Consider the following 40,545-nt stretch of genomic DNA (forward strand, 5'->3'; position numbering starts at 1 on the left):
CGGCATGCAATAGATGTTGCGCGCGAAGGGTCGCAGCCAGACCCCGCTTTCCGAAGCCCGCCGATGGGCGATGCGCGGATCGACCGTGTGCTCCATCTCGATCACGCCGATGGCGCCCAGCACCCGAACATCGGTGACGCCGCGCAGGCCGCGCGCCGGCTCCAGTTCGGCCTTCATCTGCGTCTCAATGGCCCGCACACGGGACTGCCAGCCGTTGTCTTCAAGCAGCCCCAGGCTGGCGATGCCGGCGGCGCAGGCCAGCGGATTGGCCATGTAGGTTGGGCCGTGCATGAACACGCCGGCCTCGCTGTTGCCGATGCCATAAGCCACCTGTTCGGTGGTCACCGTTGCGGCGAACGAGATATGCCCCCCCGTCAGCGCCTTGCCCAGGCAGATGATGTCCGGCGTCACCCCCGCATAGGTGGTGGCAAAGAGCTCTCCGGTCCGGCCGAACCCCGTGGCGATTTCATCGAAGATAACCAGAACGTCATGGGCCTGACACAATGCCTTGGCCCGGCGCAGCCACTTGGGGTGATAGAAATACATGCCGCCCGCGCCCTGCACGACCGGTTCAAGCACCAGCGCAGCCAGCCGGTGCGCCTTGTCCCGCAGCAACTGTTCCAAGGCGTCGAGCCCGTTCTGCGCGGAGTCCTCTGGCCAGTCATCGCCCAGACGGACGGACGGGCGCGGCAGAAAGTGCTGGATCGACAGCGCGCCGCGGAACAGCCCGTGCATGCCGTTGACCGGGTCGCAGACGCTCATCGCCTTCCAGGTGTCGCCGTGATAGCCGCCACGGATCGTGGCGAACTCGACCTTGTCGGTGCGGCCATGAGCCATCTGGAACTGCACCGCCATCTTCATCGCCACCTCGATCGAGACCGAGCCGCTGTCGCAATAGAAGATCCGGTCCAGCCCCTCGGGCAGCAGGGCCACCATCTTGCGGCCCAGATCAATGGCGGGCCGATGGGTCAGGCCTCCGAACATGACATGGGGCATCCGGTCCAGCTGCTGCTGCATGGCGGCTGTGATCGCCGGGTGACGGTGCCCATGGATGGCGCACCACCACGAGGACATGGCGTCGATCATCTTCACCCCATCCTCGCGGTACAGATACACGCCCTCGGCCCGGTCGATCAGATGCATCGGGCCCGGGTCGGCCACGTTCGTATAGGGGTGCCATAAGTGGCGGGCGTCAAACTCGAGCGGGGTCACAGGGCACCTCGGATCGTGTCCATGTCGATCGCCTCGAACGCGCGGCGCAGGGTGGCGGGTGTCAGATTCTCGATCCGGCCGAGGCGTCCAACGTGGGGCACCTGCGACATCTGGGCGATGGTCTGTTCGACCTCGGGTTCGGGGTCTCCGATGAAGGCCACACCGACCACCGGGCAACCGGCGCCGCGCAGCGCCATCAGCGACAGGGTCGTGTGGTTGATCGTGCCCAAGGCCGTTCGGGCCACCAGAATCACGGGTGCTTGCCAGCGGGCGAACAGGTCAAGGTAATAGGCCTGCCGGGTCAGCGGCACCATGACACCCCCAGCCCCTTCGACCACCAGCGGGCCATTGGTCTGCGGCAGGGTCAGTCGGTTCAGGTCGATCTCGACCCCCTCGGCCTCGGCCGACAGGTGCGGCGAGGCGGGCAGGTTCAGCAGATACGCCTCGGGCAAGACCGGTTGGCCGGACAGGCGCGCCACGATCTGGCTGTCGGTCTCTTCCTCAAGCCCCGATTGCACGGGCTTCCAGTACTGCGCGCCAAGGGCCGCAGTCAGCCCGGCGGAAAACACGGTCTTGCCGACACCGGTGTCGGTTCCGGTCACGATCACTGTGGTCATGCGGTTCCTGCCTGTTCTTCGGCGATGGCCTCAAACACCGCCGTGATGTCCTGCGCGCCGACGTTGCCGGTGATCGAGACCCGCAGTCGCGAGCTGCCTCGTGGTACGGTGGGCGGGCGGATGCCGCGCACGTCAAACCCCATCTGCTGGAGTTCCGCCGCGCGATCCATCGTGGCCGCGTCCTCGCCCACGATGACGGGCATGATCTGGCTGTGAAATCCGGTCAGACCGCACAGGCGTGCGGCTTCGGCATGGGCATGGGCCATCCGGTCGCGCGCGGCCAATGTCAGGCCCGGGTCCTGTCCGACGGCCCGCAACGCGCCCCGCACGATGGCGGCGTCCAATGGCGACGGGGCTGTCGCAAAGATGAACGGCCGTGCCCGGTTGATCAGGGTGTCGATCATTTCACGCGGCCCGCAGATCAACCCGCCGCTGGCGCCCAGCCCCTTGCCGCAGGTGTGCAGTGTCAGCATCTCGGCGTTCAACCCATGGGCCAGTCCCTGCCCGTTCGGGCCGAAGACGCCCGTGGCGTGGGCCTCGTCCACCACCAGCACTGCCTTCTCGGCTCGGGCCAGTTCGGCCAGGGCGTTCAACGGGGCCAGATCGCCCTCCATCGAATAGACGCTTTCGACCGCTATCCAGACCTGGCCCGTGCCGCCTTGCGCACGCCAATCGGCCAGCACCGCGCGGGCCGCCGAAATGTCGTTATGCGCAAAGCCACGGATCTCGGCCCGACCCAAGCGCATCCCTTCATGCGCGCTGGCATGGACCAACTCGTCATGCAGGATCAGATCCCCGGCCGCCGGCAGGGTCGAGAAAATGGCTTGATTGGCCTGAAACCCGCCGCCCATGTACAGCGCCGCCTCGGCGCCGAAAAAGGCGGCGGCCTCGGCTTCCAGCGCCTCATGCTCGGGGTGGTTGCCGCGCAACAGGCGCGATCCGCCGGAACCCAGCGGAACGCCCCGGTCCAGCGCGTTCTGCGCCGCACGTTTCAGAACATCGGACCCGGCCAGGCCCAGATAGTCGTTGGATGCGAAATCCAGCCCAGTGCGGGGCGCAAGCCTGCGCAGCCGATGGCGCGTTTCCAGCACCTTCAGCGCATTGCCCAGCCTTGCGATCGCTGTCATTCGGCCGCGTCCACGCGGGCCTCGGACTCCGCCTCCATCGGCTGGATGCCCAGCTTGGCGAACAGGATCGCGTCCTTGCTTTCCTCGGGGTTCTCGGCGGTCAACAGCGTGTCGCCGGCAAAGATCGAGTTGGCACCGGCAAAAAAGCACATTGCCTGCATCTCGTCGCTCATGTCGCTGCGGCCAGCGGACAGGCGGACATGGGATTTCGGCATCATGATCCGCGCCAGCGCGATGATGCGCACGAAATCGATCGGATCGACCGGCTTGGCGTCGGCCAGCGGGGTATCGGGTTGCGGCATCAGCATGTTGATCGGCACCGAATCCGGCGGCTCGGGCAGGTTGGCCAGCGTGACCAGCATGTCGATCCGGTCCTCGCCGTTTTCGCCCATGCCCAGAATGCCGCCCGAGCAGACCTTCATCCCCGCCTCGCGCACGCGGTTCAGCGTGTCGATCCGGTCGGCAAAGGTGCGAGTGGTGATGACCTCGGGGTAGTAACGCTCGGACGTGTCGATGTTGTGGTTGTAATAATCCAGCCCGGCATCGCGCAGCTGCACCACCTGAGTGTCGTCCAGCATACCCAGGGTCATGCAGGTTTCCATGCCCATCGCCTTGACACCCTGAATCATCGCCACCAGCGCATCCATGTCGCGCGCCTTGGGCTCACGCCAGGCGGCGCCCATGCAGAACCGGGTCGAGCCGGACTCGCGGGCCTTGCGGGCCTCGGCCAGAACGCGTTCGACCTCGATCAGTTTCGAGGCGCTCAGCTTGGAGCCGTTGCGCGCGGATTGCGAGCAATAGGCGCAATCCTCGGCGCAGCCGCCGGTCTTGATCGACAGAAGCCGCGACATCTGCACCTTGTTGGGGTCAAAATTCTCGCGATGTACGGTCTGCGCCCGATACAGAAGATCCATCAGCGGCAGGTCATAGATGGCCTGAGCGGTTTCGCGGGTCCAGGTGTTCGATGTAGCCGACATTTTATAGATAATTTTTCCCGATGATTCAGATCTACTCGGGTTTATCAATAAAGCCGGAAAACGCAACATCCGCGATGTCACAGGGGGTGGAACTGGCGTGGGTCAGGAATAGCGCCGCACCGATCTCGGACCATCCGGCGTGATTGAATGCAACGAGAGTGTATGGTCCATGTTGCGCATCCGGTGGCGCAGCATCTGGCGCGTCAACCGCGCAAGGTCCGACGCGAATTCGGGCTTGTGCGCGACATTCTCGGCCTCGCCCTTGCCATTGTGATCGAACAGCAGGGGCGGCAGGTCAGCGGCGAATTCCACCAGTGAAAACCGCGCATCCCGCAGGATGCTCAGGCACGAGTCGCTGTGCCCGGTCCCCAGACGCCTCTGCCAGACGGTCGGGTGTTCGGGGTCGGAAAAATCCAGCTCACTGAAAGAATGGCTGCGCCAGTCCGCCGGTGTCTGGCCGCGCAGAAGCGGCAGCAGGGAACGCCCGTCCATCGAATTCGGGATGGCCTGCCCCACCCAATCCAGAATGGTAGGCGCGATGTCGATGGATTCGGTCGGAACGTCGACACGCAGCCCCGCATTCCTCGCGTTGCCCGGCGCGCGGATCACCAACGGCGTGTGATAGGCCGCGTCATAGACCGACATCTTGCCCCAGGCATGGTGGTCGCCCAGCATCTCGCCATGATCGGCGGTGATGACGATCAACGTGTCATCATATTGGCCGTTATCTTTCAAAAACCGCAGCACCCGACCGATGTGATAGTCGACCTCACTCGCCAGCCCCAGATAGACGGCGCGCAGTGTCTGGGTGTTCGGATCGGTCGGTGACACCTCGGCAAAGCCATGTACGCAGTCACCCGGCCCGCAGCTTTCCAGTGCCGGGCCAAAGAACGGATGAACGGCGGCTTCGGCATCGGGCGATTCAAGACGCGTCGGCAGGGGCAGCGACGCCGGATCATACATGCGGTTGTACGGCGCCGGCGCAACCAGCGGCGGGTGCGGGCGGATATAGGTCAAGTGCGCGAACCAGCCGGGCTTTCGATACGACGCGATCTCGTTCAAAAACGAGTCGGTCAGGAATGCCGTGTCACTGTCTTCGGCGCTGTAAGGGGCCGGATCATTCAACCGAGGCACGGACCCGTCCTGTGAAACCGGCTTGTAGAGGTCCCAATAGTTGTCGAACTCATATCCCTTGCGCAGCAGGTGCGATTGCCAGGGAAAAGATTCCTCGAGCCGCATTTCGACGACCTCGTGAAAGCCGTTCATCGGGTTTTCGTAGGTCTTTACCGCCGGGTCGTTCGGGTGATGCACCCTCGGGTCGGCCGAGGTGTCGGTATAGCCGAACAGCTGCGGCAGGTATCCGGCCTTGCGCATTTCGGTGGCGATGTTTGGCGTATCATGCCGCAGCGGCGTGCCGTTGCGCACCGATCGGTGGTTCATGGCATATTGTCCGGTCAGCAGCGACGCCCGCGACGGCCCGCACGGGTTGGTGACCGAGAAATGGCGGGTGAACGTGACGCCCTCGGCCATGAAGCCGCGCAGGTTTGGCAGATCGACGTGGTCGGCCAGCGCCCCGGTCAGGCAGTCGGCACGCAACTGATCGATGATGATGAACAGGACATTTCCCCTTCGCCGCATTCCGAACCACCCTGTCTGGATCCCGTGTTCCGTCCGAAGGCGACTGTGTCTGCGATCCTTGGTCCGGGCAACCGATTCCGTCGGTCAGGCGAGATTTTCCGACGGCGCGGCAGCCCCTGAAGGACACGCCCCACGCCCAGTTTCACCTCATGTGCAAGAAAGCCGTTGCAGCAGGGGGCCGTTTCCCATCTGATACCCACATGACACAGCCCTCGATTGCATTGGAGCAGGTCAACGACGACCTGCGGATCGCCGTTTCGGGTGAGATGGTGACCCAATCGCTGGAGTCGGTGGAAAAGGGATTTCGGTCTCTTCCCCCCGACGCGAGAAGCATTGTTTTCGATCTTTCCGGGCTCAAGGCGCTGGACACCGGAGGCGCCTGGCTGATCTGCGATCTGGCGCGGCGAGCCTCGGCGGCGGGCGCAACCGTGACTTATGAAAACGTCTCGGCCACGCAATCGGCGCTGCTTGAGACCGTCGCGCAGAACATCGCAACCGAGATACCGGCAGAGGCCCCGCCGCGCGGCTTCGTGCCCTGGCTGGAGTCTCTGGGCCGGAGGACGGTCGGGGCCGGGCGCGACACGGCGTCGATGCTGGGCTTTCTGGGCCTGACGCTGCATCGGCTGGCGCGCACGTTGGTCATGCCGTGGCGTCTGCGCCGGGCCGCGCTGGTGTCGCAGATGGAGGAAACCGGGCTCAAGGCGCTGCCCATCGTGGCGCTGATGGGGTTTCTGATCGGCGTGGTTCTTGCCTTTCAGGGGGCAACCCAGTTGAAACAGTTCGGCGCCGAGATCTTCGTGGTCGAGCTGATCTCGATCTCGGTTCTGCGCGAATTGGGCGTCCTGCTGACCGCGATCATCGTGGCGGGCCGGTCGGGCTCGGCCTTCACCGCCTCGATCGGCTCGATGAAGGTGCAGGAGGAGATCGACGCCATGCAGACGCTGGGCCTGGACCCGATCGAGGTTCTGGTTGTCCCGCGGGTGCTGGCGTTGCTGATCATGCTGCCGATCCTAGGCTTCGTCGCCGACATTGCCGGCCTGTTCGGCGGCGCCTTGATGAGCTGGATCGATCTGGGCGTCAGCCCCGGCATGTTCGTCACGCGCCTGAAGGAAAACACCGATGTCTGGCACCTGGCAGTCGGCCTGATCAAGGCTCCGTTCTTTGCCGTGGTCATCGCGGTGATCGCCTGTTGGCAGGCGATGCAGGTCAAGGGCTCTTCCCAGAGCGTGGGGCAGCGGACGACATCATCGGTGGTACAGGCGATCTTCATGGTGATCGCCATCGATGCGCTGTTTTCCATCTTCTTCTCTGAGGTGGGCGTCTGACATGGATGGCGCAATCCAGCAGCAGGACACCAAGGCAGAGGCACAGCGCGAGGCGGTGATCCGGGTGCGTCACCTGCGCAACCAGTTCGGCCCGCAGGTGGTGCATGATGACCTGAACCTGGATGTCTGGCGCGGCGAGGTTCTGGGCATCGTCGGCGGGTCGGGCACCGGCAAATCGGTCCTGTTGCGCACCATCGTCGGGCTGAACAAGCCCGCCGCCGGCAGCATCGAGGTGCTGGGCGTCGACGTGCTGAACGGCCCCGAGGCGGACCGTCGCCGGATCGAGAAACGCTGGGGCGTGGCCTTTCAGGACGGCGCGCTGTTTTCATCGCTGACCGTGTTGCAGAACGTGATGGCGCCGCTGCGCGAACATACGGGCCTGAGCGAAAGCCTGATGCGCGCGCTCGGCAGCCTCAAGATCAGCCTTGTGGGCCTGCCACAGCTGAGTTGCGGCAAGTTTCCGTCCGAGCTGTCGGGCGGGATGCGCAAACGGGCGGCACTGGCGCGCGCGCTGGCGCTGGACCCCGAGATCGTGTTTCTGGACGAACCCACCGCCGGGTTGGACCCGATCGGGGCGGCGGCCTATGACGAACTGATCGGCGAATTGCAACAGGCCTTGGGGCTGACCGTTTTCATGGTCACCCATGACCTCGACAGTCTTTACGCCATCTGCGACCGCGTCGCGGTGCTTGCGGAAAAACGCGTTCTGGTCGAAGGTCCGATAGACGAGATGACCAAGGTCGATCATCCTTGGGTGCAGGAATACTTCACCGGCCCCCGGGCCCGCGCGGCGCAGCAGAAGGGGCACGACAGGTAGAGGCGATGGAAACCCGGGCGAACTACATCCTGATCGGCACTTTCACGCTTGTGGGTATCCTCAGCGCGTTCGGCTTTTTCCTGTGGCTGGCCAAGTTCGAGGTGACCCGGCAATACGCCTACTACGACGTGTTGTTCGACAATGTTTCGGGCCTGTCGGCGGCCGGGGGCGTCAACTACAACGGTCTGCCCGTGGGCCAGGTGATCTCGCTGGATCTGGACGATGACGACCCCTCGAAGGTGCGTGTGCGCCTTGAAATCGACGCCGACATTCCCGTCACCACGGATACCATCGCGCAATTGCAGTCGTTGGGGGTGACGGGCGTTAGCTATGTCGAACTGTCGGGGGGGTCGCCCGATGCAGAGCGCCTGCCGCAGTTCAGCGTCATCAAAAGCAAACGCAGCGCGATCCAGTCGCTGTTCGAAGGCGCGCCAAAGGTGCTGGACGAGGCGGTGACCCTGCTGGAAAACCTCAACGCCGTTGTCGATGACGACAACCGCAAGGCGGTGGCCGACATTCTGGACAACCTCGCCTCGGCCTCGGGGCGGCTGGACAAGACGCTGACCGATTTCGAAACCCTCTCGGGCGATCTGGGCGGAGCGGCAAAGGAGATTGGTGCCTTCACCCAGCGGCTGGACCAGCTGGCGGATACGGCCGAAACCACGCTGACCACCGGGACTGACACGCTCAACAGTGTCAAGACCGCCGCGGAATCCGCAAAAACCGCACTGGATGGTGTCAACAAGACGCTGGCCACGGCCGATCAGGTGCTGGAACAGGATATCCGGCCCTTCATCGCGCAGGGGTCTGAATTGGCGGACCGGCTGATCGGGCTGTCGGATGAGGCAGGGGTGACCATGACAACCGTCAACAACACCTTCGCGAATGCCAACCAAACGCTCGACTCCGTCACCTCGGCGATGGAAACGGCCAAGGGCACGCTGACCTCGGCCGAACGCGCCTTCGACTCGGCCAATCGTGTCATGGACGAAGACGTGGCCGCCGTGGCCGCCGATATCCGCACCGCAGCCAACCAGGTGGCCGAGACCGTGTCGAACGTCACCGAGCGGATCGACGCGATTTCCGCCGATATCCTCAGCGCCTCGCAATCGGCGTCGGACCTGCTGGGCACGATCGACGGCATTGTGCAGCAGAACCGTCGCCAGGTGTCGGACTTTCTGCGGGTGGGCCTGCCCCAGTTCGTGCGCTTCGTCGAAGAATCCCAGCGCCTTGTCGTTGGCCTTGATCGGCTAGTGGACAAGCTGGAACGCGACCCGGCCCGGTTCCTGCTGGGCACACAGGCATCGGAGTTTCGCCAATGATCAGAGCAGCAATCGTCGCGTTGGGCCTGGCAGGGTTGACCGGCTGCACCGGGTTGGGAACGCTGAAGCAGGCCTCGAAACCCAACGATCTGTACTTGCTGACGCCCAAAAGCACGTTCTCCAGTTCGCTGCCACGTGTGGGTAAGCAGATCGTCGTGCAGGAGCCGACGGCCACAGCCGCGGTCAACACCGACCAGATCGCGGTGCAGCCGACGCGCCTGCAGGTGCAATACCTGCCGCGCGCGCGCTGGGTCGACAGGGCACCGCTGATCGTGCAGGCCCTGATGGTCGAGAGCTTTGAAAACAGCAACCGTGTTGCGGCCGTGGGCCGCTCGACCGTCGGTCTGCGGGCGGACTATGTGATCGTTCCAGACCTGCGCGAATTCCAAGGAATCGTCGTCGGAGACACCGAAGATTCCACCTCGGTCAAAATCGAAGTTCGCCTCAACATCAAGATCATCGACGAGTTCGAAGACAAAATCATCGCCTCGAACTCGTTCCAGCGCGACGTGATTGCTGCCAGCGACCAGACACCCGACCTGGTCGCTGCCTTCGATCAGGCCCTCGGCAGCACGATGCGGAACGCTGTTGAATGGAGCATCCGCAAGATCCACGCCCATGCCGCCAGCAACCCGCGACCGTCGCTGAACTAGGCCCGGGTGTCAGAACTGCGCGGGTGAGGCACGGGCCCAATCATCGGCGAATTCGGCAGGAATGTCGGCACCCAACAAGGCGCCGTCCTCGAGAAAGGTATAAAGCTGGGCATAGGACCACTCGCGTTCGTCCGCCGTCCGGCGAAAGATGTCGGACGGGCGCAGATCCGACACCCGTTCCTTGCCCATGGCGCCCAGGATTTCGCGGAAGCTTTCCAGCGTCGCATCGTGGAACCGGTGCACGCGCTTGCGCTTTTGCGGGACATTGACCGCGCGGCCGCGCACCGGGTCCTGTGTGGCCACCCCCGAGGGGCAGCGGTTGGTGTTGCAATGCAGCGCCTGGATGCAGCCCACCGCGAACATCATCGCCCGCGCCGCGTTGCACATGTCGGCCCCCAGGGCGCATTTCTCGATCATGTTATACCCGGTGGCCACCTTGCCCGAGGCGATCACCCGGATCTTGTCACGCAGCCCCACGCCACGCAGGCTGTTGTCGACGAAGATCAACGCCTCGTTCAGTGGGGTTCCCAGGCGATTTGTAAATTCCACTGGGGCAGCGCCGGTGCCGCCTTCGGCTCCGTCCACGGTGATAAAATCGGGCAGGATGCCGGTTTCCAGCATGGCCTTGCAGATCGAAAGGAATTCGGATTGCGCCCCGATGCACAGCTTGAAGCCGACGGGCTTGCCGCCGGACAGGTCGCGGAGCTGTTGGACGAAATTCAGCAACCCGGTCGGGCCGTCGAAGGCCGAATGAACCGGCGGCGAGATCACGTCCTGGTGCACCGGCACGCCGCGGGTCACGGCGATTTCGGCATCCACCTTGGCCGCAGGCAGCACGCCGCCATGCGAGGGCTTGGCCCCTTGCGACAGCTTGATCTCGATCGCCTTGACGACCTCCATCCGCGCCCGTTCGGCGAACTTGTCCTTGTCGAACCCGCCCTCAGGGGTGCGGCAGCCGAAATAGCCGGTGCCGATCTGCCAGATGATGTCACCGCCCTCGGCCAGGTGATGGGGCGACAGGCCGCCCTCGCCCGTGTTGTGGGCAAAACCGCCGTCGCGCGCGCCGCCGTTCAGCGCCCGGATCGCATTGGCGCTGAGCGCACCGAAGCTCATGGCCGAGACGTTCAGACGCGACGCCAGATAGGGTTTTCACATTGAGGCCCGCCAAGCAGGATGCGTTCCTCGCTTTCCGGCACCTCCTTGGGGGCCAGCGAATGGTTGGCGCGGTGGTACCCGACCTTGAGGATGTCGTACTGCGTGCCGAAGGCCTGCGTATCGACCTGCCCCTTGGCCCGGGAATAGACCAGAGACCGCACGATGCGGTTGAACGGGCGGCCGCTTTCGTTGGTTTCCACGAAATATTGCCGGATCTCGGGGCTGACGAATTCCAGCATGTAGCGGAAGTGCCCCAGAACCGGATAGTTGTTCAGCACGTTGTGCCGCGTGGTCAGCAGGTCATAGAGACCAACCAGCGCATAAGGCACCAACAGGACCAGCAGCCAGAAAGCAGGCGGCCAGAACAGCCCCAGAATGACCGTCAGCGGCAACGCGACAAAGGTCACGGCAAAGTAGATCCTGCGTACGATCATCCTGCTCTCCCTCATGATCTTCGGCCGATCGTGGAAAGCTTGTCACGCGATTGCAAGCCTTTGTGCGGATCGCGCGGCCTGTCTTGCGCCATCGTGATCGCCCTTGAGCCTGATGGGCACGCCCTTTATCCATGCGCAGACACGCAGGAACAGGGACAGACGTCTTGGCCAGAGCGCAGGCTGCCATAGCGGGACGACCGCTGATGTATGCCGCCGTATTCATCGGCGGCGCGGCGGGGTCGATCCTGCGCGAACTGTTTGCGCTGGAGATCCCCGGTGCGCCACTGCTGACGGCCACGTTCGGCATCAACGTGGCGGCCTGTTTCGTGCTGGGCTGGCTGTATGCGATCCGCACCCGTGTGCATGCCCATGTGCTGCATCTGGGCGCTGTGGGTTTCTGCGGCGGGCTGTCGACCTTTTCCTCGTTCGTCGCCGAGCTGGAGCGCTTCGCCGAAACCTCGGGCTGGGTGGTGCTGATACCGCTGGCGGCCGAGATCTCCGCCGGACTGGGCGCGGCGATTCTGGGCGAGGCCATCGGCCGTCGCAGGTCGGCCCGAGGGTTCGGCGGATGACCGATCTGCACTTGCACTTGATGTTCGGGCTGGGCGGCGGGCTGGGCGCCGTGCTGCGCCATTGGGTTACACGCGCGGTCACCCATGACCTGCCGGTGGCAACTCTGATAGTGAACGTGGGCGGCAGCCTGCTGTTGGGGCTTTGGATCGGGTATCTGGGCGGCACCGTCGATCTGGCCGAAGATCAAAGGCGCCTTGTCTTCGGCTTCTGCGGCGGTTTCACGACCTTTTCCAGCTTTGCCTGGCAGTCGCTGGAACTGCGGCGCGAGCGCACCATCGCGACCGCAGCCGCAAACATCCTGCTGAGCGTCGGCCTGTGCTGGCTGGCCCTGTGGCTGGGCCTGTGGGCAACGCGCTGAGCGCGCTCACATGACGGGCATATGCATCCGCATCGCCAGATTGCCCAGAATCCAGACCGTTCCCCCGATTATGATCAGAAGAACCAGCGTCGAGAACAACACCAGATCGAGATCCTCGCGGCTGCTGCGGCGACGGTCGATATGCAGGAAATAGATCAGCTGCACGATCAGCTGCGCCAGCCCGAGCAGGCCGATCGTCAGATAGACGCCAGGGGTTTTGATGCCGAACCAATGCGCCGTGCCAAACATGCCCAGCGTCAACAAAAGCGAGCCACCATACCCGATCGCATAGCGCCGCCGCTCGCGCCGGTGCAGTTCGGAATGTCTATCCATAAGTCAGCCCTCCGAAATAGACGATAGTGATGATGCCGATCCAGATCAGGTCGAGAAAATGCCAAAACAGCGCCAGCCGGACCATGCGCGAGATCACCAGGTCGGTCATCCCCATGACCCGCAGTTGAATGCCCAGCACCACCAACCACACGCAGCCTGCGGCCACATGCAGACCGTGCAGAGGCACCAGCCCGTAGTAGGCGGACAGGAAACCGCTGCGCTGTGGGATGCCGCCCTTTTCCACCATCGACATGAAATCGCGGATCTCGAGAACCAGAAAACTCAGCCCCAGCAGTAGTGTGACCCCGAACCACAAAACGATCCGGCCGCGCGGCAGGTTGTATTTCAGCGCCAGCATGGCCAGTCCAACGGTCAGGCTGCTGGTCAGCAGGATCAGCGTCTGGGCAAAGATGCTGTACAGATCAAACAGCGCGTGCGGGCCCGGACCACCGGCCTGTGCGTCTATCATGGTGATGTAGACGCCGAACATCAGCCCGAAATAGACCAGATCGCTCATCAGAAAGACCCAGAAACCGAAGGTCACCACCTCGGTCGCCTTGTGGGCCCCGGGCCTGCCTCGGCCCAGGTTCAGGCCCGGATAGCTGTGGGTTGGTGCAGGCCTCATGTCGTCGCCTCCAGATCCGGTCGGGCAAGCCCGGTGTTTTCTGGCGCGCCTTCATGATCCCTGTTTACAGGGGTCGCGTTGCGGACCAAGTCCAGCCAGGCCTCGTGCTGCCTGCGCACGTCTTCGGCCGCAACAACCTCCTCGGTATCGGTCTGAAAGGTCCAAAGGATGAACGACAGGATCATCATCACGCTCATCAGCGCCGCCAGCCACCAGATCCACCAAACCAGCGCAAACATCCACACACCGCTAAGCACGCAGAGTACGAAACCGATGCTGGTGTTGCGCGGCATGGTGATGTCCTCGTATCGGTCGGGGTGCGGGTAGGCCTCGCCGCGTTCTTTCGCGGCGGCGAAATCGTCACGGTCCGTGACAAGCGGGATGATCGCGAAATTGTAACGCGGCGGCGGGGCCGCGATCGACCATTCCAGCGTGCGGGCGTCCCAGGGGTCGCCAACCGGAACGCGGCTCTGTTCGCGGTTGCGGATGCTGACCCACAGTTGCACGACGATCGACAACAGCGCGGCCAGAATAACCAGCGCTCCGATGACGGCCGCGATCATGTAGGGATGAAAGTTCGGGTCCTCCCAGCTGTAGGACCTGCGCGGCATACCCATCAGACCCACCACATACAGCGGCAGGAAGGTCAGCATAAAGCCCACCGTCCACAGGACGACTGAAATCCGCCCCCAGGCTTCATCCAGGCGAAAGCCGAAGGCTTTGGGGAACCAATAGTTGTAGCCCGCCAGCAAGCCGAACAGGACACCCGGCAGCAGCACGTTGTGAAAATGCGCGACCAGGAACAGCGTATTGTGCACCTGATAGTCGACGGTCGGATTGGCCAGGATCACCCCGCTGAGCCCCCCGATCACGAACAGCATCAGAAAGGCCAGCCCGTACAGCATCGGCACCGAGAACCGGATGCAACCACGATAAAGTGTGGCCATCCAGTCATAGACCTTAACGCCGGTGGGAATTGCGATCAGCATCGTGGCAATGCCGAAGACCGCGTTGATCAGGGCGTTTTGGCCCATGGTGAAGAAATGGTGCAGCCAGACGGTGAACGACAGCACCGCGATCGACATGGTCGCGATCACCAGCGAAGTGTAGCCATAGAGCCGCTTGGCCGAGAAGGTCGCGAAGACTTCGGAAAAGATGCCATAGGCCGGCAGAACCAGCAGATAGACCTCGGGGTGGCCGAACAGCCAGAACAGGTTGGCATAGTTCATCATGTTGCCGCCCAGGTCATTGGTGAAGAAATGGAAATTAAGATACCGGTCAGCGGCCAGCAGCAGCGCCGCTACCCCCAAAGGCGGCATTGCGAACACGATCAGGATCGAGCTGCAGATGATCGTCCAACAATACATGGGCAGCCGCATGAAAATCATCCCGGGCGCGCGCAGCTTGTAGATCGTGACGGCAAAGTTGATCCCCGTCAGCGTGGTGCCGATACCCGACACCACGATCGCCCAGATCCAGTAATCCGGCCCCACACCCGGATTGAAGGCCGCGCCGGTATAGGGCGGATAGGCCGTCCAGCCGCCGGTGGAAAACTCGCCCACCACCAAGCTGACCATCAGCATCATCCCCGCCGAAACCGTCAGGCCGAGGCTGATCTGGTTCATCACCGGAAAGGCCACGTCGCGCGCGCCGATCATCAGCGGGACAAGGAAATTCGCCAGTCCGAACACGAAGGGCACCGCCACGAAGAAGATCATGATCGTGCCGTGGGTGCTGAACAGCTCGGCAAAGTGTTCGGCCTCGAGGAATCCCTCGCCCGGCCCGGCCGCCTGTTGGGCACGCATCACGACGCCTTCCAGAACGCCGCGCGCCAGCATGACGATGGCAAAGACGATATACATGATGCCGATTTTCTTGTGATCCGCGCTGGTCAGCCAGTCGCGCCACAGCGGCCCCCACAGGCGAAACCACGTGAGCAGCCCCAGAACCAAGACCACACCGACGATCACCACGCCCGCCGCCGCGTTGGCGACGATCTCGTTCGTGTTGGGATCTTGAATCAGCCCGGTGATGGGGAATGCTTCCCAGATCAGACGACCGAAGAAACCGGACTCGGCAGCTGTCATGGCTTGCCCTCCTGCCCGTACTGGGCGGTTCCCGGTTGCTGATCCTCAGGCAATGGTTGCCCGTTGTGATACCGGTCCAAAACGCTGTGGAACAGATCGCCATCATCCAGACGAAAGTACAGCGCATTGTCCGGCATCTGCGCGGTGCCGAGCGCGGCCTGAACTTCGTCCCGGTCGGTCCGCATGGCCAACGTCCGATAGGTTGCCGGGTCCAGAACGATTCCGTTCTGCCCAACCCGGTCAACCCATGCGTCGAAGTCCGGGGGCGACATCGCGACCGTCTGGAACTTCTGCTTGGTAAATCCGCGCCCGTTGTACTGGGTGTTTTCGCCCTGCATCCGGCCCGGGACATCAGCCACAAGATGCAATTGGGTCATCATGCCGGGCATGGCATAGATCTGCCCCGCCAGGGCAGGAACCATGAAGGATTGCATCACTGTGTCCGTCGTCAGCGTCAAGGCGACCTGACGCTGCGTGGGAATCCCGAATTCACCCACCGTCGCGATGCCCAGATCGGGGTAGATGAACAGCCATTTCCAATCCAGCCCCACCACCTGAACGCGCAGAGCCGGTTCATCGCCGAACGCGGCCGCGTAGGGGTCCAGCTGGTGGGTCGCCTTCCACAGATAGAAGGACAGCAGCGCCACGATTACCACTGGCACGCCCCACATCGCGGTTTCGAGCAGGGGCGAAAACTCCCATTTGGGCCGATAGGTAGCCGGGCTTTGCGCGCGACGGCGATAGCGCAGAGCGATCAGGGGAACCAGAACCAGAACCGGAATGACCGCAACCAGGATCAGCGCGGTGGCGCGCAACAAATGAACCCTCTGGGCCTGGGCTATCGGGCCTTGCGGGTCCAGAAAGCTATTACTGGCCAACCCAGGATGGGCGGCGACCGCCCAGACCGTGATCGCGATCAGCGTCGCTCGTACTGCCGGGGTCGTCGGTTCTCTGGCCACGTCAGATTGCCTTTTGTTCCCGCTGGTTTCGGCAACTATCGGCAGAGTTGACCGACTTCACAAGAAATTTCAGGCAAACTATCGGTATGAGTTGACTTGGGTCGCGGGGTGGAGACACTCGGAACCTGCCATGCGTGTGCTGTTCGTCATCCTCGGCCTGATCTGGGCCACCGCCGTTCCGGCGCTGGACAGGGCCGCCGTGGAACAACAATTCCAGGCCTGGCTGAGCACCGAACTCTGGCCCTTGGCCCGGGGCGAGGGCGTGTCGCGCCGCACGTTCCAAAACAGTCTGAACGGCGTCAGGATCAACTGGGATCTGCCGGATCTGGTGCCGCCCGGAACCACACCAAAGACGCCCAAGACGCAGCGCCAGGCCGAATTCGGCGCACCGGCGCGTTATTTCAACGCCAACACGGTGCAAGGCACCGCCGCGGCCGGGCGCAGGATGGCCAAACGCCATGCAGCGACCCTGCGTCGGGTCGAGGCGGACACAGGCGTGCCCGCACGCATCATCCTTGCGATCTGGGGCCGCGAAAGCGGGTTCGGGCAGGTGCCCATCCGGCATGATGCCTTTCAGGTGCTGGCCACCAAGGCGTTCATGAGCACGCGCGCGGCGTATTTCACCGACGAGCTGATCGCCGCCCTGCAGATCGTCGAGGCCGGCCACGTAAGCGGCCGGGCGATGAAAAGCAGTTGGGCCGGCGCTCTGGGCCAGCCGCAATTCATGCCCAGCAGTTTTCTGACCTATGCCACCGACGGCAATGGCGATGGGCGCGCCGATATCTGGAGGTCGGCCGAAGACACGATCGCCTCAATCGCTGCCTACCTTGAACGACATGGCTGGGTGCCCGGCCGCGACTGGGGGTTCGAGGTGACGGTGGATGCGTCAGTGTCCTGTGCGCTGGAGGGCCCCGATCAGGGTCGCCCGATCCGCGACTGGGCCGCGATGGGCATCACCCGCGTCTCGGGCCGACCCTTTCCCCCGCACGAGCTGCTCGGCGAAGGATACCTGATGATGCCAGCGGGCCGCCACGGGCCGGCCTTCATCGTGACACCCAATTTCTACGTTCTGAAGGACTACAACACCAGCGACCTCTATGCCCTGTTTGTGGGCCATGTAGGCGACCGCATCCAGTATGGCGTGGGCGATTTCAAGGGGCGCTGGGGCAAGATTGACGGCCTGTACCGGTCGGACATCGCAGCCATGCAGAAAGCCCTGATCGCCATGGGGCATGACGTGGGCGGTGCCGATGGCCTGCCGGGATACAAGACGCGCCGGTCGATCGGCCGCTGGCAAGAGGCGACAGGCCAGCGCCCCACATGCTTTCCCGACGCGCGGATGAAATCGCGGTTGCGCCCCTGACCGCGGGCGATTCGCCGAATTCGGCGAAAACGGGTCGCGATACTCTGCCGAAACAGGCCGCTTCACAGGCGGAATTCCGAGCAGCCTGGGCACGAAAATATCCCAGCGACAAACGCCATCGTTACAAAATTTCGGCGACCTCGCGTCACGAAGTTTCTTTCTACCTTTAGGCGATCCGGGTTCATGGGAAGGCTTTAACCCTGCCCAAAATAGTGGCACGGTCTTGCACAGCGAGAGGAAGCTCTTGCATCCACTTCACCGACTGCAATCCACAAAGCTGCGACGCAGTGTTCCTTGCGAATTGGCACAATCCAAAATCGAAAAGAACCGGGTCCCAGCGGATGTCGGGCAACCAGGGCCGCCGGACGCCATCCCACGGGGATGCGCAGACCGCCGCCACAATAAATGGGAGAAGATCATGAACACCATCCTTCGAAACTCGGTGGCGGGCCTGCTGTGCTCGACCTTCATCACCGGTGCCGCGCTGGCCGCAGGCACCCATCCGGTCACCGGCGAGCCGCTGGCCGACGACCAGACCTTTGTCTACCGCGTGCTGGACGAGCACAGCTCGGTCGACCCGCAGGTGGTCGAGGACGTGTCGGGCGCCGAGATTGTCCGCGACCTGTTCGAAGGTCTGATGAACCAGGACGAGAACGGCAACCTAGTTCCGGGCGTGGCGACCGGCTATACCACCAACGAAACCAAGGACGTGTACACCTTCACCCTGCGCGACAACGCCAAGTGGTCGAATGGTGACCCGGTCACCGCGCATGATTTCGTATACGCTTGGAAGCGCGCCGTCGATCCGGCGCTGTCCTCGCCCTATGCGTGGTTCATGGAACTGATGTCGATCGAGAACGCCGCCGAAATCATCGCGGGCGAAAAGCCGGTCGACGATCTGGGCGTCAAGGCGATCGACGACCACACGCTGGAAGTGAAGCTGAGCGCGCCGCTGCCCTATTTCCCGCAGATGACCACGCATTCGACCACCTTCCCAGCCCCGCGGAAGGTTATCGAGCAGTTCGGCGATGAATGGACCAAGCCCGGCAACATCGTGTCGAACGGCGCCTATGTCCTGACCGAGCACCTGCCCAACGAACGCTCGGTGCGCGAGCGCAACCCGATGTACTGGGACAACGACAACACCATCATCGACAAGGTCGTGGCGCTGGTCATCAACGATGAAAACGTGGCCCTGACCCGTTATCTGGCCGGCGAGCTGGACCGTACCGAGGTGCCCGCAGGCCAGTTCCCGCGCCTGAAGAAGGAATACCCGAACGAGGCGATCAGCTTCCCGCGCCTGTGCAACTACTACTACACGTTCAACCTGTCCGACGGCGGCCCCGAGGCCTTCAAGGACCCGAACGTGCGTCAGGCTCTGTCGCTGGCGGTTGACCGCAAGATCATCACCGAGAACATCCTGGCCGGAGGTCAGCCCGAAGCCTACACCTTCGTGCCCGAAGCCACCGCAGGGTTCACCCCGCCGGTCGTCGAAATGGCGACGATGACGCAAGCCGAGCGCGACGAGCTGGCCAAGGAACTGCTGGCCGAGGCCGGGTACGGCCCCGACAACCCGCTGACCTTCTCGATGGTCTACAACACCTCCGAGGCGCACAAGAAGGTCGCCGTGGCCCTCAGCCAGATGTGGAAGCAGAAGCTGGGCGCGCAGGTCGAGCTGGCCAACATGGAATGGAAGATCTTCCTGGAAGAGCGCGGCAACCAGAACTTCGAGCTGGCCCGCGGCGCATGGTGCGGCGACTACAACGAAGCCTCGACCTTCCTGGACCTGCTGCAGTCTGATTCCGGCTATAACGACGGCAAGTACAGCAACCCGAAGGTGGACGAGCTGCTGGCCCAGGCCAAGACCTCGGATGATCCGGCCCCGCTGTACACCGAGGTCGAGCGGATCATAGCACAGGAAACCCCTGTGATCCCGATCTACCACTATGCCGGCGTCTACATGATGGACAGCGACGTGGGGAACTGGCCGGTGAATAACGTCGAGCAGAACTGGTACTCGAAAAACCTCTACAAGATCGCCGAGTAATCATCATCCTTTGATCGCGCCCTGCCCCGGACATGCTCTGGGGCAGGGCCAATAATTGGGGGCATGAAATGCTTGCCTATGTCATCCGGCGACTGCTGATCGCCGTTCCGACGATCCTGTTGCTGATCGTCGCCAGTTTCTTTCTGATGCACTTCGCGCCCGGCGGGCCCTTCACCTCTGAGCGGCCGTTGCCGCCGCAGGTTCTGGCCAATATCGAGGCGCGCTACGGGCTGGACCAGCCGCTGTGGAAACAGCTTTGGGACTATCTGTACAACATCGTGGTGCATTTCGATTTCGGCCCGTCCTTCAAGTTCAAGGACCGCGACGTGAACGACATCATCGCGCAGGGCTTTCCGATTTCGCTGACCTACGGGATGCTGTCCTTCATCGTGGCTACGCTGGTGGGCGTCGGGCTGGGCATCGCCGCCGCGATCCGCCACAACAGCTGGATCGACTATTTCGCCGTGGGTCTGGGCATCGCCGCCCAGGCGCTGCCGAACTTCATCATGGGCCCGATCCTGATCCTGACTTTCACCCTGTGGCTGGGCTGGCTGCCGGGCGGCGGCTGGAACGGGGGTCAGTGGCAATACCTGATCATGCCCGTGATCGCGCTTGCGACCTCGTACATGGGCTCGATCGCGCGGATCACCCGGTCGTCTATGCTCGAGGTTCTGAATTCGAACTTCATCCGCACCGCTCGGGCCAAGGGCCTACCGACCCGCACTGTGATCTGGCGCCACGCGCTGAAACCCACGCTGCTGCCGGTGGTGTCCTATCTGGGCCCGGTCTTCGTTTATGTACTGACCGGATCGGTGTTTGTGGACATCTACTTCTCGACCGGCGGGCTGGGGCAGGCCTATGTGGGTTCGGCCCTGTCACGCGACTATGCGGTGCTGCTGGGGGTCACGATACTTTATGGCGTGCTGACCGTTCTGGTGAACCTGCTGACTGACCTGGCCTATGCCTGGTTCGATCCGAAAATCCGGTACTGAGGGGCAATCCATGCTTGGAAAATCACAAAAAGCCGCTCGGCTGGCCGAGACCATCACCGATCACACCGCCATCCAGGGCCGGTCGCTGTGGCAGGACGCGCGGATGCGTTTTGTCCGCAACAAGGCCGCCATGGCCAGCGTGTTCATCTTGGGCTTGATCGTTCTGTTCACGATCATCGGGCCTTACTTCGCCGTCTGGAACAACGAGGAAATCGACTGGGCCGTCATGGGCGACGTGGCCGGCATGGGGATGCCGTCCATCGAAACCGGCCACTATTTCGGCGTCGACGATCTGGGGCGCGACCTGTACAGCCGGGTCATCCAGGCCACCACCACCTCGTTGCTGGTGGGCCTGGTCGGGGCGGCCACCGCGCTGATCGTCGGCACCTGCTACGGCATCGCCGCCGGTTACATCGGCGGGCGCGTCGACAGCGTGATGATGCGCTTTGTCGACATCCTGCTGGCCATTCCGGCCACGCTGGTCATCATCCTGCTGCTGGTTGTGGCGGGGCGGTCTTTCTTCATGCTGTTCATCGCGCTGGGTGCGGTGGGCTGGCTGACCATGGCGCGGATCGTGCGCGGCCAGACCCTGACCCTAAAGAACCGCGAGTTCATCGAAGCCGCCCGCGCCGCCGGTGTCAGCGAGTTCACCATCATGTACCGCCACATCCTGCCCAACCTGCTGGGCGTGGTGATCGTCTATGCCTCGCTGCTGGTGCCCGAGATGATCCTGACGGAAAGCTTCATCTCGTTCCTGGGGCTGGGGATTTCCGAGCCCTATACCTCGTTGGGTCGTCTGATCGCCGAGGGCGCCGGAACCATGGGTTACGGCACGTTGTGGCAACTGATGTACCCCCTGGCATTTTACGTCACCATCATCATCACGATGTTCTTCATCGGCGATGGCCTGCGTGACGCACTGGATCCGAAGGACCGCTGACATGAGCCTGCTTTCCGTAAAGAACCTGAGCGTTCAGTTCGACACGCCCGATGGGGTGGTCGAGGCCGTCAAGAACATCAGCTTTGACATCGCCCCGGGCGAATGCCTGGGCATCGTCGGCGAAAGCGGGTCGGGCAAAAGCCAGACCTTCATGGCCGCGATGGGCCTGCTGCCGCCGGCGGGCCGGGCCACCGGGTCGGTGCTGCTGAACGGGCAGGAAATTCTGAACCTGCCCGTGAGCAAGCTGAACCAGATCCGCGGTGCCGATGTGGGCATGATATTTCAGGACCCGCTGACCGCGCTGACCCCGCATCTGCGGATCGGCCAGCAGATGCGCGAAGTGCTGAGCGTACACGAAGGCCTGCAGGGTTCGGCCGCGCGGCAACGGTGCCTGGAATGGCTGGACCGCGTCCGCATCCCCGAGGCCGCGCGCCGTCTGGACCAGTTCCCGCACGAGCTTTCAGGCGGGATGCGCCAGCGGGTGATGATCGCCATGTCGATGCTGTGCAATCCCAAACTGCTGATCGCAGACGAACCGACCACCGCGCTGGACGTGACCGTTCAGGCCGACATCCTGGATCTGATGGTGCGTCTGCAAAAGGACGAAGGCACGGCCATCGCCCTGATCACCCATGACATGGGCGTCGTGGCCCGCATGTGCGACCGGGTGCAGGTCATGCGCCTGGGTGAGTTCGTCGAGGCCGGTGACACGCGCGAGATCTTTCACGCGCCCAAGCACGACTATACTCGCACCCTGATCGAGGCCATGCCCCGCATCGACGCGGGCGATGCGCCCAAGGCGGTGGAGACCGACGAGGCCCCGCTGCTGAGGGTCGATGACGTCAAGGTGCATTTCCCGATCCACGTTCCGGGCGGCATTTTTGGCCACAAGGTGCCGTTGAAGGCGGTGAATGGGGTCAGCTTTGACATCCGCAAGGGTGAAACCCTGGGCGTGGTCGGTGAATCGGGCTGCGGCAAGTCTACCCTCGCCCGTGCCGTGCTGCAGCTTATCGAGCCGAGCGCCGGCAATGTCAGCTGGCTGGGCCATCCGATCGTCGGGCTGAAACGGGCCGAGCTGAACAAGTACCGCAAGGACCTGCAGATCGTGTTCCAGGACCCGCTGGCCAGCCTGGACCCGCGGATGACGATTTCTGCCTCGATCGCGGAACCGCTGAAAACCTATCGCCCCGACCTGACCGAGCGCGAGCGCAAGCAGATGGTCGCCGAGATGATGGAACGGGTCGGCCTGAACGCCAACATGATCAACCGCTACCCGCACGAGTTGTCGGGCGGGCAGAACCAACGCGTGGGCATCGCCCGGGCGATGATCAACAAACCCAAGCTGATCATCTGCGACGAGGCGGTCTCGGCGCTGGACGTGTCGATCCAGGCGCAAATCGTGCAGCTGCTGAAGGAACTGCAGAAGGAGTTCGGGCTGTCGATGATCTTCATCAGCCACGACCTGTCGGTGGTGCGCGCGGTGTCGAACCGGATCATGGTTCTGTATCTCGGCCGCATCGTCGAACTGGGCGATGGCGAGGTGATCTGCTCGAACCCGGTTCATCCCTATACGCAATCGCTGATCTCGGCGGTTCCGATCCCGGACCCGGATGTCGAGCGCAGCCGCCAGCGGTTGAAACTGCCGGGCGAGTTGCCCTCGCCGATGGATCCCAAGGCGGCGCTGCGGTTCCTGCCCAGCCGTCTGGCGGCGGGTCAGACCGACTATGTTCCCAAGCTGACCGAGGTTGCCCCGGGGCATCTGGTGGCCGAGCACGACCCGCTGGATGCCATTCTGGGCCAGACCTGATCGCCGCCCCCCAAAGCCGGAACTTCGGCTTAGGGGGTTCGTCCGCTTGCCTTGTTACCGGGCCCATAGCGTTTCACGGGTCGATCACACCTCTAAGGATGCTTTTGACACCGTTCATTTCAGATGGCACGGTTCGGAAAGTTTCCGCCGGGTCGCCCAAGTGTCATTGAATGCGCTGGCCTCCCGGCCTAAGAGGGAACCCCGGCGGCAGTTTGTTCGCCCGCAGCATATTTGATTTGTGAGGTATCATGTCACGAAAGGTCACCAAGGCGATTTTTCCGGTCGCGGGATTGGGGACCCGGTTTCTTCCCGCCACGAAATCGGTTCCGAAAGAAATCATGACGCTGGTTGACCGGCCATTAATACAATACGCCATCGACGAAGCCCGCGCGGCCGGGATCACGGAATTCATCTTCGTGACATCGCGCGGCAAGTCGGCGCTGGAAGACTATTTCGACCACAACCCCATTCTCGAGGAAGAGTTGCGGGCCAAGGGCAAAGACAAGCTGCTGAAAACGCTGGATGCGACCAACATGGAAAGCGGTGCGATCGCCTATATCCGCCAATACAAGGCCCTGGGCCTGGGCCACGCGGTCTGGTGCGCACGACGTTTGATCGGCGACGAACCTTTTGCCGTGATGCTGCCCGACGACGTCATCGCCGCCGAAAAGCCCTGTCTGCAACAAATGGTCGAAGCCTATGAAGAAACCGGCGGCAACATGGTCGCCACGATGGAGGTGGCGCCAGAGCGCACCAGCGCCTACGGCATTCTGGACGTGGCCGAAAACGCCGGCACGGTGGTCCGCGTGCGCGGAATGGTCGAGAAGCCCAAACCCGAAGAGGCGCCCTCGAACCTGGCGGTGATCGGACGCTACATCATGGGTCCTTCGGTGCTGTACAACCTCAACCACATGAAGAAAGGCAGCGGCGGTGAGATCCAGCTGACCGATGCCATCGCCGAGGACATTGGCAACGGCGTGCCGGTCTTCGGCTATCGGTTCAAGGGCCAGCGGTTCGATTGCGGCTCGAAGGCGGGGTTTCTGCAGGCGACGGTGTCCTTCGCGCTGGCCCGCGACGACCTGCGCGACGACTTGGCCCGATACCTGAACGATATCGTCGCCACAGGCAAAGCCGCGCAGTGATGCACCGCGCCATACCTAGCCGTCAAACGGTGTAACCACCCAAATCACATCAAAAAAAGAGTGTTTTTAAACATGAGCAACGTCCATCCCGTCATCTTGTGTGGAGGCTCCGGAACCCGGCTGTGGCCGTTGTCCCGCAAGAGCTATCCCAAGCAATTCGTGCCGCTGCTCGGTGAAACCAGCCTGTTGCAGGATTGCGCTGATCGGATGCGGGGTCCGGCCGAGGCACCTTTTTCCAAACCCCTGATTCTGACCAATGAGGCCTTCCGTTTTGTCGTCACCGAGCAGTTGGCCGCTGTCGGAATCGACCCCGGCCCAGTGCTGATCGAGCCCGAAGGACGCAACACGGCACCGGCTATTATGGCGGCGGCCCTGTACCTGCAACAGCAGGACCCGGACGCGCTGATGCTGGTGGCTCCGTCGGATCATGTCGTCCCGGACAAGGCCGCCTTCTACGCCGCCGTCGCAAAGGGCGTGCAAGCTGTCGCGCAAGACCGGCATCTGGTTACGTTCGGCATCACGCCGGACCGGCCCGAGACCGGCTATGGCTATCTGAAGCTCGCCACGACGCCGGACGCTTCGGGCAATGCCGTCCCGCTGGACCATTTCGTTGAAAAACCCGATCTCGAACGCGCCCGTCAGATGGTCGCCGACGGGAATTATCTGTGGAATTCCGGGATCTTCCTGTTCGCCGTCCGCGACATCATTTCCGCCTTCGAAGACCACGCGCCCGATCTGATCGACCCGGTTCGAGTCGCCGTTGAAAAGGCCAAGGCCGATCTGGGTTTCCTTCGGTTGGACCGCGACGCATGGGAGCCGATCGAAGACATCTCGATCGACTATGCCGTTATGGAACGGGCCGACAACCTGAGCGTTGTGCCCTTCGCAGGCGGCTGGTCGGATGTGGGCAGCTGGTCTGCCGTGCAGGAACTGAGCAACCCGTCCGAGGATGGCGTGGCAACCGCAGGCGAGGTGACGGCGATCGACTGTCGCAACGTTCTGATCCGGTCGGAATCGCCGGCCCAGGAAGTCGTGGCGATGGGACTTGAGAATATGATCGCCGTAGCCATGCCCGATGCTGTGCTGGTAGCCAGCATGGACAAGGCGCAGGACGTCAAGACAGCGGTCGCGGCCCTCAAGGCAAAGGGCTCCAAACAGGCTGAACAGCTGCCGGTGGACCATCGCCCGTGGGGCTGGTTCGAAAGCCTGGTCGTGGGCGACCGGTTCCAGGTCAAGCGGATCCATGTGCACCCCGGCGCCGCGCTGAGCCTGCAGTCGCACCACCATCGGGCCGAACATTGGATCGTCGTCGAAGGCACCGCAAAGGTTACGATCGACGACAAGGTGCAGTTGGTCAGCGAAAACGAGTCGGTCTATATCCCGCTGGGCGCCGTGCACCGGATGGAAAACCCCGGCAAGGTGCCGATGGTTCTGATCGAAGTTCAGACCGGAAGCTATCTGGGCGAGGATGACATCATCCGGTACGAGGATGTCTATGCCCGCAGCTGAGCATCCCGGCGGATGACCCCAGGGGCGGCCCCATGGCGGCCCCTTTTTTTGTGCGGCCAACAGAATCACCTTGATGCGTCGCCGCCCTTAGATGGCAACAAACCACACCATCGCCCCGATTTGTTTCGCCATTGGAAATCACCACTTTCGAATTCGTTTCCGTACCGTTCGCACGGGAAAGCGCGCCTTGACCACAGGCAGGGCAGAGTGACGCGCAAAGCACTCACTGACCCGACAGCCCAAGGAGGATGCCCGCCGTGTCACAAACCACTCCCCGCCTGAACCTGCCCTTTCTGCAACCGTCTCAGGCGCAAAAACATGTCACCCACAACGAGGCCCTGCGTGAGCTGGATCTGGTCGTGCAGCTCAGCGCGATTGCGCTGAACGAAAACACCCCGCCTGCGGTACCCACGCAGGGGGCGGTCTATGGATTGGGATCCGCGCCCACCGGCGCCTGGGCCGGGCACGCGGGCAAGCTGGCGGCCTGGCTGGACAATGGCTGGTATTTCGTGACCCCCAGAACCGGTTGGCGGATCTGGGATGAAACCGCCGGGCGGTTGAAGTCGTGGGACGGGAACGGCTGGATCGATCCGCCGGTCGAAACGTCCAACCTTGCGGGCATCGGTATCGCAACCGGCTATGACGGCACGAACCGTCTGTCGGTCCGCAGCCCGGCCACGCTGCTGACCCATGACGGGGCCGGGCATCAACTGAAGATCAACAAGGCCGCTGCATCCGACACTGCATCCCTGCTGTTTCAGTCCAACTGGACCGGCCACGCCGAGATGGGTCTGGCGGGAAACACCGACTTCTCGATCAAGGTGTCGCCGGATGGCGGCAGCTGGACCGAGGCACTTCGTTTGGACGCGGCCACGGGCACTGCGGCCGGGGCCGCAGTTCAGGCCAGCGCGACTGACGTAACCCCCGGCCGACTGATGCGGGCGGATTTTGGCTATGGGCCGGGCAACCTGCTGGGCGCAGTCAGCCAGTCCGGCGGCACACCGACCGGAGCGGTGATCGAACGCGGCGCCTCGGCTGACGGCGAATATGTCCGCTTTGCCGACGGCACCCAGATCTGCACAACAAGCCCTGCTGGGGTCGGCTGTATCGCCAATGCCGGCGCCCTATTTGCAAGCGCCACCCAAACCTGGACCTACCCGGTGCCCTTTGTCAGCGGCAGCACGCCTGCCGTCTCGGGCAGTGGCGGGGCCACGGGCCGGTTCCTCAGCCTTGGAGCCGCAACCGACAGTCAGGCCGACTGGCAGGTCTTGTCGACAATCTCGGACACAACGGCAATCGCGCCTGCACTGGTCGCAATCGGTCGGTGGATCTGACCTGCTCAGCCACCCGGCCTTCGGGCCGGGCCGCTACTTGGCGCGTAGGCCGTGCTCGGGCTGCTCAAGGAACCAGGCATAGGTCTGGCGAATGCCGTCCTCGAGCCCGATGCGCGCCGTCCAGCCCATCCTCGCCAGCCGCGAAACATCCATCAGCTTGCGCATCGTGCCGTCGGGTTTGCTGGGGTCCTGGGTGATCCTGCCCTGGAACCCCGTGACCTTGGCCACCAGCGCAGCCAGTTCCGCGATCGAGACGTCCTGCCCGCACCCGACATTGATGTGGCTCAGCATCGGCTGGGTGTTGGCCTCGTAGTCGGCTCGCGGCAAGTCCAGCACGAACAGCGACGCCTCGGCCATGTCATCGACATGCAGGAATTCGCGCCTGGGTTTGCCGGTGCCCCAGATCACCACCTCGTCCAGCCCGTCGCGCGCGGCTTCGTGAAACCGGCGGATCAGGGCGGGCAGAACGTGGCTGTTTTCAGGGTGAAAGTTGTCGCCCGGTCCGTACAGGTTCGTCGGCATGACCGATCGGTAGTCGACCCCGTGCTGGCGATTGTAGCTTTCGCACAGCTTGATCCCGGCGATCTTGGCAACGGCATAGGGCTCGTTCGTGGGTTCCAGCACACCGGTCAACAGCGCATCTTCGCGCATGGGCTGGGCGGCCTCGCGCGGGTAGATGCAAGAACTGCCCAATTGCAGCAGGCGCCGCACACCGGCGGCAAAGGCCTGATGGATCACGTTGCACTCGATCATCAGGTTGTCATAGATGAAATCCGCCGGATAGGAGTTGTTGGCGTGGATGCCGCCCACTTTGGCCGCGGCAAGGATCACCACATCGGGGCGTTCGGCCTGCATGAAGTCGCGCACCGCCGCCTGATCGGTCAGGTCCAGTTCTGCGTGGGTGCGCGTGATCAGCTGCAGGTCCTCGCCCTGGGCCTGACGCGCCTGAAGACGGCGCAGAATCGCGCCTCCGACCATGCCGCGATGTCCGGCGATATAGACCTTTTGCATTTTCGCCCCCTCAGCCGTTTTCAAGGCTGACCGGCAGTTCATAGCCATGCTCTTTCAACAGGGCGTGGCGTTTGGCCGTTCTCAGATCTTCCCGGACCATTTCGGCGCACATTTCCCGCGCCGTCAGTTCCGGCTCCCAGCCCAGTTTTTCCTTTGCCTTGGTCGGGTCGCCCAGCAGGGTGTCCACCTCGGCCGGGCGGAAATATTGCGGGTCGATGCGCATAATCACATCGCCCGGTTTCACAGCCGGAGCATCCTCGCCTTCGATCGCCGTCACCGTTGCAACCTCGCCGACGCCACTGCCGGAGAACTCGACCGAGATCCCTAGTTCGGCCGCCGACCATGCGATGAACTCGCGCACCGAATACTGCTTGCCGGTGGCGATCACGAAATCCTCGGGCTGATCCTGCTGCAGCATCATCCACTGCATGCGCACGTAGTCCTTGGCATGGCCCCAGTCGCGCAGACTGTCGATATTGCCCATGTACAAGCACTGTTCGAGCCCCTGGGCGATGTTGGCCAGACCGCGGGTGATCTTGCGGGTCACGAAGGTTTCGCCCCGGCGGGGGCTTTCGTGATTGAACAGGATCCCGTTGCAGGCATACATCCCATAGGCCTCGCGGTAGTTCACCGTGATCCAGTAGGAATACAGCTTGGCGACGGCATAAGGCGAACGGGGGTGAAACGGCGTGGTCTCGCGCTGCGGGATTTCCTGGACCAGCCCGTACAGCTCGGAGGTCGAAGCCTGATAGAAGCGCGTCTTTTTCTCGAGCCCCAGAAAGCGGATCGCCTCGAGCAGCCGCAGGGTACCGATTGCATCGACATCGGCGGTATATTCCGGCGCCTCGAAACTGACCGCCACATGCGATTGCGCACCTAGGTTGTAGACTTCGTCGGGTTGAACCTCTTGGATGATCCGGGTCAGGTTCGACGTGTCGCTGAGGTCACCATAGTGCAGGCGCAGTTTGGGGTTGGGCTCGTGCGGGTCTTGATAGATATGGTCGATCCGCTGCGTGTTGAACGAAGAGGCCCGCCGCTTGATTCCGTGAACTTCATACCCCTTGGCCAAAAGAAACTCTGCCAGGTAAGAACCGTCCTGTCCGGTGATCCCGGTAATCAGCGCCGTTTTCGTCATCGAATGCCTCAAAAATCCTAGGGGTATTTGGGTTTCGCTCCTAAAACAGCAAGACGAACCAGATTGCAAGCCGGTCCGGCAGACAGCCATTGAAACCGGCGGAAGATTCTCAGAATGTGTGCCCGCCCGCCACGGTGGGTACCAGAAAGGGATAGTGGACAATGCGTATTGCGATGATCGGCACCGGTTACGTAGGGCTGGTGTCGGGGGTGTGTTTCTCGGATTTCGGCCATGACGTGATCTGCGTGGACAAGGCCGAAGACAAGATTCGGATGCTACAGGCGGGTCAGGTTCCGATCTATGAGCCGGGGCTGGACATGCTAATGGCCAAGAACGTGGCCGCCGGACGGCTCAGCTTCACCTCCGATCTGGCCCGCGCGGTCGATGGGGCCGATGCGGTGTTCATCGCAGTTGGCACGCCGACCCGCCGCGGAGACGGGCATGCCGACCTGACCTATGTGATGGCCGCTGCCGACGAGATCGCCCGCGCCCTGACCGGCTATACCGTGGTCGTCACCAAATCGACCGTGCCCGTGGGCACCAACCGCAAGGTTCACGAGACCATTTCTGCCGCCAACCCCGAGGCCGATTTCGACGTCGCCTCGAACCCCGAATTTCTGCGCGAAGGCGCGGCCATCGACGATTTCATGCGTCCCGACCGGGTCGTGGTGGGCGTCGAGAGCGACCGCGCCGCTCAGGTGATGGCCGACATCTATCGCCCCCTGTACCTGCGGGACTTTCCGATCCTGACCACCGATCTGGAAAGCGCCGAGATGATCAAATACGCGGCCAATGCCTTTCTGGCGACCAAGATCACCTTCATCAACGAAATCGCCGGCCTGTGCGAGCGGGTCGGCGCCGACGTCAAGGAGGTGTCGCGGGGCATCGGTCTGGACGGGCGCATAGGCAACAAGTTCCTGCATGCCGGTCCCGGATATGGCGGGTCGTGCTTTCCCAAGGACACTGCCGCCCTGGCGCGGATCGGCCAGGATCACGCCTTTCCCATGCAGATCACCGAGACGGTCATGCGGGTGAATGACGAGGTCAAGAAGCGCATGATCGAAAAGATCCGCGACGCCTGCGGAGACAGCTTCAACGGCAAGACCATCGCGGTGCTGGGCGTGACCTTCAAGCCCAACACGGATGACATGCGCGATGCACCCTCGCTGACCATCGTACCGGCGCTGATCGGCGGCGGCGCTCAGGTGCGCGTGGTCGATCCGCAGGGCCGCGCCGAGGGCGAGGCCCTGCTGCCAGGCGTAGTATGGGAGGACGACCCCTATGCCGCCGTGCGCGATGCCGATGCAGTCGTGCTGCTGACCGAATGGAACGAGTTCCGCGCTCTGAACCTGTCCCAGATGGCCCGGGCGATGAAATCCCCGCGGATGGTCGATCTGCGCAACATCTACGCCCGCGAAATGGCGCTGAAATCGGGTTTCGACACCTATGTTGGCGTAGGCCGCTAGGCCCGCCGCATCACAGCGCCGCCGCCCAGACGCGGTACCGCCCCTGCCCAGTCACCTCGCGGATCAGCCCGCGGCTGGTGAACTTGTCGAGATTGCGCTGCACCGCCGCGCGCGAGGCCTGCGTCAGTTGCTCGGCCAGCGGCGCCGAAACCATGGGCCAGGCGGCCAGAACGTCGATCAGAACCGGCGGTGTCCGGCCGCTCAGATCATCGGTCGCGGCGCGAGCGCGCGACTCCCAGGCGCTGACGCGATCCAGGTGCAGCAGGGCGGCCAGCGCCGCCTGCCCCGCGCCGCGCACCCACGCGCCCAGCTTGTCTTCGGGCGCTCCTGCGCTGCGCAACGCCCCCGGCCCCGACAGCGCCAGCGGCATGAACAGCGCCCCGCCCCGCCCCATCGTGGCCGCGTGGCGAGCGGCGATGACAGCGGCCTCGGTGTCCTGACCCATCCCTTGCGACAGCGCGCGCCAAGCGTGAAAGGCGATGGCCGACTGGGTCACCGGGTGCAGATCGACGGCAGTGTCCATCACCTCGGCCAGATCGGCCACGGCCTCGGGCACCTCGTCGATGCCCTGCGCCATCCGGTCCAGAAACGCAGCCAGCCCGTGCTGCCAGCCCCCGTCGGACGGACCGGCCCCTGAGGTCAGCCGCCGCACCGCCCAGCCCGCCCGAAACAGGGCCTGTACGTCGTCGCCGGTGGCTCCGATGCGCAGCCCGGTCCACAGTGCCAGCCGGTCGACGCTGATCCGATCGCCGGTCCACCAACCCAGATCGGACACGTCCATCAGCGCCAGCCGATGCGTCCAGCCCGCCGGACCCGCCCGCAACCGTTCGTCCAACGCGCCGAAGGTCAGGGTCAACTCGGCCAGGTCCTGCGCCACGGCGTCCTGCGCCGCGCGCCACTCGCGCGGATCGAACAGCAGGCGCCGGTCCGCCCGGGGACCGGGCGGCAAAAGATCCTCGACGGCCGGGTCGCTGTCGGGGGGCAGAAACCACAGGTCCTCGTCTTCCGGGGGATCGACATCATAGATGCTGCGCGGGCTGGCAAAGGGCTCGTCCTCGTCGGGGTCGGGGGAATGCGGTCCTGACATCATGACCTGCATTCTTCGGCGATTTTCAACGCTTCACAAGAGGGCCGGCGGCATTTCCGCCCAGCGGTGCCGGTGCTGGCGGTTATCGGGTTGAACAGGTCCGAGCTTCCCCGTTACCCCTTGGGCGACCAAAATCAGCCCAAGGGGACAGAACATGAGCGAAACGGTAAGGCTGACGCCCGAGGAAATGACCGATCTGAGCCTGAAGGTCCTGACCCATGTGGGCTATGGTCCCGATCACGCGCAGGCGATTGCGCGGATGCTGACCACCTGCCAGATGGATGATTGCCAGTCGCACGGGTTGTTTCGCCTGTTCATGTGCGCCCAGACCATGCAGGCCGGCAAGATCGACGGCCATGCACAGCCCGAGGTCACCTCCTCGGACAATGCCATCGTGCGCGTCGACGCGCGGGGCGGCATGTCGTTGCTGGCATTCCAGACCGGCATGCCGCATCTGGTGGACAAGACTCGCACCCACGGGATCGCGGCCATGGCGATCAACCGCTGTTTTCATTTCTCGGCCCTGTGGCCCGAGGTCGAGGCCCTGTCGGCCGAGGGGCTTGCGGCCATGGCGATGGTGCCCAGCCATTCCTGGGTGGCCCCGGCCGGGGGCACGCGCGGCAGCCTGGGCACCAACCCGCTGGCCTTCAGCTGGCCCCGCAGGGGCAAGGACCCGTTCACCTTCGACTTCGCCACCAGCGCCTTCGCCCGCGGCGAGATCGAGCTGTACAAGCGCGCGGGCAAACCCCTGCCCGAAGGCGTGGCGATCGACAAGGACGGCAACCCCACGACCGACCCGCAAGCGGCGCTGGACGGCGCGATGCTGACCTTCGGCGGCTACAAGGGCTCGGCCCTGTCAATCATGATCGAGCTTCTGGCCGGCCCTCTCATCGACGACCTGACCAGCCTGGAGAGCATGGAATTCGCCCAAGGAACAGGCGGCGCGCCATACCACGGCGACATCATCATCGCCTTCGACCCCGACCAGTTCAGCGGCGGGCGGCGACAGGCCAACGACGCGCGGGCCGAGCGCCTGTTTGCCGATATCCTCGATCAGGGCGCGCGCCTGCCGTCGCAGCGCCGCTTTGCCGCCCGGGCGCGTAACACCGCCCGGGGATATGCCGAGATTCCGACGCAACTTTACCGCGACCTGCTGGCCCTTCTGGACTAGGCGCCCCAGGTGTCGCGCAGGCGGTAACCTTGCGGCCAGGGATCGTCCGGGTCCAGCATGTGCTGGTGGATGCCGGTGATCCATCCGCGACCCGAGATCTCGGGCAGGATGGCGGCGCGGTCGCCAACATGGGTTGTGCCCAGTATACGGCCGGTAAACCGCGAACCGATGATCGAGACGGCCTCGAAGCTCTGGCCCGGCCGCATCTGCCCCCGCGCGGCCATCAGCGCCATGCGGGCCGAAACGGCGGTGCCGGTGGGTGAGCGGTCGACCTTGCCGGGCTGGATTGCCACCGCGGATCGGCCGGTCAGGCCGGTTTCGGTTTCGGCCAACGGTCCGCAGAAGGCGCAGAACGAAATGTGGTCCCAATCCGGGATCTCGGGATGCGCAAAGCCCAGCTGCGCATTGGCGGCATAGGTAATCGCCACCCCCAAGCGGGCGATGTCGGCGGCCTCGTCCTCGGTTATGCGCAGCCCCAACGCTGCGGCGTCGACCACGACGAAACTGTCCCCGCCATAGGCGGTGTCCACCGTCAGGGTCCCCAGCCCTTCGACTTCGAGCGGCGCGGCGAGGCGGTCGGCAAAGCTGGGCAGGTTTTGCACGAAGATCCGTTCGGCCTTGCCGTTGCGGCATTCGGCCCGCACCCGCACCAGCCCGCCCGGCGCCTCGAGCGTCAGGTGGGTCTCCGGCTCGGTCATCGGCAGGATGCCCCCGTCCAGCAGCACTGTCGCCACGCAGATCGCGTTCGAGCCGGACATGGGCGGCGTGTCCTCGGGTTCCATGATGATGAAGGCGGCGTCGGCCTCGGGGTGTTTGGGCGGCACCAGCATGTTGACATGGCGGAACACTCCGCCGCGCGGCTCGTTCAGCACGAAGTTGCGCAGGGTCTGGTCGCGGGCGATGAAGCTGCGTTGCTCCCAGATCGTGTCGCCGGGCGGCGGGGCGACGCCGCCGACGATCACATCCCCCACCTCGCCCTCGGCATGGGCCGAGATCACGTGGATGGTCTTGCTGCTGCGCATCACCCGCTCAGAACCGGGTGGCGGCGAAGGGATCGACCGGGATGGCCGGGTCGGTGCCGTCGACCAGCGCGCCCACCAGTTCGGCGGTGCCGGCCGACTGGGTCAGGCCCAGATGGCCGTGCCCGAAGGCATAGACCAGGTGCCGCGATTTCGGAGACCGCCCGATCACCGGAATGCTGTCTGGCAGCGAGGGGCGGAATCCCATCCATTGCGTCCCGCCTTCGGTCTTCAACCCCGGCAGGAACTGGCGCGCCTTGTTCAACAGGGTATCGGCGCGTTTGAAATTGGGCGGCAGGTCAAGCCCGCCCAGTTCGACCGCACCACCGATGCGAACACCGCCGTTGATCTTGGTGGCCACGAAAGCATCCCGCGAGAACGCCAGGTGCAGCCGCAGGTCGAACGCGCCCGGCGGCAGGGTCGTGTTGTAGCCGCGCTCGGTCTCCAGCGGAATCCGGTCGCCCACCGTACGGGTCAGGTGGTGCGACCATGCGCCCGCGGCCACCACGACCTTGCTGGCATCCGCCGCCCCCTGATCGAAGCGCACCCAGACGCCCGTGTCCGACAGCTCCAGCGCGCGCACGGGGCGCGTCTCGATCACCCCGCCACGGTCGCGGAACACCTGCGCCAGATGCTCGACCCAGCGTTTGGGATCGACGGTATTCCACCAGTGCGGCGTGAACCCGGCATGGGTAAAACGCGGGCTGAGCCCGGGCTGGATCTCAGCGATCGCTTCGGGGCTTTCCAGCAAGTCGAAGGCGATGCCATGCTGGCGACGCAACTCCCACGTGGGCAAAGCGGCACGGAACTCGGCCGCGCTTTCGTACAACTGCAACTGCCCGTCACGCTGCATCATCGCCTCGCCACCCGTATCGGCGATCTGCCGTTCGGTCGCGGCCTGGCACAGGCGCATCAGGCTGGCCTGCGCGGCGACCAGCGCTTGATACCGGCTGGGGCGACTGGCCCGCCAGAACCGCCACATCCACGGCGCGATCTGCAGGGCATAAGCGGGCGGGATCGACAGCGGCCCCAACGGATCGAGCAGCCATTTTGGGGCCTTCTTCATGATCCCGGGGGTGGCCAACGGTTCGACTTCGGGGAAGGCGAACGCTCCGGCGTTACCCGCGGAACTGCCCGCGGCCACGCCTTCGCGGTCCAACACCTGCACGGCGTAACCCCGACGCTGCAGCTCAAGTGCCGCGCTGATGCCGACCACGCCGGCACCTATAACGATGACGTCTGTCTTCATGTGATCTCTATTTTTTCATGTGATCGCTATACCCGAACGGAATGCATCGGCGGGATCAAAAATCAAGCGGCTTTCGGCCATCACGAAAGCCTGACCGGTGATCGAGGGGATCACCCCGCCGTTCGGACCAGGCTGATAGGACAGCCGATAGGGGCTGCCGATGACGCTGGCCTGCACGATTTCTTCACCGGGCGCCAAGCGCCCGTCGGCCGACAGACACGCCAACCGCGCCGAACTGCCCGTGCCGCAGGGCGAGCGGTCATAGGCGTCATCGGGGCACAGAACGAAGTTTCGGCTGTGGACGTCGGGGGCCGGCGCGGCCTCCTGAAAAATCACATGGTCGATCGGCTCTCCGGCTTCGCCGCCGATACCCGCGGCATTGGCCGCACGGCGGATGGCGACGCCCAGGTCGGTCAGGGCTCGGATATTCGCGGGCTCGACCGGCACCGGGCTGGGATCGACGATGAAGAACCAGTTGCCGCCATAGGCGACGTCACCGGTCACCGTGCCGTGGCCCGGCACCTCGATCTCGACCGCGCGGGCCACGCGGCGGCTTTCGACATTCGTCACCGTCACCGTGTGCGCGTCGTGCAGCCGGACCGAGACCACCCCGGCCGGTGTCTCGATCCGATGCGTGCCAACCCCGATCCGGCCCAGATGCGCAAGCGTCACGGTCAGCCCGATCGTGCCGTGCCCGCACATGCCAAGCACCGCATCCGCGTCGAAATAGATCACCCCGGTCACGCAGTCCGGGTCGACCGGCGGCACCAGCAGCGCCCCCACCATCGCCGGCTGGCCGCGCGGCTCGCGCAGGACCGCGTGGTAGAAATCGGCGTGGTCGCGGGCCAGCCTCCCGGCCCGGTCGGCCAGCGGGCCGCTGCCCAGATCCGGCCCGCCCTCCAGGATCACCCGCGTGGGTTCGCCGCCGGTATGGCTGTCGATCACATGCATTCGGCGATCACCCCGCCCTGCCGCGACCAGTCCGCGAACCAGTTGCGGAACAGCGCATATTGTTGCTCGCAATAGCGGCGCTGCGCGTCGCTCAGCTCGTCGGTCTCGTTGAAATGCAGGCGGTATTCCTCTTCGCCGTTCAGCACCAGCAGGTATTTGTAGTACAGCACTAGGTCGGTGCCTTCGTCGAAACTGGACAGCACGCCAAGCGCCTCGTCCAGTTCGCGGGCGCGCAGGCGGGCCTCGGTATGGCCCTCGGCCGCCTTTTTCGACAGCGCCGCCAGCAACAGCGCCTCTTTCGGCAGCGCGGTGCCAATGCCGGTGATCGACCCGGTGGCCCCGCAGTTGACGAAGCCGTTGTAGACCTCGGTATCGACGCCGACCATCAGCGTCACCTCATCGTCGCGGCTGGTGATGTGCTCGGCCGCATAGCGCAGGTCGGCGCTGCCGCCGAATTCCTTGAAGCCCACCAGGTTGGGGTGTTCGGCCCGCAGCGCAAAGAACAGATCGGCGCGGGTGGCAAAGCCGTAGACCGGGCTGTTGTAGATAATCGCAGGCACGTCGGGCGCCGCCGACAGGATGGCCTTGAAATGGTTGCGCTGCGCCGCCAGCGAGCTGCCGCGCGACAGCACCCGCGGAATCACCATCAGCCCCACCGCACCGACTTTCTGCGCATGCGCCGCATGCGCCACCGCCGAGCGCGTGTTGATCGCCCCCGTGCCCACCACGACCGGAAGGCCCGCCTGCACCAGACGCTCGACACCTTCCATACGCTGGTCATCGGTCAGCAGCGGCCAGTCGCCCATCGACCCACAATAGACAACCGCGGACATCCCCGCCTCGATCATCTGCTGCCCTTTGCGAACCAGAGCGTCATAGTCAGGGGTTCGGTCGGCCTTGCACGGCGTCATCAAGGCCGGCATCGTGCCCGAGAAAACATTTGGTCGCATCGGCAGTCCTTTTCTTGCAGATCCTGCCTCTGCGTTAGCGGTTTTCGGGTTCGGAATCCACGGGAATCACAGCGCGCCCAGCCCCCGGCCCGGCGCGTGTGGACGTGGTTGTCGAGGACCGTTCAGCGCAGCCGCTGGCCGGTTTCGGAATCGAACAGCATTGCGCGTTCGGGCCGGACCGAAATCCCGATCCGCTCGCCCGTCTTGCTGCGCTGGTCGTCGCGCTCTTCGACGATCAACTTGTCACCATTTGGCGTCAGAAGATAGCTGTAGGACACGCCGCCTAGCGCCTCGGTCAGATCGACGGTGCAGCTGTCACCGGACCGATCGACGCCGATATGTTCCGGGCGGATCCCCAAGGTCACCTTCCTGGCATCAGCCGGCACCCCTTTTGTCACGGGAATCGTGTCCGTCAGGGCGGGATGGCGCACCGTTCCATCGACGACATCGCATTCCAGAAAGTTCATTGCGGGCGAGCCGATGAACCCCGCCACGAACCGGTTGTCGGGGTCGCGATACAGATCCATCGGAGCGCCGACCTGCTCGATCCGGCCATCGCGCAGCACGACGATCTTGTCGGCCATCGTCATCGCTTCGACCTGGTCGTGGGTGACGTAGATCATCGTCGCGCCGATCTCTTGGTGCAATCGAGCGATTTCGACCCGCATTTCTACGCGCAACTCGGCATCGAGGTTCGACAGCGGCTCGTCAAACAGGAAAACCTCGGGGCCGCGCACGATGGCCCGGCCGATGGCGACCCGCTGACGCTGCCCACCCGACAGGGCCTTGGGCTTGCGCTTGAGATACGGGTCCAGTTTGAGGATTTCTGACGCTTCGGCCACCTTCCGGTCGATCTCGGCCTTGGGCACGCCGTTCATGCGCAGGCCAAAGCCCATGTTCTCGGCCACGGTCATGTGCGGATACAAGGCATAGGTCTGGAACACCATCGCGACACCGCGCTTGGCCGGGTCCATGTGGGTCACGTCACGCTGACCGATGCGGATTTCGCCCTCGGTGGTTTCCTCCAGCCCGGCGATCATCCGCAACAGGGTGGATTTGCCACAGCCCGACGGCCCGACGAAAACGCAGAACTCTCCGTCCTCGATTTCCAGATCAATGCCGTGAATGACCTGGGTCTGGCCATACCGCTTGATTGCGCCCTTCAGGGTAACGCCTGTCATGATGCTTGCATCCTGTCCTTGCGGCCCTCGGGGAACCGCCATGCTTCGGCTTCGGCCCCGATCTGGTCGGCGGCACACCGCACCCGAGGGACCCATTTCTTCAACTGATCGAAATCCATGCGCTGGGTCGACCCGGTGATCGAGATCGCCCCCAGCATCCGTCCGCCCGATGTCAGAATCGGACAGGCCACGCAGATGATGCCGGGCTCGTGCTCTTCATCATCCATGGCAAAGCCCCGTTGGCGGATCCGGGCCAGATCGGCCCTCAATTCGGCCTCGGAGGTCAGCGTCCTGTCGGTGAAGCGGTGAAAGCTTTGCTGCGAAATCGCCTTGTCCAGCAGGTCGGCATCCAGATAGGCAAGCATCGCCTTGCCCACGCCGGTGCAATAGGCCGGGCCGACCTTTCCGGCTTCGGAATACATCTCGACCGGGTTCCTGGCGTTGCGCTTGTCCACGTAAAGAACCTGGCTGGAATCGAGCTGCGCCAAATGCACCGTTTCGCCAGTTTCCAGGCTCAGCGCATCCAGGATCGGCCGCGCGATCGGCGCGAGCGAGCTTTGCGTCCAGGCCGAATGCGCCAGCCGCACCAGCCGCAGCCCCGGTGAATAGGTCTGCCGGTCTGGGTCGTAAGACAACATGCCCTGATTGGTCAGCGACTGCAGAAACCGGTACAGCGACGCCTTGGGAAAGCTGCTGCTTTCCAGCAATTCGGCAAACCGCACAGGCCGGCCGAACGCCGCGACCTGCTCCAGCACGTCACATGCCTTGCCGATGGTTCCGTCACCTGCCACGGGTCTGATTTCTCCTCCACTTCCCCTAGCGGACGGGCCGCGAGGGTATTGACAAGCCTAGCCGATTCGATGTGTAGTTTTCAATATATAAAACTTGGTTTCACTATTTGGAACCGCAAAATGGAAGCTAAGGGAGGAAACCATGCATTCCATGTTCAAGCGCACTGCGGCGGCTCTGGCGGCCAGTGTGGCACTTGCAGCGCCCGTTTCGGCAGAACTGACCGGCGAGCTGCGAATCTTCCTCGACACATCGAATCCGGCGCCGCGTGCGACGATGGAAGCGATGATCGAGCGGTTCGCAGCACAGCACCCGGGTCTGGAGATCGAGACCACGGTCATCGACCGCGAGGCGTACAAGACCCAGATCCGCAACTTCCTGACGGCGGACACTCCCGACGTCGCGACCTGGTACGCGGCCAACCGCATGAAGCCTTATGTCGAGGCCGGACTGTTCGAAGATGTATCGGACCTGTGGGCCGAGCCGGAAATCGCCGAAAACTTGGCCTCGACCAAGGGCGCGATGACCATCGACGGCAAGCAGTGGGGCGTGCCCTACACCTACTATCAGTGGGGCGTCTACTACCGCAAAGACATCTTTGACGAGCTGGGCCTGTCCGAGCCGACCACTTGGGAAGAAGAACTGGCCAACTGCCAGAAGATCGTCGACTCGGGTCGCGCCTGCTATACCATCGGCACCAAGTTCCTGTGGACGGCTGGCGGCTGGTTCGACTACCTGAACATGCGCACCAACGGCTTCGACTTCCACCAGCAACTGGCCAATGGCGAAGTCAGCTGGGAAGACGACAGGGTCAAGCAGACCTTCGCCAACTGGAAGCAGCTGATCGACATGGGTGCGTTCATCGACAACCACCAGACCTACAGCTGGCAAGAGGCCCTGCCCTTCATGGTTCAGGGTGATGCAGCGGCCTATCTGATGGGCAACTTCGCGGTGGCTCCGCTGCGCGAGGCCGGTCTGACCGACGACCAGTTGGACTTCTACCAGTTCGTCGCGATCAACCCCGATGTCGAGCTGGCCGAAGATGCGCCGACCGACACGTTCCACATCCCGGCGAACGCGTCGAACAAGGAAGCGGCCCGCGAATTCCTGCGCTTCGTCGTCTCGGCCGAAGAGCAGACCATCATCAACAATGGCCAGAACCTGGGCCAGCTGCCGATCAACGCCAAATC

The 40,545-nt window shown here is 63.7% G+C and carries 37 protein-coding genes; 17 read left to right on the plus strand and 20 right to left on the minus strand.

All coding sequences use genetic code 11. From position 1 onward, the window contains the following. From bioA to AC2FMM_RS17105, 5 genes are all read right to left on the minus strand, one after another. A partial coding sequence (gene bioA / locus AC2FMM_RS17085) for an adenosylmethionine--8-amino-7-oxononanoate transaminase (protein WP_496797221.1) occupies window positions 1-1,212 on the minus strand: 1,212 nt, incomplete at its 3' end. Continuing rightward, the gene (gene bioD / locus AC2FMM_RS17090) at window positions 1,209-1,829 is read right to left on the minus strand and encodes a dethiobiotin synthase (protein WP_496681487.1); all 621 of its coding nucleotides are present in this window, start codon (window positions 1,827-1,829) and stop codon (window positions 1,209-1,211) included. The genes bioA and bioD, both read right to left, overlap by 4 nt. Continuing rightward, on the minus strand, window positions 1,826-2,956 hold the full coding sequence (locus AC2FMM_RS17095) for an 8-amino-7-oxononanoate synthase (RefSeq protein ID WP_496797222.1): 1,131 nt from the start codon (window positions 2,954-2,956) through the stop codon (window positions 1,826-1,828). Before AC2FMM_RS17095 ends, bioD begins: the two co-directional genes overlap by 4 nt. Then, the gene (gene bioB, locus AC2FMM_RS17100; RefSeq protein WP_093963112.1) at window positions 2,953-3,933 is read right to left on the minus strand and encodes a biotin synthase BioB; all 981 of its coding nucleotides are present in this window, start codon (window positions 3,931-3,933) and stop codon (window positions 2,953-2,955) included. The genes AC2FMM_RS17095 and bioB overlap by 4 nt, the downstream gene beginning before the upstream one ends. A 102-nt stretch (window positions 3,934-4,035) precedes the next feature. Next, complete coding sequence (locus tag AC2FMM_RS17105; protein WP_496797223.1) at window positions 4,036-5,571, minus strand: sulfatase-like hydrolase/transferase; 1,536 nt, start codon at window positions 5,569-5,571, stop codon at window positions 4,036-4,038. Window positions 5,572-5,771: 200 nt separating this feature from the next. Here AC2FMM_RS17105 and AC2FMM_RS17110 point away from each other — a divergent pair, with 200 nt between their 5' ends. From AC2FMM_RS17110 to AC2FMM_RS17125, 4 genes are read left to right on the plus strand one after another with little or no spacing between them, the layout of a single operon-like run. Then, window positions 5,772-6,896 (plus strand): ABC transporter permease, encoded by a 1,125-nt coding sequence (locus AC2FMM_RS17110; RefSeq protein ID WP_496797224.1) that lies wholly within the window; start codon window positions 5,772-5,774, stop codon window positions 6,894-6,896. Window position 6,897: 1 nt separating this feature from the next. Next, entirely contained in the window at window positions 6,898-7,713 is an 816-nt protein-coding gene (locus tag AC2FMM_RS17115; RefSeq protein WP_496681497.1) for an ABC transporter ATP-binding protein, read from the plus strand. A 5-nt stretch (window positions 7,714-7,718) separates the two neighbouring features. Beyond that, window positions 7,719-9,035 (plus strand): MlaD family protein, encoded by a 1,317-nt coding sequence (locus AC2FMM_RS17120; protein WP_496681499.1) that lies wholly within the window; start codon window positions 7,719-7,721, stop codon window positions 9,033-9,035. Further along, window positions 9,032-9,688, plus strand: a complete 657-nt coding sequence (locus tag AC2FMM_RS17125) for an ABC-type transport auxiliary lipoprotein family protein (protein ID WP_496712348.1) — start codon at window positions 9,032-9,034, stop codon at window positions 9,686-9,688. Before AC2FMM_RS17120 ends, AC2FMM_RS17125 begins: the two co-directional genes overlap by 4 nt. Before the next feature lie 9 nt (window positions 9,689-9,697). Here AC2FMM_RS17125 and AC2FMM_RS17130 read toward each other — a convergent pair whose 3' ends face one another. Both AC2FMM_RS17130 and AC2FMM_RS17135 read right to left on the minus strand, forming a co-directional pair. Next, the gene (locus AC2FMM_RS17130) at window positions 9,698-10,801 is read right to left on the minus strand and encodes an FMN-binding glutamate synthase family protein (RefSeq protein ID WP_496797225.1); all 1,104 of its coding nucleotides are present in this window, start codon (window positions 10,799-10,801) and stop codon (window positions 9,698-9,700) included. Window positions 10,802-10,812: 11 nt separating this feature from the next. Continuing rightward, the gene (locus AC2FMM_RS17135) at window positions 10,813-11,277 is read right to left on the minus strand and encodes a hypothetical protein (RefSeq protein WP_496797226.1); all 465 of its coding nucleotides are present in this window, start codon (window positions 11,275-11,277) and stop codon (window positions 10,813-10,815) included. Window positions 11,278-11,480: 203 nt separating this feature from the next. Between AC2FMM_RS17135 and AC2FMM_RS17140 the strand changes: the two genes are divergently transcribed. Together AC2FMM_RS17140 and AC2FMM_RS17145 are read left to right on the plus strand one after the other, a co-directional pair. Beyond that, entirely contained in the window at window positions 11,481-11,849 is a 369-nt protein-coding gene (locus AC2FMM_RS17140) for a fluoride efflux transporter FluC (RefSeq protein ID WP_496685272.1), read from the plus strand. Then, a complete protein-coding gene (locus AC2FMM_RS17145; protein ID WP_496797227.1) occupies window positions 11,846-12,208 on the plus strand; it encodes a fluoride efflux transporter FluC in 363 nt (120 codons plus the stop codon). The genes AC2FMM_RS17140 and AC2FMM_RS17145 overlap by 4 nt, the downstream gene beginning before the upstream one ends. A 6-nt stretch (window positions 12,209-12,214) precedes the next feature. On the opposite strand, the gene AC2FMM_RS17150 is transcribed toward AC2FMM_RS17145, so the two are convergent. The 4 genes from AC2FMM_RS17150 to AC2FMM_RS17165 are packed head-to-tail and all read right to left on the minus strand — an operon-like array spanning window position 12,215 to window position 16,212. After that, window positions 12,215-12,541, minus strand: a complete 327-nt coding sequence (locus AC2FMM_RS17150) for a cytochrome o ubiquinol oxidase subunit IV (RefSeq protein WP_496797228.1) — start codon at window positions 12,539-12,541, stop codon at window positions 12,215-12,217. Next, window positions 12,534-13,166 carry a cytochrome c oxidase subunit 3 gene (locus tag AC2FMM_RS17155; RefSeq protein ID WP_496712343.1) on the minus strand — a complete coding sequence of 211 codons (633 nt, stop codon included), beginning with the start codon at window positions 13,164-13,166 and terminating at the stop codon, window positions 12,534-12,536. The genes AC2FMM_RS17150 and AC2FMM_RS17155 overlap by 8 nt, the downstream gene beginning before the upstream one ends. Continuing rightward, window positions 13,163-15,253 carry a cbb3-type cytochrome c oxidase subunit I gene (locus AC2FMM_RS17160; RefSeq protein ID WP_496797229.1) on the minus strand — a complete coding sequence of 697 codons (2,091 nt, stop codon included), beginning with the start codon at window positions 15,251-15,253 and terminating at the stop codon, window positions 13,163-13,165. The genes AC2FMM_RS17155 and AC2FMM_RS17160 overlap by 4 nt, the downstream gene beginning before the upstream one ends. Then, window positions 15,250-16,212 (minus strand): cytochrome ubiquinol oxidase subunit II, encoded by a 963-nt coding sequence (locus tag AC2FMM_RS17165; RefSeq protein ID WP_496797230.1) that lies wholly within the window; start codon window positions 16,210-16,212, stop codon window positions 15,250-15,252. Before AC2FMM_RS17165 ends, AC2FMM_RS17160 begins: the two co-directional genes overlap by 4 nt. Before the next feature lie 130 nt (window positions 16,213-16,342). Between AC2FMM_RS17165 and AC2FMM_RS17170 the strand changes: the two genes are divergently transcribed. The 8 genes from AC2FMM_RS17170 (at window position 16,343) to AC2FMM_RS17205 (ending at window position 27,346) form a co-directional block, all read left to right on the plus strand. Next, a complete protein-coding gene (locus AC2FMM_RS17170; protein ID WP_496681522.1) occupies window positions 16,343-17,575 on the plus strand; it encodes a lytic murein transglycosylase in 1,233 nt (410 codons plus the stop codon). Between the two features lie 418 nt (window positions 17,576-17,993). Next, window positions 17,994-19,622 (plus strand): peptide ABC transporter substrate-binding protein, encoded by a 1,629-nt coding sequence (locus tag AC2FMM_RS17175; protein WP_496712339.1) that lies wholly within the window; start codon window positions 17,994-17,996, stop codon window positions 19,620-19,622. Between the two features lie 68 nt (window positions 19,623-19,690). Beyond that, entirely contained in the window at window positions 19,691-20,614 is a 924-nt protein-coding gene (oppB, locus tag AC2FMM_RS17180) for an oligopeptide ABC transporter permease OppB (protein ID WP_170367374.1), read from the plus strand. A gap of 10 nt (window positions 20,615-20,624) precedes the next feature. Next, on the plus strand, window positions 20,625-21,554 hold the full coding sequence (locus AC2FMM_RS17185; protein WP_496681526.1) for an ABC transporter permease subunit: 930 nt from the start codon (window positions 20,625-20,627) through the stop codon (window positions 21,552-21,554). 1 nt (window position 21,555) lies between these two features. After that, entirely contained in the window at window positions 21,556-23,361 is a 1,806-nt protein-coding gene (locus tag AC2FMM_RS17190) for an ABC transporter ATP-binding protein (RefSeq protein ID WP_496797231.1), read from the plus strand. A 248-nt stretch (window positions 23,362-23,609) separates the two neighbouring features. Then, complete coding sequence (galU, locus tag AC2FMM_RS17195) at window positions 23,610-24,503, plus strand: UTP--glucose-1-phosphate uridylyltransferase GalU (RefSeq protein ID WP_496797232.1); 894 nt, start codon at window positions 23,610-23,612, stop codon at window positions 24,501-24,503. A 72-nt stretch (window positions 24,504-24,575) separates the two neighbouring features. Beyond that, entirely contained in the window at window positions 24,576-26,012 is a 1,437-nt protein-coding gene (locus AC2FMM_RS17200) for a mannose-1-phosphate guanylyltransferase/mannose-6-phosphate isomerase (RefSeq protein WP_496797233.1), read from the plus strand. Window positions 26,013-26,260: 248 nt separating this feature from the next. Continuing rightward, a complete protein-coding gene (locus AC2FMM_RS17205; protein ID WP_496797234.1) occupies window positions 26,261-27,346 on the plus strand; it encodes a DUF2793 domain-containing protein in 1,086 nt (361 codons plus the stop codon). Between the two features lie 33 nt (window positions 27,347-27,379). On the opposite strand, the gene fcl is transcribed toward AC2FMM_RS17205, so the two are convergent. Together fcl and gmd are read right to left on the minus strand one after the other, a co-directional pair. Next, complete coding sequence (gene fcl, locus AC2FMM_RS17210) at window positions 27,380-28,357, minus strand: GDP-L-fucose synthase (RefSeq protein WP_496797235.1); 978 nt, start codon at window positions 28,355-28,357, stop codon at window positions 27,380-27,382. Window positions 28,358-28,367: 10 nt separating this feature from the next. Continuing rightward, entirely contained in the window at window positions 28,368-29,492 is a 1,125-nt protein-coding gene (gmd, locus tag AC2FMM_RS17215) for a GDP-mannose 4,6-dehydratase (protein WP_496797236.1), read from the minus strand. 161 nt (window positions 29,493-29,653) lie between these two features. On the opposite strand from gmd, the gene AC2FMM_RS17220 reads away from it, so the two are divergent. After that, window positions 29,654-30,958: a UDP-glucose dehydrogenase family protein gene (locus AC2FMM_RS17220; protein WP_496681542.1), complete on the plus strand. Its 1,305-nt coding sequence runs from the start codon at window positions 29,654-29,656 to the stop codon at window positions 30,956-30,958. A gap of 10 nt (window positions 30,959-30,968) precedes the next feature. Here AC2FMM_RS17220 and AC2FMM_RS17225 read toward each other — a convergent pair whose 3' ends face one another. Beyond that, a complete protein-coding gene (locus AC2FMM_RS17225) occupies window positions 30,969-32,057 on the minus strand; it encodes a helix-turn-helix domain-containing protein (RefSeq protein WP_496797237.1) in 1,089 nt (362 codons plus the stop codon). A 142-nt stretch (window positions 32,058-32,199) separates the two neighbouring features. On the opposite strand from AC2FMM_RS17225, the gene AC2FMM_RS17230 reads away from it, so the two are divergent. Further along, window positions 32,200-33,216, plus strand: coding sequence for an Ldh family oxidoreductase (locus AC2FMM_RS17230; protein ID WP_496797238.1), 1,017 nt, complete (start codon window positions 32,200-32,202; stop codon window positions 33,214-33,216). On the opposite strand, the gene AC2FMM_RS17235 is transcribed toward AC2FMM_RS17230, so the two are convergent. The 6 genes from AC2FMM_RS17235 to AC2FMM_RS17260 form a co-directional block, all read right to left on the minus strand. After that, window positions 33,213-34,238, minus strand: coding sequence for a trans-3-hydroxy-L-proline dehydratase (locus tag AC2FMM_RS17235; RefSeq protein ID WP_496713344.1), 1,026 nt, complete (start codon window positions 34,236-34,238; stop codon window positions 33,213-33,215). The two genes, AC2FMM_RS17230 and AC2FMM_RS17235, sit on opposite strands and share 4 nt — an antisense overlap. Before the next feature lie 7 nt (window positions 34,239-34,245). Further along, a complete protein-coding gene (locus AC2FMM_RS17240) occupies window positions 34,246-35,484 on the minus strand; it encodes an NAD(P)/FAD-dependent oxidoreductase (RefSeq protein WP_496797239.1) in 1,239 nt (412 codons plus the stop codon). A gap of 15 nt (window positions 35,485-35,499) precedes the next feature. Then, complete coding sequence (locus AC2FMM_RS17245; RefSeq protein ID WP_496797240.1) at window positions 35,500-36,435, minus strand: 4-hydroxyproline epimerase; 936 nt, start codon at window positions 36,433-36,435, stop codon at window positions 35,500-35,502. Further along, a complete protein-coding gene (locus AC2FMM_RS17250) occupies window positions 36,426-37,385 on the minus strand; it encodes a dihydrodipicolinate synthase family protein (protein ID WP_496713350.1) in 960 nt (319 codons plus the stop codon). Before AC2FMM_RS17250 ends, AC2FMM_RS17245 begins: the two co-directional genes overlap by 10 nt. 122 nt (window positions 37,386-37,507) lie before the next feature. After that, a complete protein-coding gene (locus AC2FMM_RS17255; RefSeq protein WP_496684531.1) occupies window positions 37,508-38,566 on the minus strand; it encodes an ABC transporter ATP-binding protein in 1,059 nt (352 codons plus the stop codon). After that, window positions 38,563-39,357, minus strand: a complete 795-nt coding sequence (locus AC2FMM_RS17260; RefSeq protein ID WP_496797241.1) for an IclR family transcriptional regulator — start codon at window positions 39,355-39,357, stop codon at window positions 38,563-38,565. The genes AC2FMM_RS17255 and AC2FMM_RS17260 overlap by 4 nt, the downstream gene beginning before the upstream one ends. Before the next feature lie 142 nt (window positions 39,358-39,499). Here AC2FMM_RS17260 and AC2FMM_RS17265 point away from each other — a divergent pair. After that, window positions 39,500-40,545: ABC transporter substrate-binding protein (locus AC2FMM_RS17265; protein WP_496797242.1), on the plus strand; the 1,046-nt coding region annotated here is incomplete at its 3' end.

This window comes from Ruegeria sp. BHSC043, from assembly GCF_059612985.1.

Bases quoted from the DNA above. Each gene is read 5' to 3' on its own strand.
- bioD (WP_496681487.1), bottom strand. From the start codon at position 1,829: ATGACCACAGTGATCGTGACCGGAACCGACACCGGTGTCGGCAAGACC.
- AC2FMM_RS17095 (WP_496797222.1), bottom strand. From the start codon at position 2,956: ATGACAGCGATCGCAAGGCTGGGCAATGCGCTGAAGGTGCTGGAAACG.
- bioB (WP_093963112.1), bottom strand. From the start codon at position 3,933: ATGTCGGCTACATCGAACACCTGGACCCGCGAAACCGCTCAGGCCATC.
- AC2FMM_RS17105 (WP_496797223.1), bottom strand. From the start codon at position 5,571: ATGCGGCGAAGGGGAAATGTCCTGTTCATCATCATCGATCAGTTGCGT.
- AC2FMM_RS17110 (WP_496797224.1), top strand. From the start codon at position 5,772: ATGACACAGCCCTCGATTGCATTGGAGCAGGTCAACGACGACCTGCGG.
- AC2FMM_RS17115 (WP_496681497.1), top strand. From the start codon at position 6,898: ATGGATGGCGCAATCCAGCAGCAGGACACCAAGGCAGAGGCACAGCGC.
- AC2FMM_RS17120 (WP_496681499.1), top strand. From the start codon at position 7,719: ATGGAAACCCGGGCGAACTACATCCTGATCGGCACTTTCACGCTTGTG.
- AC2FMM_RS17125 (WP_496712348.1), top strand. From the start codon at position 9,032: ATGATCAGAGCAGCAATCGTCGCGTTGGGCCTGGCAGGGTTGACCGGC.
- AC2FMM_RS17130 (WP_496797225.1), bottom strand. From the start codon at position 10,801: ATGAGCTTCGGTGCGCTCAGCGCCAATGCGATCCGGGCGCTGAACGGC.
- AC2FMM_RS17135 (WP_496797226.1), bottom strand. From the start codon at position 11,277: ATGATCGTACGCAGGATCTACTTTGCCGTGACCTTTGTCGCGTTGCCG.
- AC2FMM_RS17140 (WP_496685272.1), top strand. From the start codon at position 11,481: ATGTATGCCGCCGTATTCATCGGCGGCGCGGCGGGGTCGATCCTGCGC.
- AC2FMM_RS17145 (WP_496797227.1), top strand. From the start codon at position 11,846: ATGACCGATCTGCACTTGCACTTGATGTTCGGGCTGGGCGGCGGGCTG.
- AC2FMM_RS17150 (WP_496797228.1), bottom strand. From the start codon at position 12,541: ATGGATAGACATTCCGAACTGCACCGGCGCGAGCGGCGGCGCTATGCG.
- AC2FMM_RS17155 (WP_496712343.1), bottom strand. From the start codon at position 13,166: ATGAGGCCTGCACCAACCCACAGCTATCCGGGCCTGAACCTGGGCCGA.
- AC2FMM_RS17160 (WP_496797229.1), bottom strand. From the start codon at position 15,253: ATGACAGCTGCCGAGTCCGGTTTCTTCGGTCGTCTGATCTGGGAAGCA.
- AC2FMM_RS17170 (WP_496681522.1), top strand. From the start codon at position 16,343: ATGCGTGTGCTGTTCGTCATCCTCGGCCTGATCTGGGCCACCGCCGTT.
- AC2FMM_RS17175 (WP_496712339.1), top strand. From the start codon at position 17,994: ATGAACACCATCCTTCGAAACTCGGTGGCGGGCCTGCTGTGCTCGACC.
- oppB (WP_170367374.1), top strand. From the start codon at position 19,691: ATGCTTGCCTATGTCATCCGGCGACTGCTGATCGCCGTTCCGACGATC.
- AC2FMM_RS17185 (WP_496681526.1), top strand. From the start codon at position 20,625: ATGCTTGGAAAATCACAAAAAGCCGCTCGGCTGGCCGAGACCATCACC.
- AC2FMM_RS17190 (WP_496797231.1), top strand. From the start codon at position 21,556: ATGAGCCTGCTTTCCGTAAAGAACCTGAGCGTTCAGTTCGACACGCCC.
- galU (WP_496797232.1), top strand. From the start codon at position 23,610: ATGTCACGAAAGGTCACCAAGGCGATTTTTCCGGTCGCGGGATTGGGG.
- AC2FMM_RS17200 (WP_496797233.1), top strand. From the start codon at position 24,576: ATGAGCAACGTCCATCCCGTCATCTTGTGTGGAGGCTCCGGAACCCGG.
- AC2FMM_RS17205 (WP_496797234.1), top strand. From the start codon at position 26,261: ATGCCCGCCGTGTCACAAACCACTCCCCGCCTGAACCTGCCCTTTCTG.
- fcl (WP_496797235.1), bottom strand. From the start codon at position 28,357: ATGCAAAAGGTCTATATCGCCGGACATCGCGGCATGGTCGGAGGCGCG.
- gmd (WP_496797236.1), bottom strand. From the start codon at position 29,492: ATGACGAAAACGGCGCTGATTACCGGGATCACCGGACAGGACGGTTCT.
- AC2FMM_RS17220 (WP_496681542.1), top strand. From the start codon at position 29,654: ATGCGTATTGCGATGATCGGCACCGGTTACGTAGGGCTGGTGTCGGGG.
- AC2FMM_RS17225 (WP_496797237.1), bottom strand. From the start codon at position 32,057: ATGCAGGTCATGATGTCAGGACCGCATTCCCCCGACCCCGACGAGGAC.
- AC2FMM_RS17230 (WP_496797238.1), top strand. From the start codon at position 32,200: ATGAGCGAAACGGTAAGGCTGACGCCCGAGGAAATGACCGATCTGAGC.
- AC2FMM_RS17235 (WP_496713344.1), bottom strand. From the start codon at position 34,238: ATGCGCAGCAGCAAGACCATCCACGTGATCTCGGCCCATGCCGAGGGC.
- AC2FMM_RS17240 (WP_496797239.1), bottom strand. From the start codon at position 35,484: ATGAAGACAGACGTCATCGTTATAGGTGCCGGCGTGGTCGGCATCAGC.
- AC2FMM_RS17245 (WP_496797240.1), bottom strand. From the start codon at position 36,435: ATGCATGTGATCGACAGCCATACCGGCGGCGAACCCACGCGGGTGATC.
- AC2FMM_RS17250 (WP_496713350.1), bottom strand. From the start codon at position 37,385: ATGCGACCAAATGTTTTCTCGGGCACGATGCCGGCCTTGATGACGCCG.
- AC2FMM_RS17255 (WP_496684531.1), bottom strand. From the start codon at position 38,566: ATGACAGGCGTTACCCTGAAGGGCGCAATCAAGCGGTATGGCCAGACC.